This window comes from Mesorhizobium sp. M0910 (assembly GCF_040319465.1).
Taxonomy (GTDB): Bacteria; Pseudomonadota; Alphaproteobacteria; order Rhizobiales; family Rhizobiaceae; genus Mesorhizobium.
This window is the reverse complement of the sequence record NZ_JAMYNZ010000004.1, coordinates 340,333-398,003: the sequence shown is the minus strand read 5'-3', so window position 1 is coordinate 398,003 and position 57,671 is coordinate 340,333. Positions and strand designations below refer to the sequence as shown.

General features: G+C 63.1%; 48 protein-coding genes and 2 pseudogenes (2 of these 50 only partly in view). 32 read left to right on the top strand and 18 right to left on the bottom strand.

Annotated elements, in window-relative coordinates; all coding sequences use genetic code 11:
* The 3 genes in view from NKH78_RS12870 to NKH78_RS12860 are tightly spaced (at most 36 nt apart) and all read left to right on the top strand, a layout consistent with a single transcriptional unit that may run on beyond the window.
* A protein-coding gene (locus tag NKH78_RS12870; RefSeq protein ID WP_352737179.1) for a TonB-dependent hemoglobin/transferrin/lactoferrin family receptor crosses the window boundary here: on the top strand, positions 1–725 show its 3' portion. The gene continues 1,423 nt to the left of window position 1, outside the view; 725 of the gene's 2,148 nt are visible here — the last part of the coding sequence; its start codon lies off the left edge, out of view; the stop codon is at positions 723–725.
* A gap of 5 nt (positions 726–730) precedes the next feature.
* A complete protein-coding gene (locus NKH78_RS12865) occupies positions 731–1,162 on the top strand; it encodes a hypothetical protein (RefSeq protein WP_352505792.1) in 432 nt (143 codons plus the stop codon).
* 36 nt (positions 1,163–1,198) lie between these two features.
* The gene (locus NKH78_RS12860; protein WP_352777466.1) at positions 1,199–2,506 is read left to right on the top strand and encodes an energy transducer TonB family protein; all 1,308 of its coding nucleotides are present in this window, start codon (positions 1,199–1,201) and stop codon (positions 2,504–2,506) included.
* Positions 2,507–2,701: 195 nt separating this feature from the next.
* Here NKH78_RS12860 and putA read toward each other — a convergent pair whose 3' ends face one another.
* The gene (gene putA / locus NKH78_RS12855; RefSeq protein WP_352505790.1) at positions 2,702–6,313 is read right to left on the bottom strand and encodes a bifunctional proline dehydrogenase/L-glutamate gamma-semialdehyde dehydrogenase PutA; all 3,612 of its coding nucleotides are present in this window, start codon (positions 6,311–6,313) and stop codon (positions 2,702–2,704) included.
* A 163-nt stretch (positions 6,314–6,476) separates the two neighbouring features.
* Here putA and NKH78_RS12850 point away from each other — a divergent pair, with 163 nt between their 5' ends.
* Positions 6,477–6,929 carry an Lrp/AsnC family transcriptional regulator gene (locus NKH78_RS12850; protein WP_023676441.1) on the top strand — a complete coding sequence of 151 codons (453 nt, stop codon included), beginning with the start codon at positions 6,477–6,479 and terminating at the stop codon, positions 6,927–6,929.
* 76 nt (positions 6,930–7,005) lie between these two features.
* Here the strand turns inward: NKH78_RS12850 and NKH78_RS12845 are convergent, their stop codons facing one another.
* Both NKH78_RS12845 and NKH78_RS12840 read right to left on the bottom strand, forming a co-directional pair.
* Positions 7,006–8,205, bottom strand: a complete 1,200-nt coding sequence (locus NKH78_RS12845) for a cytochrome-c peroxidase (RefSeq protein WP_352505789.1) — start codon at positions 8,203–8,205, stop codon at positions 7,006–7,008.
* Between the two features lie 7 nt (positions 8,206–8,212).
* Positions 8,213–8,659, bottom strand: coding sequence for a FixH family protein (locus tag NKH78_RS12840; protein ID WP_352451991.1), 447 nt, complete (start codon positions 8,657–8,659; stop codon positions 8,213–8,215).
* 157 nt (positions 8,660–8,816) lie between these two features.
* Here NKH78_RS12840 and NKH78_RS12835 point away from each other — a divergent pair, with 157 nt between their 5' ends.
* Entirely contained in the window at positions 8,817–9,746 is a 930-nt protein-coding gene (locus tag NKH78_RS12835) for a sugar kinase (protein ID WP_352737182.1), read from the top strand.
* Here the strand turns inward: NKH78_RS12835 and NKH78_RS12830 are convergent.
* From NKH78_RS12830 to NKH78_RS12820, 3 genes are all read right to left on the bottom strand, one after another.
* Entirely contained in the window at positions 9,739–10,740 is a 1,002-nt protein-coding gene (locus NKH78_RS12830; RefSeq protein ID WP_352737183.1) for an NADP-dependent oxidoreductase, read from the bottom strand. The genes NKH78_RS12835 and NKH78_RS12830 overlap by 8 nt on opposite strands.
* Before the next feature lie 5 nt (positions 10,741–10,745).
* On the bottom strand, positions 10,746–11,693 hold the full coding sequence (locus NKH78_RS12825) for an alpha/beta fold hydrolase (protein ID WP_352737184.1): 948 nt from the start codon (positions 11,691–11,693) through the stop codon (positions 10,746–10,748).
* A gap of 86 nt (positions 11,694–11,779) precedes the next feature.
* Positions 11,780–12,595: an oxidoreductase gene (locus NKH78_RS12820; protein ID WP_352470337.1), complete on the bottom strand. Its 816-nt coding sequence runs from the start codon at positions 12,593–12,595 to the stop codon at positions 11,780–11,782.
* A gap of 106 nt (positions 12,596–12,701) precedes the next feature.
* Between NKH78_RS12820 and NKH78_RS12815 the strand changes: the two genes are divergently transcribed.
* Positions 12,702–13,286 (top strand): TetR/AcrR family transcriptional regulator, encoded by a 585-nt coding sequence (locus tag NKH78_RS12815; protein WP_352737185.1) that lies wholly within the window; start codon positions 12,702–12,704, stop codon positions 13,284–13,286.
* Between the two features lie 12 nt (positions 13,287–13,298).
* On the opposite strand, the gene NKH78_RS12810 is transcribed toward NKH78_RS12815, so the two are convergent.
* On the bottom strand, positions 13,299–14,348 hold the full coding sequence (locus tag NKH78_RS12810) for a LacI family DNA-binding transcriptional regulator (RefSeq protein ID WP_352737186.1): 1,050 nt from the start codon (positions 14,346–14,348) through the stop codon (positions 13,299–13,301).
* A gap of 147 nt (positions 14,349–14,495) precedes the next feature.
* Between NKH78_RS12810 and NKH78_RS12805 the strand changes: the two genes are divergently transcribed.
* From NKH78_RS12805 to NKH78_RS12785, 5 genes are all read left to right on the top strand, one after another.
* Positions 14,496–15,536 carry an ABC transporter substrate-binding protein gene (locus NKH78_RS12805; protein WP_352737187.1) on the top strand — a complete coding sequence of 347 codons (1,041 nt, stop codon included), beginning with the start codon at positions 14,496–14,498 and terminating at the stop codon, positions 15,534–15,536.
* A 127-nt stretch (positions 15,537–15,663) separates the two neighbouring features.
* Positions 15,664–16,701: an ABC transporter ATP-binding protein gene (locus NKH78_RS12800; protein ID WP_352737217.1), complete on the top strand. Its 1,038-nt coding sequence runs from the start codon at positions 15,664–15,666 to the stop codon at positions 16,699–16,701.
* A complete protein-coding gene (locus tag NKH78_RS12795; RefSeq protein ID WP_254818216.1) occupies positions 16,698–17,585 on the top strand; it encodes an ABC transporter permease in 888 nt (295 codons plus the stop codon). The genes NKH78_RS12800 and NKH78_RS12795 overlap by 4 nt, the downstream gene beginning before the upstream one ends.
* Positions 17,578–18,369 carry an ABC transporter permease gene (locus NKH78_RS12790; RefSeq protein ID WP_352737188.1) on the top strand — a complete coding sequence of 264 codons (792 nt, stop codon included), beginning with the start codon at positions 17,578–17,580 and terminating at the stop codon, positions 18,367–18,369. Before NKH78_RS12795 ends, NKH78_RS12790 begins: the two co-directional genes overlap by 8 nt.
* Before the next feature lie 14 nt (positions 18,370–18,383).
* Entirely contained in the window at positions 18,384–19,304 is a 921-nt protein-coding gene (locus tag NKH78_RS12785; RefSeq protein ID WP_352737189.1) for a phosphorylase family protein, read from the top strand.
* A 109-nt stretch (positions 19,305–19,413) separates the two neighbouring features.
* On the opposite strand, the gene NKH78_RS12780 is transcribed toward NKH78_RS12785, so the two are convergent.
* From NKH78_RS12780 to NKH78_RS12770, 3 genes are all read right to left on the bottom strand, one after another.
* Positions 19,414–20,439 carry an aldose epimerase family protein gene (locus tag NKH78_RS12780; RefSeq protein ID WP_352737190.1) on the bottom strand — a complete coding sequence of 342 codons (1,026 nt, stop codon included), beginning with the start codon at positions 20,437–20,439 and terminating at the stop codon, positions 19,414–19,416.
* A 79-nt stretch (positions 20,440–20,518) separates the two neighbouring features.
* Complete coding sequence (locus NKH78_RS12775; protein ID WP_352737191.1) at positions 20,519–21,976, bottom strand: NAD-dependent succinate-semialdehyde dehydrogenase; 1,458 nt, start codon at positions 21,974–21,976, stop codon at positions 20,519–20,521.
* A 315-nt stretch (positions 21,977–22,291) separates the two neighbouring features.
* Positions 22,292–23,242: an AEC family transporter gene (locus NKH78_RS12770; RefSeq protein WP_352737192.1), complete on the bottom strand. Its 951-nt coding sequence runs from the start codon at positions 23,240–23,242 to the stop codon at positions 22,292–22,294.
* A 149-nt stretch (positions 23,243–23,391) separates the two neighbouring features.
* Here NKH78_RS12770 and NKH78_RS12765 point away from each other — a divergent pair, with 149 nt between their 5' ends.
* Both NKH78_RS12765 and NKH78_RS12760 read left to right on the top strand, forming a co-directional pair.
* The gene (locus tag NKH78_RS12765; RefSeq protein ID WP_352737193.1) at positions 23,392–24,342 is read left to right on the top strand and encodes a caspase family protein; all 951 of its coding nucleotides are present in this window, start codon (positions 23,392–23,394) and stop codon (positions 24,340–24,342) included.
* Positions 24,343–24,448: 106 nt separating this feature from the next.
* On the top strand, positions 24,449–24,997 hold the full coding sequence (locus NKH78_RS12760; protein ID WP_254818209.1) for a histidine phosphatase family protein: 549 nt from the start codon (positions 24,449–24,451) through the stop codon (positions 24,995–24,997).
* A gap of 216 nt (positions 24,998–25,213) precedes the next feature.
* On the opposite strand, the gene NKH78_RS12755 is transcribed toward NKH78_RS12760, so the two are convergent.
* Positions 25,214–26,374 (bottom strand): epoxide hydrolase family protein, encoded by a 1,161-nt coding sequence (locus NKH78_RS12755; RefSeq protein WP_352737218.1) that lies wholly within the window; start codon positions 26,372–26,374, stop codon positions 25,214–25,216.
* Between the two features lie 711 nt (positions 26,375–27,085).
* On the opposite strand from NKH78_RS12755, the gene NKH78_RS12750 reads away from it, so the two are divergent.
* From NKH78_RS12750 to NKH78_RS12730, 5 genes are all read left to right on the top strand, one after another.
* Positions 27,086–27,370, top strand: coding sequence for an acyl carrier protein (locus NKH78_RS12750; protein ID WP_352737194.1), 285 nt, complete (start codon positions 27,086–27,088; stop codon positions 27,368–27,370).
* Positions 27,371–27,408: 38 nt separating this feature from the next.
* Entirely contained in the window at positions 27,409–28,596 is a 1,188-nt protein-coding gene (locus tag NKH78_RS12745) for a beta-ketoacyl-ACP synthase (RefSeq protein ID WP_352737195.1), read from the top strand.
* Between the two features lie 75 nt (positions 28,597–28,671).
* Complete coding sequence (locus NKH78_RS12740) at positions 28,672–29,943, top strand: beta-ketoacyl-ACP synthase (protein WP_023676464.1); 1,272 nt, start codon at positions 28,672–28,674, stop codon at positions 29,941–29,943.
* Positions 29,944–30,026: 83 nt separating this feature from the next.
* Positions 30,027–31,055, top strand: a complete 1,029-nt coding sequence (locus NKH78_RS12735) for a zinc-binding dehydrogenase (protein WP_352477635.1) — start codon at positions 30,027–30,029, stop codon at positions 31,053–31,055.
* 2 nt (positions 31,056–31,057) lie between these two features.
* A complete protein-coding gene (locus NKH78_RS12730; protein ID WP_352737196.1) occupies positions 31,058–32,050 on the top strand; it encodes a lipid A biosynthesis lauroyl acyltransferase in 993 nt (330 codons plus the stop codon).
* 143 nt (positions 32,051–32,193) lie between these two features.
* Here the strand turns inward: NKH78_RS12730 and NKH78_RS12725 are convergent, their stop codons facing one another.
* Positions 32,194–32,622, bottom strand: coding sequence for a L,D-transpeptidase (locus tag NKH78_RS12725; RefSeq protein WP_254818202.1), 429 nt, complete (start codon positions 32,620–32,622; stop codon positions 32,194–32,196).
* A gap of 222 nt (positions 32,623–32,844) precedes the next feature.
* On the opposite strand from NKH78_RS12725, the gene NKH78_RS12720 reads away from it, so the two are divergent.
* The 5 genes from NKH78_RS12720 (at position 32,845) to NKH78_RS12700 (ending at position 39,423) form a co-directional block, all read left to right on the top strand.
* Positions 32,845–34,134, top strand: a complete 1,290-nt coding sequence (locus tag NKH78_RS12720; protein WP_352737197.1) for an acetylornithine deacetylase/succinyl-diaminopimelate desuccinylase family protein — start codon at positions 32,845–32,847, stop codon at positions 34,132–34,134.
* A 130-nt stretch (positions 34,135–34,264) separates the two neighbouring features.
* Positions 34,265–35,743 carry an ABC transporter substrate-binding protein gene (locus tag NKH78_RS12715; protein WP_352737198.1) on the top strand — a complete coding sequence of 493 codons (1,479 nt, stop codon included), beginning with the start codon at positions 34,265–34,267 and terminating at the stop codon, positions 35,741–35,743.
* Positions 35,744–35,990: 247 nt separating this feature from the next.
* The gene (locus tag NKH78_RS12710) at positions 35,991–36,938 is read left to right on the top strand and encodes an ABC transporter permease (RefSeq protein WP_352883011.1); all 948 of its coding nucleotides are present in this window, start codon (positions 35,991–35,993) and stop codon (positions 36,936–36,938) included.
* Positions 36,935–37,804 (top strand): ABC transporter permease, encoded by an 870-nt coding sequence (locus tag NKH78_RS12705; RefSeq protein WP_352883009.1) that lies wholly within the window; start codon positions 36,935–36,937, stop codon positions 37,802–37,804. Before NKH78_RS12710 ends, NKH78_RS12705 begins: the two co-directional genes overlap by 4 nt.
* Positions 37,801–39,423, top strand: coding sequence for an ABC transporter ATP-binding protein (locus NKH78_RS12700; RefSeq protein ID WP_352777474.1), 1,623 nt, complete (start codon positions 37,801–37,803; stop codon positions 39,421–39,423). Before NKH78_RS12705 ends, NKH78_RS12700 begins: the two co-directional genes overlap by 4 nt.
* 10 nt (positions 39,424–39,433) lie before the next feature.
* Here NKH78_RS12700 and NKH78_RS12695 read toward each other — a convergent pair whose 3' ends face one another.
* Entirely contained in the window at positions 39,434–39,865 is a 432-nt protein-coding gene (locus NKH78_RS12695) for a tellurite resistance TerB family protein (RefSeq protein ID WP_352777476.1), read from the bottom strand.
* 189 nt (positions 39,866–40,054) lie between these two features.
* On the opposite strand from NKH78_RS12695, the gene NKH78_RS12690 reads away from it, so the two are divergent.
* The 3 genes and pseudogenes from NKH78_RS12690 to NKH78_RS12680 all read left to right on the top strand — a co-directional run bounded on the left by NKH78_RS12690 (position 40,055) and on the right by NKH78_RS12680 (position 41,659).
* Complete coding sequence (locus NKH78_RS12690) at positions 40,055–40,225, top strand: hypothetical protein (RefSeq protein ID WP_352777477.1); 171 nt, start codon at positions 40,055–40,057, stop codon at positions 40,223–40,225.
* 111 nt (positions 40,226–40,336) lie between these two features.
* Positions 40,337–41,163: pseudogene (locus NKH78_RS12685) on the top strand (helix-turn-helix domain-containing protein).
* Between the two features lie 73 nt (positions 41,164–41,236).
* Positions 41,237–41,659, top strand: a complete 423-nt coding sequence (locus tag NKH78_RS12680; RefSeq protein WP_352777478.1) for a VOC family protein — start codon at positions 41,237–41,239, stop codon at positions 41,657–41,659.
* Here NKH78_RS12680 and NKH78_RS12675 read toward each other — a convergent pair.
* Entirely contained in the window at positions 41,656–43,125 is a 1,470-nt protein-coding gene (locus NKH78_RS12675; RefSeq protein ID WP_352777479.1) for a cobyric acid synthase, read from the bottom strand. The two genes, NKH78_RS12680 and NKH78_RS12675, sit on opposite strands and share 4 nt — an antisense overlap.
* A 1-nt stretch (position 43,126) precedes the next feature.
* Positions 43,127–43,741, bottom strand: a complete 615-nt coding sequence (locus NKH78_RS12670; RefSeq protein ID WP_352777482.1) for a dimethylsulfonioproprionate lyase family protein — start codon at positions 43,739–43,741, stop codon at positions 43,127–43,129.
* Positions 43,742–43,879: 138 nt separating this feature from the next.
* Between NKH78_RS12670 and NKH78_RS12665 the strand changes: the two genes are divergently transcribed.
* Together NKH78_RS12665 and mmsB are read left to right on the top strand one after the other, a co-directional pair.
* Entirely contained in the window at positions 43,880–45,046 is a 1,167-nt protein-coding gene (locus NKH78_RS12665; RefSeq protein ID WP_352777484.1) for an isobutyryl-CoA dehydrogenase, read from the top strand.
* Positions 45,047–45,208: 162 nt separating this feature from the next.
* Positions 45,209–46,093, top strand: coding sequence for a 3-hydroxyisobutyrate dehydrogenase (gene mmsB / locus NKH78_RS12660; RefSeq protein WP_352477621.1), 885 nt, complete (start codon positions 45,209–45,211; stop codon positions 46,091–46,093).
* Positions 46,094–46,415: 322 nt separating this feature from the next.
* Here mmsB and NKH78_RS12655 read toward each other — a convergent pair whose 3' ends face one another.
* The 3 genes and pseudogenes from NKH78_RS12655 to NKH78_RS12645 form a co-directional block, all read right to left on the bottom strand.
* The gene (locus tag NKH78_RS12655) at positions 46,416–47,795 is read right to left on the bottom strand and encodes an aspartate aminotransferase family protein (RefSeq protein WP_352777486.1); all 1,380 of its coding nucleotides are present in this window, start codon (positions 47,793–47,795) and stop codon (positions 46,416–46,418) included.
* Positions 47,796–48,049: 254 nt separating this feature from the next.
* Positions 48,050–50,118: pseudogene (locus tag NKH78_RS12650) on the bottom strand (prolyl oligopeptidase family serine peptidase).
* 95 nt (positions 50,119–50,213) lie between these two features.
* On the bottom strand, positions 50,214–51,374 hold the full coding sequence (locus tag NKH78_RS12645) for an MFS transporter (RefSeq protein WP_352777489.1): 1,161 nt from the start codon (positions 51,372–51,374) through the stop codon (positions 50,214–50,216).
* A gap of 210 nt (positions 51,375–51,584) precedes the next feature.
* On the opposite strand from NKH78_RS12645, the gene NKH78_RS12640 reads away from it, so the two are divergent.
* The 4 genes from NKH78_RS12640 to NKH78_RS12625 form a co-directional block, all read left to right on the top strand.
* On the top strand, positions 51,585–53,162 hold the full coding sequence (locus tag NKH78_RS12640; protein WP_352706019.1) for a trimethylamine methyltransferase family protein: 1,578 nt from the start codon (positions 51,585–51,587) through the stop codon (positions 53,160–53,162).
* A gap of 132 nt (positions 53,163–53,294) precedes the next feature.
* Entirely contained in the window at positions 53,295–55,880 is a 2,586-nt protein-coding gene (locus NKH78_RS12635) for a GcvT family protein (RefSeq protein WP_352737202.1), read from the top strand.
* An 88-nt stretch (positions 55,881–55,968) separates the two neighbouring features.
* A complete protein-coding gene (locus tag NKH78_RS12630; protein ID WP_352737203.1) occupies positions 55,969–57,546 on the top strand; it encodes an ArnT family glycosyltransferase in 1,578 nt (525 codons plus the stop codon).
* A gap of 25 nt (positions 57,547–57,571) precedes the next feature.
* On the top strand, positions 57,572–57,671 hold the beginning of the coding sequence (locus NKH78_RS12625; RefSeq protein ID WP_352737219.1) for a M24 family metallopeptidase. 1,214 nt of this gene lie beyond the right edge of the window; only the first 100 of its 1,314 coding nucleotides appear in the window; it begins with the start codon at positions 57,572–57,574; the stop codon falls past the right edge of the window.

Sequence of the window (57,671 nt, the reverse complement as noted above, 5' to 3'; positions counted from 1 at the left end):
ACCGTTCTCCGTCGCTGTCGGAGACGCTGATCAGCGGCAATCATCCGTCAGGCGTCAGCTTCCCGTTTCTCCCCAATCCGAATTTGAAGCCTGAAATCGGCAAGACGGTGGAGTTTGGCGTCAATTACAGCACCAATGGCGTCATCGAGGCTGATGACGCGCTGCGGCTGAAGGCGGCCTATTTCAACAACAACGTCGATGACTACATCGACGGCGTGACGTTGTCGCCGTTCGACCCGACCAGCGGCTGCCCATTCGGTCCGGACATCCCGATCTGCTTCCAGTACCAGAATTTCGCCAAGGCCAGGATTCACGGCTTCGAGATGGAGGGCGTCTATGACGCAGCCTGGGGTTTTGCCGGGCTGTCGGCGTCGGTCACCGACGGCCACACCATCTCCTATGAAGGCGAACGGGCGGACCTTGTCACGGTCCCCTCCTCCCAGGTCACCGGGCAACTCGGGTTTCGCTTCCTCGAGGACAGGCTGACCATCGGCGGCGAGGTGCAATACAACGGCAAGCCGCAGGGCAACGCGGTGGCCAAGGACTATACGCTGGTCAATGCCTTCGCCAGCTACCAGGCGACCGACAATTTCAAGGTCGATTTTCGCGCCGACAATCTGTTCGACGTCAAATACGTCAACCCGCTGAACGCATCGACGACGAGCGTCGTCTACGAGCCCGGCGTCACCCTGAAGCTGGCGGCGACCATGAGGTTTGGAGGCTGACGACAATGACAGGCATGACGGCATCCCTTCGTCTGTTCGCCGCGGTGCTGGCAATATCGCTTGCGGCGGCTCCGGCATGGACACAGCAGCCAGCGCCGGCGCTGAACCTAGAACTGAACGGCGCGCAACCATCCGACAAGGGCTGCCGCCTGACCTTCGTGGTCACCAACAATCTCGGTGCCGATCTGTCCAAGGCGGCATTCGAGATCGCGCTGTTTAACGAAGTCGGTGTCGTCGATCGGCTGACCGTGCTCGATTTCAAGGAGCTGCCGGCAGGCAAGACCAAGGTGACGCGTTTCGACCTTGCCGGCACCGATTGCGGCAAGCTCAGCCGCGTGTTGATCAACAGCGCCACGGAATGCGCCGGCGCCGAGCCGAATGCCTGCATGCGCGGGCTGAACACGCAGACCAGGACCGGCATCGCCTTCGGGGTCTGAATTTTGGGACTGGAACCCGCCTTCGCACGAAACGCCGTGGCGTGGCCGCTAGCCGGTTTCCTGGCGCCGGAGCCGGACGATCCGGATTTCGCCATCCCGCGCGAGGCGCTGCGTGTTTCGCTGCGCGACAGACCGGAAGACAGTTATATCGTCGATGCCGACGGCAACTTGCCTACGGTGCCTGTGGAGCCAATGCGGCAGGCACGACAGAAGCAGCGGCGCCGCAACTGGACAGTGGCGATCGCCTGCTCTTGCGCACTCCACGCAGCCGTGGCGCTGGCTTTTCTCACGCTGCCGGACGACCGGCCAAGGATCGAAGGTGCCGACCAGCAAGGCGAAATGCTGCTCGGCGCCGACCCGCAGCAGGCAGCCGGCGATGCCGCAGACGACCCGGAAGTGGCCAACGTAACGATGGTGACCATGCTCGACGCCAAGCCCGTCGAAACGGTCGAGGCACAGGCGACCGCGGCGGAGGAGACGCTCCAGCCGGTCACTGACGCGGCCGAAGCTTCCGGAACAGAAGTGGTCGAGCCGGTCAGCGAGGCCGCCACGGAAGCTGCTGCGCCTGCCGATCGCACCGATCCCGCACCTGCCCAACCCGTCCACCCTGCCCGCCAGGACCCATCGCCCGACATTCTTACGACCCACAGGCTGGTGCCTGCCGACGACAATGCCGTGCCGCCGCCAGTCAGCGCAGCCGAAACGGCCGAGCCGGCCGAGACAAACGCGCCGGCACCAGCCGACCCGGCGCCAGCCGAAACAGTTCAGACGACCGAGACTGTCGGCGCGGCGGAAGAACCGAAGCCGGACAGGCCGAAGCCCAGGCAGGCCGAGCCGAAGAAGAAGGCAACCGCGCAGAAAAAGCCGGCCGGGAAAGCCGAACCAGATGAGCCTGAAAAGCCGATCGCGCGCGACAAGGCGAGCAAGGCACTTGCCAAGGCCGACACCAAGAAGGGAAAGACCGGTTCCGGCGGCCGCGACGAAACGGATGTCGCGCGCGGCGCGGCCGACGGCAAGAAGGACGGCAAGATCCTGACCGCCAGCAGGGGCGGCAAATCAGGCGTCGGCAATGCGACCGTCACCAACTATCCCGGCAAGATCAGGTCTAAGCTGGTGCGGGCGTTCAATTCGACACGCACGCGCGCCACCGGCACGGCTACCGTCGCCTTTACCGTCGCATCGAATGGCAGCGTCCGGTCGGCCAGGCTGACGGGCAGTTCGGGTGTTGCCGCGCTGGACAAAGCCGCACTCGACGCAGTCCGCCGGGCTTCTCCGTTTCCTCCCATTCCGGAAGGAGCCGGTCGCTCGGCTTGGCAGTTCGAGGTGCCGCTCGGTATCAGGTAACTATCGCTCTCAGCCACCAAAGCCGGCGCCGCCCCTCAACCCGCTGCCGGGACCTTCTCCCGTAAAGAACGGGAAGAAGGGGCGTGGACGCAACGCTGGGCGACCCCTCTCCCCGTTCTTCAGGGGAGAGAGTAAGGGTGAGGGGAAACCTGAAGCGATTTACACGGCCCGCGATACGCGAACCCTGGCGAAACCCTACGCAGCGGCCAGCAGGCTGGCATTGCCGCCCGCTGCCGTGGTGTCGACGCAGACGGCGCGCTCGTGCGCATAGGCGGCCGGATAATAGACTTCGCTGACCAGCGGCACGATCGGGCCGGCGCGCTCGGCGATGACCTTGCGCACGATGCGCGCGGCCTCGGGCGTGCCGGAAAAGGCCACGACATCGACCCGCAGCGAGCGCGCTTCGACCGGGTCCGGCCGGCCGTCGATCGCCGCCAGCGGCAGGCCCTTGCCGGTCAGCGCTGATAGCGCCGCCGGCGCGCCGGGCGCGACGGCGAGCACCGCGTTGCCGGCGGCCAGCGCCTGGATCGTCTGAGCAAGCAGCGTATCCGCGTCGGGACCGAGGCACAGCACGCGCCCGCGCGGCGACAGCGACAGCGTGTTGGCCTCGCCGGTCGGCCCGGGCAGGTCGACCTGGCCGAAATCGATGGCGGCGGCAGCGCCGATGGCCGCGGCACCCTTACCGCGTAGATGTTTCCTCAGGATGGCAACGCGATCCGGACGCGTCGACCAGCCGCCAAACGCCGGGTCCGGCAGATTGTCGGCGAGCTCGGTCGCCGTCACCTTGCGGCCTTCGGCAAGATGGGTGCCGGCCTCCGGCCCCTTGCGGAAGCGCCGGAGATAATGCGGGCCGCCAGCCTTCGGCCCGGTGCCGGAAAGCCCCTCGCCGCCAAACGGCTGCGCGCCGACGACGGCGCCGATCTGGTTGCGGTTGACGTAGATGTTGCCGGCATTGATGCCGTCGACGAAATGCTGGGCGCGGCCTTCGATGCGGGTGTGCAGGCCGAAGGTCAGGCCATAGCCCTTGCGGTTGATCGCCGCGATCACCGCATCGATCTCGTCGGCATCGAAGGTGGCGACATGCAGCACCGGCCCGAACACCTCGCGCTCCAGCTCCTCGATGCCCTTGACCCGAAAGACGTGCGGCGCAACGAAGCGGCCATCCTTCGGTGCTTCGAGTTTGGCGATCAGCCGGCCCTGCAGGCCCATTTTGGTGCAGTAGTCGCGGATCGACGCTTGCGCCTCGTCGTCGATGACCGGGCCGACATCGGTCGATACCCGCCAGGGGTCGCCGAGGCTGAGCGCTTCCATCGCGCCTTTCAGCATCTCCAGCATCTTCTTCTCGACGTCCTTCTGCACGTAGAGAATGCGCAATGCCGAGCAGCGCTGGCCGGCACTCTGGAAGGCGGAGGCCAGGATGTCGCGCACCGCCTGTTCGGGCAGCGCAGTGGAATCGACGATCATGGCGTTCAGGCCGCCGGTCTCGGCGATCAGCATGGCATCGGGCGCAGCGGTCTCGGCGAGTTGCTTTTCGATCAGCTTGGCGACCTCCGTCGAGCCGGTGAAGCAGACGCCGGCAATGCGCGGGTCAGCGGTCAGCGGGCCGCCGACCGAGGGGCCGTCGCCGGGCAGAAGCTGGATGACGCCTTCCGGCACGCCGGCCTCGCGCAGCAGCTGGACGGCGCGAAAAGCGATCAGCGGCGTCTGTTCGGCAGGCTTGGCGATAACGGAATTACCGGTGACGAGTGCTGCCGCAATCTGTCCGGTGAAGATGGCGAGCGGAAAATTCCACGGCGAGATGCAGGCGATGGCGCCGCGCGCCTCGGTTCCCGCCTCGGCATTTCCGGCCTCGGCCGCATAATAGCGCAGGAAATCGACCGCCTCGCGCACCTCGGCAACGCCGTCGGCGAGCGACTTGCCGGCCTCGCGGGCGGCGAGTGCAAAGAACTCGACGGCGTTCGCTTCGTAGAGATCGGCCGCCCGGTTGAGGATGGCGGCGCGCTCGGCAACCGGGCGTCTTGCCCACGCCGGTTGTGCCTCGACGGCGATGCGCACGGCGGTCTCGACCTGCTTGGCGCCGGCCTCGCTGACCGTGCCGACCACTTCCGAAGGTTTTGCCGGATTGACGACCGGACGCTGCTTGCCGTAGCCGGCAGCGCGGCTGACCGGCTTGGCGTGCCAGCGCTCCGGCCCGGCGAACTCGGCCCTCGCCTTGTCGATCGCAGCCAGCGTCAGCGTGTCGGTGATATCGAAACCCTTGGAGTTGCGCCGGCCGGGACCGAAGATCGCCGACGGCGGCACGATCGCCGGATTGGCGGCGGGGCCTTGTTTCTCCACCGTCTCGAGTGGGTCGCGGGCAATGTCCTCGGGCTCGACCTCCTCGTCGGTGAGCTGGTGGACAAAGGAGGAATTGGCGCCGTTCTCCAGCAGCCGGCGGACCAGATAGGCAAGCAGGTCGGAATGGGCGCCGACCGGCGCATAGATGCGGCAGCGCGTGCCTTCGGCTTTGCGCACCGTCTCGTGCAGAGCTTCGCCCATGCCGTGCAGCCGCTGGAATTCGAATGTATCGCGGTCCGTCGTCATCGACAGGATGGCGGCGACGGTGTGGGCGTTGTGGGTGGCGAATTGCGGATAGATGCGATCGGTCATCGCCAACAGCTTCTTCGCGCAAGCCAGGTAGGAGACGTCGGTGTTAGCCTTGCGGGTAAAGACCGGATAGCCGTCGAGCCCGAGCGTCTGCGCCCGCTTTATTTCGGTGTCCCAATAGGCGCCCTTGACCAGCCGCACCATGATGCTGCGGTCATATTTCCTCGCCAGTTCGTAGAGCCAGTCGATAACGAACGCGGCGCGTGGGCCATAGGCCTGCACGACGACGCCAAAACCGTTCCAGCCGGCAAGCTCCGGCTCGGCCAGCACCCGCTCGATGACGTCCAGCGACAAATCGAGGCGGTCGGCTTCCTCGGCGTCGATGTTGAGGCCCATGCGCGAGTGGCGCGCCGCCAGCGCCAGCGAGAACAGCCGCTCGGCCATGACGGGCAGCATCTTTTCCTTCTGCGTGACTTCATAGCGCGGATGCAGCGCCGACAGTTTGACCGAGATGCCGTGGTTCTGGCGGATGTCGGGGCCGTTGGCGCCGGCATCGAGCGACGAGATGGCGTCGGCATAGGCCTTGAGATAGCGCAAGGCATCGGCCTCGGTGCGGGCCGCCTCGCCCAGCATGTCGAACGAATAGAGATAGCCCTTCTGCGTCATCGGCCGGCCGCGCCTGACCGCCTCGGCAATGGTGCGGCCGAGCACGAACTGCTCGCCCATCTCGCGCATCGCCGCCGCCACCGCCTTGCGGATGACCGGCTCGCCCAACCGGCGCACCATGGCGCGCAGCGTGCCTTCGATGCCGCCCTCGCCTTCGTCGAGCACGCGGCCGGTCAGCATCAGCGCCCAGGTAGACGCGTTGATGAAGATCGAGCTCGAGCCGCCCGCATGCGCCGACCAGTCGTGCGGCGCGATCTTGTCGGCGATGAGATCGTCCATCGTCTCGGTGTCGGGCACCCGCAGCAGCGCCTCGGCCAGGCACATCAGCGCCACGCCCTCCTTGGTCGAGAGGCCGTAGGCGGACAGGAAGACTTCCATCAGCCGCGGATCGGACGAGCCGCGCACTGCCCGCACCAGATCGGCGGCGCGGGCCGAGATCGCCTTTCGGTCTTTCCCCGAAAGCCCCGTCGCCTCGGCCAGCCGCTTCACAGCCTCGTCTTCGTCAGGCAGGTAATTGGCACGGATCTGCTGGCGGATGGCATCGAGCGCTGGCATGACGGTCCTGTAGAGCAAGCATCAGGGAGCGGGCCGGCGGTCGCCGGACCGAATGGCGCAAAGCTAGCACAAAGCCCGATCGCAGTCGGTCCAAAGAAATCGACAGCGCAGGTCGATTGATCTATCATGGCGGCTGATGCCCGCCATTTTGACCAGAATTTCAATGACAGAAGACCAATTGGACCGCATTGACAGGAACATCCTGTCGGCGCTGGGCAGCAACGGCCGGCTTTCCATGTCGGAACTCGCGGCAAAAGTCGGCCTGTCGAAGACGCCGGTGCAGGCGCGGGTCAAGCGGCTGGAAAAGGATGGCTTTATCAGGGGCTACCAGGCGATCATCGATCGCGAGCGCATGGGCGAAGGTCATGTCGCCTTCGTGCAGGTGAAACTTTCCGACACCCGCTCGGCCGCGCTCGACGCCTTCAACCGCGCCGTGCAGGCGGTGCCGGAGATCGAGCAGTGCCACATGATGGCGTCGAGCTTCGACTATCTGCTGAAGGTCCGCACCACCGACATCGCCGCCTACCGCCGCGTGCTCGGCGAGCGCATCTCCGCCCTGCCGCACGTTGCCCAGACCTCGACGTTTGTCGCGATGGAGACAGTGAAGGATCGGTAGGAGAGCGCTGTTGCGGTAATGTTGGCGGAGTGAAGGACTTAGAAAGCCGATCGCTACAGAGCGGGCTGAGCCACCCTCACTCCGCCAGTGTCTTCAAAAACGCCACCAGCGCCGCGCGCTCGCGGTCCGAAAGCTGCAGCGGGTGGACCTCTGACACACCCTCGACACTTGCCGGCGCCTTCGAATAATGCGCCACCACCTCGTCCAGCGAGGAAAACTGCCCGGCATGCATGTAGGGCGGACGGGTGGCGGCACCGCGCAGCGACGGCGTCTTGTAGGCGCGGACGAGTTCCGGCCCGGTCTTGACCATGAAGCGCAGTTCGCGGCAGGCGCTGGCATCGCCGTCGCGAAAGGCGCCGAAACAGTTGAACGGATCGGCCTCGACCTGCGCCACCGCGTCGACGCGCCCGCGATCCGGCGGCAGGCCCGCGACCGGCGGCACGCCGGTGTTGTGGAAGCTGCCGTCGGTAAAACGCGGGCCATTGTGGCAGGTCACGCAATTGGCCTTGCCGATGAACAGCTTTAGGCCGAGGATTTCCTCCGGCGAAAAGGCGGCGTCGCCTTTCGGCTCGGCGCCCGCAGCCAGGTCGATGGCAAAGCGGTCGAAGCGTGTCTGCGGCGGCGCGATCGAGCTCTCGAAGGCGGCGATCGCCTTGCCGATGTTGGCAAAGACGCGGTTGACCTCCTCGGCTTGGCTGGCGGGCATGGCGTTCCAGGCCGCCTTCTCGGCATCGGTGCCGAGCGGGCCGGCATTGGCCGGCACGCCCGAAAGGTCCGGCAGCGGCCCGAAGATGCGCTCGTAGCGCTCGCCGAAGCGGGCCTTGATGTAATGCGCGAAGGCGGCGCGGCTGCCGGCCTGCTCCAGCGGATTTTCGAGCGGTGTCAGCGCTTGCGCCCACAGGCTGTCGCGCCGCCCGTCCCAGAAGAACCAGGGATCATGCACGACGCCGGCCAGCGGCATGGTACGACGGTTGGTGCGGCCGACGCCGACCGCTTGCGGCAGGTCGTCCTGGAACTGCCGGTCGATCTTGTGGCAGGTCGAGCACGATACCGTGCCGTCGCCGCTCATCCCGGTGTCGAAAAACAGCGTCGAGCCGAGTGCCGCGGCGGCCGGCACATCGGCGAAGCGATTGGTGGTATCGGGCTTCAGCGGCGGCAGCTTGGATAGCGCCAGCGAGGCGATGGTCTGCTTTTCGGCATCGGAAAACTCCGGTCTGCCGCAGCCGGCAAGTACGGCCACCACCGCCAACGCGAGAAGACTGGGAAACCGGCTCATCAGTGGCTCACAGCACCACATTGAAGACGACAGTGTCCGAACCGGCCGCAGCGGAAATGGCAAAATGCAATTGCCACCACCCGCTCATCGTGAATTTCACGCCGTCGATGCGATAGCGCCCCGCGCCGAGGTAATCGGTCGCCTGCGGGCTGGTCGGCAGACCGTGCTTGTGCTGCGGCATGCCGCCGGAAATCGTTATCGCAGCACCTTCCACCGGCGCACCCTCGACGGTTTTGAGCGTCAGCAGCCAGGATTCCAGTTCGCCCTGCCGGATGACGCCTTTCTCGGGCTCGAAAGTCGCCGCGAACAGCTTGTTCGCCGTCGTCTTGGAACGGCCGACATCCGAGCTTGGTTGCGGCGCATGCGGCGCCGTCAGATAGACGATTGCCAGCACGCCGGCGAGCAAGGCAGCCAGGCCGAGGCCCCCAAGAAGATAACGCCATAACGATGCCAAACCCATTCCTGTTCTGCGGATAACGTTTCGCTGGGCAGATCGCGTCCCACGCCCCTGTGGGAAATCGCGCCCAGTGTAAGAATCCGCCGTCGCCAAGCATGGCGCTGCCGGCCGCAAAAAGCTACAGCACCGCAATTGCAGGATGGAGGAGTGCTTCATGGCAGGAAACGGCATCGCCTCGATTGGCGAGTGCATGCTCGAGCTTTCGGGCCAGGCCGGGCCGAACTGGCGCATGGGCTTTGCCGGCGACACGTTCAACACTTTATGGGCGCTGCATGCCTTGAGCGGCGAGCGGCCGGCGACCTACGTGTCGGCCTTCGGCGACGACCCGTTCTCGCGCGACCAGATCAAGTTCCTGGCCGAAAACGGCATCGGCATCGGCGCCAGCCCGGTGATAGCGGGCGCCCGCCCCGGCCTCTATGCGATCACCCTGACCGGCGCCGAACGTTCTTTCACCTATTGGCGGGCCGATGCGGCCGCAAGGCAGTTGGCTTCGAACCCAGCCGCATTGCAGAAAAGCCTTGAAAACCAGGCGCTTGTCTATTTTTCCGGAATCACTTTGGCAATTCTCGACGAGGCTCCACGCAAGGTACTGCTGACGGCCGTGGCCACAGCGCGCGCGGCCGGCTCGCTGATCGCCTTTGATCCCAATTACCGGCCGAGGCTGTGGCGCCAAAGCGAGGAAGCGCAGGCCGCCATCCTCGAGGCGCTCGCCGTCGCCGACATCGCGCTACCGACCTTTCCCGACGAGCAGATGCTGTTTGGTGATACAACACCGCAGAAAACAGCTGAACGGCTGCGAAAGCTGGTCGGCGAAGTCGTCGTCAAGAACGGCGAGGAACCGGCGCTGATCGCGCAAAACGGAACCTCGCAATCGGTGCCGGCGGTACACGTCGCCACCCCGGTCGACACCACCGGCGCCGGCGACTCCTTCAACGGCGCCTACCTCGCCGCTCGCCTTGCCAGCCATGCCCCGGCAGAGGCGGTGCTGCGCGCCCATCGCGTCGCCGCCGCCGTCGTGCAGGTGCGCGGCGCCCTGGCGCCGTTCGAGACGCTCAAGGCTGCGTTCGAGGCAACTGCTATCTGACCTTGATGACGACCTTGCCCTTGGCGCGTCCTGTTTCGACATAGGCCAGGGCGTCATTGGTCGCTTCGAATGGAAAGACCCGATCCACAACCGGGCGGATCGCGCCGGCTTCGATGAGAGCGGTGATTTTGCTCAGCTGATCGCCCTGCGCCCACATGAACAGGAACGAAAACTGCACGCCGCGGCGCTTGGCTTTGGCCCGAATTCCGCGACTCAGGAAGCGCAGCACCAGCCTCAGCATCAAGTTCAGTCCCTTTTCCCTGGCAAATTCGGCATCCGGTGGACCGGAGATGGAGATGAGCTTGCCACCCGGTTTCAGCACCCTCAGGGATTTTTCCAGTGTCTTGGCGTCCTGGCTGTTCAAGACGACATCGTAGCCCGACAGAACTTTCTCGAAGTCGCCTTTCCTGTAGTCGACAACGACATCGGCGCCGAGACTTTTGACCAGATCGGCACTTGCCGCGCTCGCGGTTGTCGCAACGGTCGCGCCGAGGTGCTTGGCCAACTGAATAGCAAATGTCCCGACGCCGCCGGAACCAGCCTGAATGAAGACCTTCTGTCCCTTCTTCAGGTTTGCCCGTTCGATGAGCGTCTGCCAGGCGGTGAGACCGACCAGGGGAATCGACGCCGCCTCTTCCATACTGAGATTCTCGGGCTTCAACGCTACGTCGGCCTCATTCACGGCAATGAATTCGGCGAATGTCCCAATCCGGCCGTCGCGCGGCCGCGCATAGACCTCGTCGCCGGCCTGGAACTTGCTGACTTGCGATCCTACGCGGATAACCTTCCCAGCCACGTCGTGGCCCAGGATGAAGGGCCGGCGGTAGGGCAGGATGAGCTTGAATTCTCCGGTTTTGACCTTGGAATCGAGCAGGTTCACCCCTGCGGCATGGACCTCGACCAAGACATCGCTGTCCTGGAGCTCCGGCTCCGGCATTTCGGCCAGCCGCAGGGCGCCCTTTTCATTATACTTATCGACAACGAATGCCTTCATGGCAGTTACTTTCCAAGAATGTCTGTTGCTGTTCGGGACGAAACAAGCCGAACGTTTTCAGCTGCATGGCCGCCCTGCGGCAAGGCCTCAGCCTCGAGGAAGGACAGCGCCTTCGGGACAAAAGCGGCGTGGTTCTGAAATACCCCGCCATGCCCGGCATCCGGATAGATGACCAGATGCGCCCCCGGGATACGCCCGGCGAGATCGTAGGTATTGCTGCTCGGCACCATGCTGTCCTGGTCGCCATTCGCAACCAAAGTGGGAATGCGGATGGTGCTCAGGTCTTGTGGCGCCTGGAGTCCGTAGGCCTTGATCGCCTTGAGTTGCGCGCCGAACGCGCTCAGCGATATCGCCTTGTCCCGGTTGTTCCGGCGCTCCTTCAGCCGTTCCAGAAATGCGTTTGCGGCGCGGCGCCCATTCGGCGTTCTTGTGAAGAAGAGATAGTACTTCGGATCCCGAAAAGTCAGCGCGCCCTTGATCATGTCCACGATCGTCAGCGGCGTCACCTTGTCGACGCCTTGCCCACCGGCCGGCCCCGTGCCAGCCAGGATGAGTTTGCGCACAAGCTTGGGCTCGGTCAGCACAATCTCTTGCGCCACGAAGCCGCCGAGTGAAAAGCCGAAGAGATCGACTTCTTCGAACCCCAGCGCCCGGACAAAGGCGATTGCATCCCGCGCCATGCCGGAAATGGTCGACGGAGTTTTGCCACCCGAAGCACCGATGCCGCGATTGTCGAAGGCAATTACCCGCCGGGTCGCAGCGAGGCCATCGACGATGCGCGGATCAAAATTGTCCAGCTGAGCAGCCAGATGGTTGAGCAGGATCACTGGCACGCCCGTCCTGGGCCCGAGTTCCCTGTACGCAAAAGCTATGCCCCCGACATCGATCGAGAGCGTTGGCGCGTCCTGGAACAATGCCGGTGAACGCGGCGACCGATTGGATCTATGTGTCATGCTTGGCGTCTCCGTTTCGTAGGGCCTGGCCAAATGTGTTGTGGTTGCTAGTCGCATGTGCGTGAAATCCTCTGCCTCGCCGTTGTTCAGACCGGCAAGCGGAACTGCTTGCGCAGGCTCTTGTCGAAAATCCCCGCGGGGGCAAAGCGGCGCAGCAGGCTGACCTGGCGCGCTGCGTTGCCAGCGGTATAGCGCCGTCGCGGGCGGGCATCGGTCGCTGCCTTGACAACCACATCCGCCACCACTTCCGGCCGATCGGCTTTGGGCATCACATCGCCCAGCAGCGCCTTGAGCCCGGCTCGAGCCCGATCGTATTCCTTCAACAGCGAATCCGGCTCGATGCCGTTCTGGTCGAAGACGGTGCGAACGAATGCCGGCTCGATGACGGAAACGCGGACGTTGAAGGCGCGCACCTCGTGGTCGAGCGATTCCGAATAGCCTTCGAGCGCGTGCTTGACCGCCGAGTAATGAGCTGAGTATGGCGCGGGTACCAGTCCCAGAATCGAGCCGATATTGATGATGCGCCCTTCGCCGCGCCGCCGCATCGACGGCAACACCGCATTGGTCATCCGCATGACGCCGAACAGATTGACGTCGAACAGGGCTTGTACCTGTGCGACCGAGGATTCCTCGGCGCCTCCTAGCAGACCGACACCGGCATTGTTGACCAGGAGGTCGATCCGGCCGGTCTGCGCGAGCACGTTGGCAACGAGCGCATTGACGGCCGCATCATCGGTCACGTCGCATGCCAGCATGGTCACTCCGCCCGGACCATTACTGGTCTTGCGGCGACTTGTCCCGAAGACAGTGAAACCCGCCCGCGCCAAGGCCTCGGCGCTGGCGCGGCCGATGCCCGAGGAGGCCCCGGTCACGATTGCGGTCTTTTCAGAATTCCCATTCATTTTGATGTTCCAGGTTCGAGAGGTCTAGCTTATTTCCACGAATTGAATTATGGTCGTAATATCAGATTATGAGCATAATGCAATAGCAGGACAGGAAAGAAAGACCATGCGCTACGAAAAGGGCCGAAAAGACGCGTCACGCAGCCGGATCATGGAGGTCGCCGCCGAACGTTTTCGATCTGACGGCATCGCGGCGTCCGGGCTGGCGACCATCATGAGCGACGCCGGGCTGACGAACGGCGCCTTCTATCCGCACTTCCAGTCCAAGGCGGAGCTCGTCCGTGAAAGCGTGGCGGCGGCCTTGGACGCGCAGTCGCATGAAGTGCAGGAAGCATTGGCCGCCGGCGGCCCGGAAATGGCCATAGAGGCATATCTGTCGGCCGAGCACCGGGACAATCCCGGAAAGGGCTGCGCTTCGGCGGCGCTGTTGCCGGAAATAGCGCGGCAGCCGCCTGAAACGCGAGCCCTCTACGCCGAGCGCGTTCAATCCCTGGTGCGCCAGATAGCCGAAGCTCTGCCGCCGACCGAGGATCGCGAGGGCACCGCGTTGGGCATGTTTGCAACGCTCATCGGCGCGCTTCAACTGGCTCGCGCCGTGGAAGGGACGGAATTGTCGGATCGGGTCCTTGCAGCGGGAGCAGATGCCGCAAAGGCGCTGATCCGGCCGGTTCAAAACGAGGTGGCCTCCTGAGGGCCGCCCGGACTATTCGGCCGGCTCGAATCTGCCTTGCACCAAGACTGTCTCCACCGGCCCAAGCGGATTGATGATCCGGCTCTCCAGGACTTCGATAAGTTTGCGTCCAACACCCGCCATATCGACGGAATGAACTCCGATCTTTGCGGGCAGGAAGCGTGCCAGCCGCGTGCTGTCACGGGTGACGATGTGGACGTCGCGGCCTGCTGTAAGACCCCGCTTGCCGAGAGCGTGCAACGCTCCCAGAAGGCCCAGTTCGTTGGCGCACGCCAAGCCCGTTGGCGGATCCGACGACGCCAGCAAGCGATCGAACCAGCCGGCGCTCGATTCCATGGTGAACATGCCATGACCGATCAGCGATTGGTCGATCGGAATACCAGCCTCGGCCATTGCCCTTCCATACCCGGAAAGACGCATGGCACTCGCCTGGTCCTCCGGAACGAGAAGTTGCAGCGCAATGCGTCGACAGCCCTTATCCATGAGCCGCCGGGTCGCCTCGTAGGCAATCTGTTCATTGTCGACGTCGACATAGGGATAGGCGATATCCAGGTCGGTTCTTCCAAACGCGACGAATGGCATGCGTTGATCCAGCAGCAGCCTGACGCGCGGATCAGCCGACACCAGGCGTGTGATGATCAGGCCGTCTGCACTGCGCGCCTGAAGCTGCCGCTGCACACTCTCAACGGGATCGTCGTCGGGAGTGGTGGAATAGATGGACAGACTATAACCGGCTTGCCGCGCCGCCAGCGTCATGCCTTCGATCAAAGGAAGCTTCAACAGATCGGACAGATGGTCTCGTGTCTCCATCGGGAGCACCGCCGTCAGCGTCTGCGTTCGACCGGTTTTGAGCGCGCGACCATAGTGATTTGGTAAATAGCCGACCCGCTTAGCCGCCTCCTTGACGCGGGCTATGGTCGAGGGCTGCACTTCCGGCCCATCCTTCAGAGCGCGGGACACCGTGGTCACCGAGAGGGAAAGTTCCGCGGCGATCTGCTTTAGATTGGCCATTGTTCGCCCGACTTCATTTGCGAAAGCGCCGGCTGATTTGCTGACCGCCACAGCGTTACCGAATTCGACATCCCGGTCAATCCGAACTCCCATAGGAAGCAGCTTGACTCTAGCGTATCCAGATGCAATCGTAACGTTACGATTACAAAATAATGGCTCTTTCAAGCGATATTCCATAAAAGTTGGGGAGGAGAACCTATGTCCTGGCTACGCATTTCCTTAACAGCATTCGCAATCTCGGCTGCCCTGCCCGTGCATGCGCAGACGGTCACCATCACGACCGCGGGCGGCGACTATGGCAACGCCATCAAGGAGGCCATGTGGGGCCCGGCTGCAAAAGAGCTTGGCTATGACGTCCGCGAGGAGACGCAGAGCGACGGCCTGGCCGCCCTGAAGATGCAGGTTACCTCGGGTGCAGTCACGACCGATATCGTCCACCTGGGTTCGCCGGAAGGGGCGCAGGCGGCCGCGCAATCGCTGCTGGAGCCGCTCGACTACAAGATCATCGATCCGAAATCCGTGCCGGAGGGTGCAAAGTCCGACTACTGCTATCCGTTCGATTCCTATGGCACCGTCATGTCGTGGAACACCAAGACCTATGGCGAGAACCCGCCGAAGACGTGGGCGGAGTTCTGGGATGTTGCCAAATTTTCTGGCCGTCGCGCGTTGCGCGCCAATGCGCAAGACTCGATCGAGATCGCGCTTCTCTCCGATGGCGTGCCACCGGCGGACGTCTATTCCGTGCTCAGCACGCCGGAAGGGCTAGAGCGCGCCATCAAGCGGCTTGAAGCGATTAAACCAAATGTCGCCGTGTGGTGGACCTCGGGCGCCCAGTCCGCGCAGTTGCTGAAAGACGGTGAGGCGGATTTGGTCATTACCTGGAACGGACGCGCCCAAACCGTGAAAGCAGATGGCGGCGCGGCTGACTACACGTTCAAGGGTTCGGTCATCGGCACGGACTGTCTTGGGGTGCCGAAGGGAGCGCCGAACAAGGAAGCCGCGATGAAGCTCATTGCAGCGATGACGCAGCCCGCGCGGGTTGCCAAGCTGACCGATTTCATTGCCTATGGCCCAGTCAATCCTGCGGCATATGAGGGTGGACTTATTCCCGCGGACCGTCTGAAGACACTTGCGACCGCGCCTGAAAATGCTGGCACTTCGGTGTTTTCCAATTCAGAATGGTGGGTCAAGAATGGCGAGGCTGCCCAAAGAGCCTTCGATGAAATGATGGCTCGCTGACTCTCAGCTCTGACGCATGTTGCGCAAAAATGTGCAGCGCGCGACAACGACATGCATGAAAACAAGAACCTGAAGCGCGTCGCGTGAAGCCGGTCGAACGCGACGCGCTTCAAGGCTGGAGCACATGATGAAGTCGCTCGCGATCACCATCGAAAGCGTGCACAAGGCTTACGGGGCCTACGTCGCACTGGATGATGTTTCGCTCGACATTCAGGCTGGCGAATTCCTCACCCTGCTAGGGCCATCCGGATCGGGCAAGACGACTTTACTCATGGCTCTGGCCGGTTTTGTCCGGCCGGATTCCGGTAAACTTTTCCTGGGCGATCGAGACATCACCCGCCTGCCGCCCAACAAACGAGACATCGGCATAGTATTCCAGAATTACGCCTTGTTTCCCCACATGAACGTCCTGGCGAACGTCGCGTATCCGCTGGTGCTGCGCAAGGTACCGAGAGCGGAGGCGCGTCAGCGGGCGCTTGATACCTTGGCCCGCGTGAAGCTGGATGGCCTGGCGGAACGCAATGTTGCCGCACTATCCGGCGGCCAACGTCAACGGGTGGCATTGGCGCGGGCTATCGTCTTCGAACCGCGCGTGATGTTGATGGACGAGCCGCTGTCGGCGCTCGACAAGAATCTGCGCGAGACCATGCAGTATGAGATCCGGCGTCTGCATGATCATCTACGGATCACCACAATCTATGTGACCCACGACCAGCGCGAAGCGCTGATTATGTCTGACCGGATTGCGGTGATGAATTCTGGCCGCATCCAGCAGATAGATACGCCGCAGCGGATTTATGATCGTCCATCGACCCGCTTCGTCGCGGAGTTCATGGGCGAGGCCAACATTGTGGCCCCGGGCTCGGCGCGCAGAATCGACGGCGCCGAAGCACCACACGAAACGCTGATGATCCGCGCCGAAAGCTTCCATCTTGATGCGAAGCTCGTCGGAGGAGACGGAGTGGCCCTCGAAGGAATACTGCGCACCAAAGCGTTCCGCGGCGAGAACTGGCTTTTGACGCTGGCGCTTGACGGTGGGCAAGAGGTTCTTGTCTGCATTCCGGCAGCGCTGGCCGGCGGCTGCGCCGAACTTGCCGCCGGTCAGCGGATGACCGCATATGCACCAGCCGCGAAGGTTCACGCGATACCGGGGGCGATGGCGTGACCGTCGTCCGGGATCCGGCGCTCGCAGCGGATGCACGGCGCGAGCGGCGGTTTTTTCTTTCGCTTTCGCTCCCGGCGCTGTTCATCGTTGGACTGGCGGCGATACTGCCCATCCTTTGGATCATCCGGCAATCCTTCCTGACCACCGGAGGTGAGTACACCGTCGGCAATTACCAGAAGGTCCTTTCGAGCGGACTGACATGGTCGGCGCTCGTCACGACCCTCGAACTGTCTTTGGGTACGCTAGCGGCCTGCATTCTCCTCGGCACCCCTCTGGCGCTCGCTCTGGCCAGTGTCAGACCAAGGTTGGCCAACGTGCTCATGGCGTTCGTCATGCTGCCGCTGTGGACCTCCATTCTGGTGCGTACCTATGGTTGGCTCGTGCTCTTGCGGCGCGACGGCCTGATCAACGCGGCGTTGACCGGTTCAGGCCTGACGGCGGAGCCATTGCCGCTGGTCTACAACTTCACGGGAACGCTCATCGGCATGGTGCACTACATGCTGCCACTCTTTCTGCTGCCTGTTTATGCTGCGATGCGCGATATCGACCCAAATCTCATTCGCGCGGCAGCGAGCATGGGAGCCACTCTCAGGCAGGTCATCCGCACCGTCATTATGCCGCTTTCGGCGGGCGGCATCTTCTCGGGTTCGATCATCGTCCTCATCTACGCCATAGGTTTTTTCATCACGCCGGCGGTGCTTGGCGGCGGCAAGGTAAATCCGCTCTCTACCCGGATCGAGCGTACATTATCGACCTTTCAGGACTGGGGATCGGCGAGCGTCCTGGGCATTCTGCTCCTCGTTCTCATGGCGCTGATCGGTGTGATGTTGCTGGCGGCACGCCGGCTGGTGGCCCAGAACACCGTGGAAGCCTCCCATGCTTGAAGCCTATCCGCAAAACAGGCTCGCCCGCATTTTGCTCTGGAGCTTTGCCGCTCTTGTCATGGCATTTCTGATGCTGCCGACGCTCGTGGTGGTGCCGCTTTCCTTTTCGGCATCTAATCTCCTCGAGTTTCCGCCGCACGCCTACTCGTTGCGCTGGTACGAGAACTTCTTCGGCTCGGCAACGTGGATGGCCGCGCTGAGGACGAGTTTGATCCTTGGGACGTTGACGGCGTTGATCGCGGTGCCTTTCGCGCTGCTCGCCTGCATTTCAATGAACCGGCTGGGCGGAAAGACCGCTGCGGCCATCCAGAGCGTCCTGCTGACCCCCTCGATCACCCCAGGTATCCTGCTTGCGATCGGTCTCTTCTTTGTGTTGGCCGCACAACATCTGATCGGAACGCTATTGGGTGTGCTGGTCGGACATGTGGTGCTGGCCGTTCCGGTCGCCTGCATTGTGTTGCTACCCGCTCTCGCCCGCTTTGACTGGAACCAGGTTCAGGCGGCGCGCAGCCTCGGCGCAAACTGGGCCAGAGCCATTGGCGGAATAATCGTTCCGCAACTTCGGATCAGCTTGCTGTCGGGGACATTGATGGCGTTCCTGACTTCGCTCGACGAGTCTGTGATTTCGATCTTCATCGCAAGCGGTCGCAACAGCACGATGCCGAAGCTTATGTTCCTGTCGCTGCGCGATCAGATCGATCCGACCATTGCGGCGATCTCGACATTGTGGACCGTCATCGTCGTGGCCGTGGTCCTGATTGTGACCCTTCGCCAAAAATCCTGACCGAGACTGGAAACATGCCCGCCAATCACCATGCAGCCGACGATCTGACGGATCATTCGACGGACATCCCTCAGGTAGGGTTGGCCATCATCACCGGGTCGGCAAACTGGGGGCTTGCCTTCCCGGAAGATGTCGAATTCGATGGTGTGCGCACCTTGCGGCGCGACATGAGTTTTGAAACACCTTTCGGTCGCACCGACAACTGGAAGCTGCTCGAGTTCGATGCGTCGATCACAGCGGAAGGGAGAGCAAAACGCGCGCTGTGCATGTATTCGCACGGCAATCCCCGCGACCATATCGACCATTCCTGCCACCGCCGCGCGTTCTGGGTATTGATGCGGGCGGGTGTACGGCAAGTTCTCGCCTGCTCGACGGTTGGCGCCGTCAACAAGGCGATCCAGCCTGGCGATATGGTGGTGACTGCCGATATCATCGAACTGACGCAGACCCCCTTTTCACTGCTTCCTGACCGCCAGAGCTTTGACTGTTCGGGCAAGCAAATCGTGTGCCCAAGATGCGCGGCGGTTCTGGTTGAAACGGCCCGCCGTCATTGGCCAGCCGAATGCCGCGTTTATGGCATCGAACAGCAGTTGGTGGCTGCCCACTGTTATGGGCCCCGGCTGACAACGCCAGCCGAAGCCTTGGCGTATCGGGGCATGGGGGCGGATGTACTCAACCATTCCATCGCCCCTGAGGCGACCCTGTCGCGCGAAATCGGCGCGTGTTTCGTGCCTTGCGCGTTCGTGACGGCGGGCTTCAACGACTATATGGATCGCAATCGCCAGAAATTGCTGCAGGAGGACGTGCTGCCCAATCTTTCCATGACAGCCTCGCGGGTCGCGCTGGAGACCGCCGCGCGACTTCCCGCTGATCCGGAATGCTCCTGTCAGGGTTTGAAGTCGCCGCAGCCGAAAGAACGCTCCAGCCGGTTCTGAGATACCCGCCAGATGGCTGAAGCTCTGCCGCAGACTAGGGATCTCGAGGCGCCGCGCTGGGCATGTTCGCGACGATCGAGTCGTACGCTTCGGCAGCGGCAGTCCAACCCTAAGGCAGCCTGAACCGGTATTCCGTCACGTGATGGTAGATCTGCCCGGGCCACAGCGTGGCTTGCGGGAAATACGGCCGGTTCGGCGCATCCGGCCAGATTTGCGGCTCCAGGCAGAAGCCCGAAAAGGCCTTGTATTGACGCCCCCCCAATCCAGGCGAAGACGGCGCCAAGTACTGGCCGGTATAGAGCTGGACGCCCGGCTCCGTGGTCCAGAGCTCCATCTCGACGCCGGAATTCGCGCCTTGCGCCCATGATGCCTGCTTCAGCGGCCCGCGGGTCGAGGCGAAGCAGAAATTCTGGTCGTAGGGGAGCTGTTCGCCCTCGGTCTCCATGCGCAGCGGCCGCGCCTGGCGAAAGTCGAAAGGTGTGCCGTCGACCGGCTTGACCGTGCCTGTCGGGATCAGATCGGCGTCGACAGGAAGATAAGCGCCGGCATTCAGCATCAGCCGGTGGTCGAGAATGTCGCCGGCGCCGCCGTCATCCAGGTTGAAATAGGAATGCTGGGTGAGGTTGCAGAGCGTCGGCTCCTCGCAGGTGGCGGTCAGTTCGACGCTGAGCGTGCCGGGGATCTTCAGCCGGTAGGTGCAGGTCACGTCGAGCGCGCCGGGAAAGCCCATCGTGCCGTCGGGGTCGTGCAGGGTCAGCGTGACAAAATCCCTGCCATGCAGCGAAACCGCCCAGGCCCGGCGCGAAAAACCTTGCGAACCGCCATGCAGCGTGTGCTTTTCGAGGAAATTGCGCTCGGTCTGATAGCGTTTGCCGGCAAGCGTGAAGCGGCCGTCGCGGATACGGTTGGCGTAGCGCCCGACGACGGTGCCGAAGAAGGCGGTATCGGTCTCATAATGCTCGAATCGGTCATAGCCGAGCACCAGCGGCGCGTCGTGCCCGGCCAGACGCAGATCCTGGATGATCGCACCCAGCCCGATGATGTTGGCGGTAAGGCCGCCGCCACGGATGGTGAAGCGGCGGACGGCCTCGCCCGCCTGCGTCGTGCCGAAAACCTCGCCGTCCTTCATTGCCATGCTCGCAAGTTTGCTGCTCGATGCCAGCCTGGCCTTTCGAAGCGGCCCAGGGTCGTTTCGGTATTACCGCATCAGGCTTCTAGAGACCAAGTCCGCCGATGCAGACATATTTGGTGTCCAGATAATCCTCGATGCCCTGATGGCCGCCTTCCTTGCCGAGGCCCGATTCCTTGACGCCGCCGAACGGCGCTTCAGGGGTGGTGATGAGCCCCTCATTGACGCCGACCATGCCGTATTTCAGGCCTTCCATGACCCGGAAGGCGCGGCCGAGATCGCCGGTGTAGAAATAGCAGGCCAGGCCGAACTCGGTGTCGTTCGCGAGTGCCACCGCCTCTTCCTCGGTCTCGAACTTGAATACCGGCGCTACCGGGCCGAAGATTTCTTCCTTCATGAAGCGCATTTTCGGCGTGGCATTGGCGATCACCGTCGGCTGGAAGAACGAGCCGCCGAGCGCGTGGCGCTTGCCGCCGGCGACGACCTTGCCGCCTTTGGCGGTAGCGTCGGCAATCAGTTCCTCGACCTTCTCCACCGCCTTCTCGTCGATCAGCGGCCCCTGCTGGACGCCGTCTTCGAGGCCGGAACCGACCTTCAGGCCGTTGCTCGCAGCAGCCAGCTTTTCGACGAACTGGTCGTAGATGCCGGCCTGCACCAGGAAGCGGTTGGTGCAGACGCAGGTCTGGCCGGAATTGCGGTACTTGGCGGTGATGGCGCCGGCGACGGCCCGCTCGATGTCGGCGTCGTCGAAGACGATGAACGGCGCATTGCCGCCGAGCTCCATCGACACTTTCTTGACGGTCACCGACGACTTCTGGATCAGGATCTTGCCGACCTCCGTCGAGCCGGTGAAGGTGATCTTCTTGACCAGCGGGTTGGCACAGATCTCGTCGCCGATCTCACCGGCGGCCCCGGTCAGGATATTGATTACGCCTTTGGGGAAGCCGACCTCCTCGGCAAGCGCGCCCCAGGCAAGGCCGGAATAAGGCGTCTGCGACGCGGGCTTGACCACGGCGGTACAGCCGGCGGCAAGCGCCGGGCCAAGCTTGCGGGCCAGCATCGAGGATGGGAAATTCCACGGCGTAATGGCGGCGATGACGCCGACCGGTTCCTTGGTCACCAGGATACGGCGGTCCGCCCAGGGCGACGGCACGACGTCGCCATAGGTGCGGCGGCCTTCTTCGGCGAACCACAATATGTAGGACGCGGCCGAGCCGATCTCGCCCTTCGATTCGAACAGCGACTTGCCCTGCTCGATGGTCAGCAGTTCGGCCAGCACGTCCTGATTGTCCATCATCGCGTCGTGCAGCTTGCGCAACAGCTTCGAGCGTTCGAGCGCGGTGGTCTTGCGCCATGTCTGGAAAGCAGCGTCGGCGGCTTCGATGGCGCGGCGGGTCTCGGCCTTGCCCGACTTCGGCACAGTGCCGATCTTGAGGCCGGTGGCAGGATTGTTGACGTCGATCGTCTGGCCTGAATCGGCCTGCACCCATTCGCCATTGATGAGATTGGCCTGCCGCATGAAATGGCTGGTTTTCTGAAGCATGATCTCGCCTCCGTTCGGCACCTGGCGGGCCGGTCGCTGATTTCGTGAATGGACGTGCGCGATAGCATCGCTAGAGCCACTGCTCTTAGCCCAGGGCAAGCCCCGCAAGCAATCACAAGATGGCATATAGGGTTTGGGCCAGCCAAAGCGAGAGCGATGCAGCCAAGGCTCCAGGGTATGTTGAGATTCAGGTCAGGCCGAGTCGAGAAGGGTGGGTTCCGAGAACCGGAACGGAGCGGACATTCGGGTCCGTGAGTACCGGAAGCGCAGGAAACCGCCATTCGCAGGCCGGCATCACCCGACTATCGACATACCCTACCCAAAAACATGGACGACCACGGCCAGCCAAAACGCAGTGGTCACGACAGCACAGGCGGTGGCGATGGTCATCTGGTTCGATGCCAGTGCCTGGCCGGTGTTGAACTGCACCGCGATGAGATAGGAATTGATGCCGGACGGCAGCGCCGCAACCATCACCGCCACCTTGGCCGTCAATGGCGGCAAGCCGATCAGCCACACCAGGCCGAGAACCAGCGCCGGCATCAGGAACAGTTTCAGCGCCGACAGCGCCAGCGCCGGCCTTACATTGCCGGAGATGCCAAAGCGGCGCAGGCTGAGCCCCATGGCAAACAGCGCAACCGGGGCGGCCGTGCCGGCCAGCGCGTCGCTCAGCCGCGTCGCAAGCACCGGCAGTGGCGCACCGGTGAAGCGCCACGCCAACCCGGCCAGTATGCCGATGATCAGCGGATTGATGAATACCCTCCTGAGAAAGCTCCTGACGACGCGGAGCGGATGCACAGGCTCGCTGCCGCCGCGGCCGAACATCTCGAACAGGATGATCGAGGCCATCATCATCACCGGCAAGTGAATGGAGACGAGCAGTGACAGCACTTCGAACCCGGCCGGCCCGAACACGCCGATGATGAAGGGCGCGCCGAGCAGGACAACGTTGGAGAAGGACGACGATACGCCGCCGACGACGCCGGCGCGGGCGTCCCGCCCGAAGATGCGCGTAATAACCAGATGGCCGGTGGCCCAGGTGAGCGCGACCGCCGCGAAATAAGCGCCCCATAGCGGCCACGGCGCCACGCCGTGGAAATCGGCCTTTACCATGGTCTGGAACAGCAAAAGCGGCATTGCCACGTTGATGGCGAATTCGGATACGCCCTCGCCGCTCGCCGGCTTCAAATAGCCGGTCAACCCGGCAAGATAGCCGAGCCCGACGAGACTGAAGACGAAGAGGACGGTTTCGGTAAGCGGAGACATTTTTCCCGTGATAGGCGAGGCCGGGCGGCGGCGCAATCGCCCTTCCCTCGCGAATGTACCGGCCAACAATCCGGCTGCTCGGATCTTGCCCGAATTTGCTCATGGTTGGATGCCAGCGCTATACAGGGTTGTCGGGGGACACGCGGCGAATGGGCCTTGTCGGAAATCAGTACTTCTTCAAGCAGGCGTGGCTGACGGCTTTCGTCGGCGCCATGCTTTGCCTCGTGGTGACCTCGGCTCATGCCGCGGAGCCGGAGAGCCTCAAGGGCGTGGCGCTGATTGTCGGCCAGTCGAAATACCAACACATAGCGGCTCTTCCCAACCCCGCCAACGACGCCCGCGACATCGCCAAGATGCTGACCGATCTGGGCTTCGACGCGCGCAGCGTCACCGACCGCGACGCGGCAAAGCTGAAGCGCGACCTCGAGCGTTTCGCTGAGGATGCCGAGGACGCCGACGTCGCCTTGATCTACTATTCCGGCCACGGCATCGAGGCCGGCGGCGAAAACTATCTGGTGCCGGTCGACGCCGACGTTTCTTCATTGAAGGACGCCGATCAGGCCCTGGTGCCGATCTCCGCCGTCATGGACGAACTGAAGAAGACCGTGCCGGTAACGATCATGCTGCTCGATGCCTGCCGCACCAACCCGTTTCCGGCCGACGCGGTGCTGCGCCGGGCGCCCACCGCCTCGGCCTCGCCGATCGGCGCCGGCGGGCTGGAGCCGATGCGCGGCGCCAGGGCACTGGCGAACGTTACCGCGACGGAAAATCTGGGGACGGTGATCGGCATGAGCCTGATCAATCTCGGCAATCTCGAACGGACCGGCAAATATCTGGACGAAGCCGAAGCCGCCTTCGAGGCGACGCTCAAGGTCTTCACCCGCGAAGGCCAGCCGATGCAATGGGCCTTCGAGCAGAACAATCTCGGCGACGTCCACTGGAACCGCGGCAGCTATGGCGGCGGCAATGCCGAATACCAAAAGGCGATCGAATTCTTCGAGAACGCCAAGCAAGGCTTTACCGAAGCCGGCTACACACTCCCCATCCTGCTGACCGACCGCAAGATCGATCTGGTGAAGAAGCAGATAGCGAAGAAATAGGCGTCTCGGCCACAGGTTGCACTCGGCTTGTCTTTCAGCCGGCTTTGCCGTCCCTATATGCCGGTCACCGGGGACCTGCCTGCCGGTCACCCGAAAAGGATGTCTGATGCTTCGATTTGTGCTGGCGCTGCTGCTGCTTGCCGTTTCCGCCACAGCCCATGCGACGGAAGCCGGCTGGGCGCTGCTCCGCGACGGCGGGCATGTGGTCCTGCTTCGCCATGCCATGGTCACCGGCACCACCGATGCGGCCAATTTCGACCTCGGCAAATGCGCGACCCAGGTCAATCTCTCTGAGCGCGGCAAGCAACAGGCGCGCAAGATCGGCGCGCTGTTTGGCGCCCGCGCCGCACCGGTCGAGCGCGTGCTGTCCAGCCGCTATTGCCGCTGCCTCGAGACCGCCCGCATCGCTTTCGAAAGCGAGCCGGAGCCGTTCGCACCGCTTGACCTGCTGAAGACCGACGAAAAGGAAAAGGCCGACCAGATTGCCGCGATCCTTGCCGAGATCCGCGGCTATTCCGGCTCCGACAATCTGGTCATGGTCACGCATCTCGAAAACATCAAGGAATTGACCGGGATCTCGCCGCGTGAAGGCGAGGCCGTGGTCGTCGAGCCGCAGGGCGACGGCCTGCGAGTACTCGGCCGCGTCACTTTCTGACTGCGCCGGAGCCGGTTGAAGCGTTCGCTAGTAGTGAAATCTAGCGTTTGGTACCTTAAGCGGAATACTGGTTCCGACCCGCGATGAGGTCTTGATCGAGTCCAAGGTCGACATTGACCCTTGGTCAGAACCAACGAGTGCTTTCAACGAAAGCGAATGCGATGGTACGTCTCATCAGGACTTCCGAGCCGTGACAACGGGGGAGGTTTTCGTCCTCTACTTTGCCGGCCGGAGCCTCAGCGGCTGAAAAAAGGCCCGGATGTCCTCGACCAGGAGTTCGGGTTGCTCAATCGCCGCGAAATGTCCTCCTTTCGGCATGTCGGTCCAGCGCTCGACACGGAAGACTCGCTCGACCCAGGAGCGAGGTGGCATAGGAAGCTCTCGGGGGAAGACTGCAACGCCGAGGGGCGGTGTTATTCGCTCCCTTGGCCCGAAGATCAGGGGGCAGAGCCGGTTCTCTTTGTAAATCCGGAGCGAGGCCTCGATCGTGTTACCGAACCAGTAGAGCGAGATGTCGGTAAGCAGCGTGTCTAGAGGGATGGCGCGTTCGAGTTCGCCTTCGCAGTCGCTCCAACTGCGGAACTTCTCGGCAATCCATGCGGCCAGCCCGATTGGGGAATCTGTCAGTGCAAAGGCTAGCGTCTGGGGCTTGGTCCCCTGCAGAAAAGCGTAGGCCCCCTCCGTCGCGGCGAAATTCGCCGCACTGTCGAGGAATGCCTTCTCCTCCGGCGTGACAGGTGGGTCGCCGCGACCGAGGGTCGGGCGGAAACTGCCTGGAATGTAATTCAGGTGCAATCCGATAAGGTCCTCTGGGTAAAGCCGTGCGAGCCAGGTCGAGACTCCGGCGCCGATGTCGCCACCTTGTGCGGCGAAGCGATCATGTCCCAGTTCGCGCATCAGCCCCCGCCACAGCTTCGCGACATGCTTTGAGCTAACGCCGGCCTGACGCGGCGGGGACGAGAAGCCGAAACCCGGAAGCGACGGTGCGACGACATCGAAGGCGTCATCGGCATCCCCGCCGTATTTGGCAGGATCCGTGAGCAGCGGAATGACATGCTCGAACTCGGCGAAGGAGCCGGGCCAGCCATGAGTGAGGATCAACGGCAAGGGCGCTGACCCCTTTCCTTTCTGGTGAACGAAATGGATGTCGCACCCGTCTATCGTGACCCTAAACTGAGGCAAGAGGTTCAGACGTTTTTCGTGATCGCGCCACCTGAAATCGTATCCCCAGTAACGTGAAAGCTTTCTGAGGAAATCAACGTCAGTACCGTCCTCCCATCCGTATGCGAAGATCGACGACGGCCATCTTGTCGCTTGGATACGACGCTGTAGGTACTCGATCTGTTCATCCGGGATGTGGATGTGGAAGGAATGCATGGCCACGGGTGTTGCTCCGATCAGCGGCGAAGAATTGTCCCATCAAGGCACAGAACGAAGGAAAACTCACTGAGCGACCGCTTTGTCCGCTACTTGCTCGTTCCCATCTACGAGACGAAGGTAACATTCCACCTGGTGGCAATTCGTTTAAGTTACCTGGCGTCAGATTTTCACCGCTACCAGCCAAGCGTCGACACGGAGCTTCCATCCCTCGATCATGTCCGCGAACGCGTCCTCCGTCAGTTCGGACAGATACGATGCTCCTGCCGGGCTCAAGGCCGTGAACGCATAGGTAATCGACGCCTCCGTGCCTCCGTTAGTGTCGGTCGGCAGGCCACCTCGACAAATCCGAAACGCGAATCCGGCGTAACGCGAACATAGCGGATGCGATGCGCCAGCCGTCCACCCAGGCTCATGTCGCGATGCTCAGCCAAGGCCTTGAGCACCTTCGCCAATCGTTTTTCCAGGCGCACCCGGTCTGCGAGCGTTTCTGTAGTCATAGATCTTCGTGGTACATTGGTACACGCAATGACCAGAGATGGGACGGTTTGGGCATATCGCCGGGAGGGGTTGCCAGCGACCCCTATTGCTCTGCCAGAACATCAATCCCAGCTGCGGTCGGCGCATCAGGCCTTTTCCTGCCCGGAAAAACCGATTAGACAGCGCCAAACACATGCGGACAGATTCCGCCCGCAATCGAAGGAAAAGCCCTTGTCCACCACGTTCGACAACGTCGCCAAGATCATCGCCGACACCAGCGAGATCGATATCGAGACGATCACGCCCGAAAGCCACACCATCGACGATCTCGGCATCGACAGCCTCGACTTCCTCGACATCGTCTTTGCCATCGACAAGGAATTCGGCATCAAGGTGCCGCTGGAAAAGTGGACGCAGGAGGTCAACGACGGCAAGGCTTCGACCGACGACTATTTCGTCATGAAGAACCTGTGCGCCAAGATCGACGCGCTCGTCGCCGCCAAGAACGCCGCGTGAACACAGCGCCTGACGCGCCCGACCCACAACAGCCCCCAATGAACCCCCACGACGTCGTCATATCAGGCATCGGCCTTGTCTCGTCGCTGGGCGAGGGTCCGGATGCGCATTGGCAAAAGCTTGTCCAGCCGCGCCTTGAGCCGGTTCTGGAGGCCTCGCGCTTCTCGCCCTATACGGTCCATCCGCTACCGGAGATCGACTGGAACCTGCAGATCGCCAAGCGCGGCGACCAGCGGCAGATGGAGACCTGGCAGAGGCTCGGCACCTATGCGGCCGGCCTTGCGCTCGACGATGCCGGCATCAAGGGCAATGACGAACTCTGCGCGACCATGGACATGGTGGTGGCCGCCGGCGGCGGCGAGCGCGACGAGGCGGTCGATGCGGCCATTCTCGCGGCATCGGAAAGCCGCAATGACCGCGACGTGCTGCTTAACGAGAAGCTGACCACGGAATTGCGCCCGACGCTGTTTCTGGCACAGCTTTCCAACCTGCTCGCCGGCAACATCTCGATCGTCCACAAGGTGACAGGCTCCTCTCGCACCTTCATGGGCGAGGAAGGTGCGGGCGTTGCCGCGGTCGAGACGGCGGCCGCGCGCATCCGCTCCGGCCAGTCGACGCATATACTGGTCGGCGGCGCTTTCCAGACCGAACATTCCGACATGCTGCTCGGCTATGAATTGGCCGGCTACCTGCATCGCGGCGCGTGGCGGCCGGTCTGGCAGAGGCAAGGCGCCGAAGGCGGCGGTGTGGTGACCGGATCCGGCGGCGCGTTTCTCGTCCTGGAGCAGCGCGAGCACGCGGAAAGCCGTGGCCGGAAGATCTACGCGGAACTCGGCCCGGTCCTGTCCGGTCGCGCCAGGCGACGGCGGGGCGAACTCGCCGGTGAGATCGCCGCGCTGTTGAAGCAAGCCGCATTGCCGGACGGCGAACTGCTGGCGATCTCCGGCGCTTCGGGCGCCCATGCCGCGACCGCCGCCGAGAAATCGGCACTCGAGGCCAATCCGGCGATCGCCGCACGCGGCTTTTCGACGCTGACCGGCCACATGAAGGAAGCGCAGTTCCCCTTTGCCGTTGCGCTGGCGGCCCTGGCTGTCGACCGCAAGGCGGCCTACCCTGTCTTCGACGCCACAGTCGAAAAACCGTTTTCCGGCGTCCCGAAGACCGTCCTTGCAACGGCGATCGGCTATCACCAATTCGAGGGCATGGCGCTGATCAAAGCCGCCTAGAGCATCGGACCGAAAAGTGTGATGCGGTTTCGGGCGATCCGATTGCTGCAAGAGAAACAGGTTTTTGGACAACAAATGGCCAATCTGAACGACCATATGGGCAGGCCTATCGTCGCGGTCACCGGCATCGGCGTGGTGACGTCGCTCGGTGTCGGCAAAGCCGACAATTGGGCGGCACTTACGTCAGGCAAATCCGGCATCCATCCGATCACCCGCTTCCCGGTCGATCATCTCAACACCCGCATCTCCGGCATGGTCGATTTCCTGCCGTCGAGTTCCAAGGGCGCCAGTCTTCTCACCTATGAGCTTGCCGAAACCGCCGCCCAGGAAGCGATGTCGGAGGCCGGCCTCGATGCCGGCGATTTCGGCGGACCGCTCTTCCTCGCTTCGCCGCCGGTCGAGCTCGACTGGAGCGAGCGCTTTTCGCTCTACAATTCCGACACGCACGACACCGGTGCAGAGAGGCTGCTGCGGGTAGCGCGCGGCCTCAGGGAACTCGACATCTTCGAGACCACCCAGTTCGGCTCGATCGCCGACCGGCTTGCCGACCGTTTCGGCACGCGTGGCCTGCCGATCACGCTGTCGACCGCCTGCGCTTCGGGCGCCACGGCGATCCAGCTCGGTGTCGAGGCGATCCGCCGCGGCGAATGCGACAGGGCGCTGTCGATCGGCGCCGACGGCTCGGCGACCGCCGAGGCGCTGATCCGCTTCTCGCTTCTGTCCGCGCTCTCCACCCATAACGACATCCCCGAAAAGGCCTCAAAACCCTTCTCCAAGGACCGCGACGGCTTCGTGCTGGCCGAAGGCTCGGGCGCCCTTGTGCTGGAATCGCTGGAGGCAGCACTGGCCCGCGGCGCCACCGTTCTCGGCATATTGCGCGGCTGCGGCGAAAAGGCCGACGACTTCCATCGCACCCGCTCCAAGCCGGACGGTTCGCCGGCGATCGCGGCGGTGCGCGCCGCTCTTGCCGATGCCGGCTTGAGCGAGGACGGGATCGATTATGTCAATGCCCATGGCACCTCGACGCCGGAAAACGACAAGATGGAGCACTTGTCGCTGTCGACGGTATTCGGCGAGCGGATCTCATCAATGCCGGTCTCGTCGAACAAGTCGATGATCGGCCATACCCTATCGGCTGCCGGTGCCGTCGAGGCCGCATTTTCGCTGATGACGATGCGCGAAAGCGTCATTCCGCCGACCATCAACTATGACAATCCCGACCCGGCGATCGTGCTCGACGTGGTGCCGAACACCAAGCGCAACGCCGAGGTCGGCACCGTCCTGTCGAACTCCTTCGGCTTCGGCGGCCAGAACACCTGCCTTGTCATGGCGCGGGAACCGGTCTAAGCGACCGTTCCGCTCTAGCACTTTTGTCGTGCGCATGGTCCTTTCCGAAACGGTTCTCGGTCCTGCGCAACCTGGGATCTGGCATGCGCGCATTGCAACTTATCGAGGATCGCCGGCTTGAAACGGTGGACCTGCCGCCACCGCCGCCGCCGTCGCTCGGCGAGGTGACGCTGCGCATCAAGGCCGTGGCGCTGAACCATATCGACGTCTGGGGCTGGCGCGGCATGGCTTTCGCCAAGCGCAAGCTGCCGCTGGTCGTCGGCGCCGAAGCCTCAGGCGAGGTCGAGGCGGTCGGCCCCGGCGTTTCCAGCCTCCTGCCCGGACAGTTGGTGTCGATCTATGGCGCCCGCACCTGCGGGCTTTGCCGCGCCTGCCGCGAAGGCCGTGACAATCTCTGCGAGCATGTTTCGGGCGTCCACGGCTTCCATCTCGACGGCTTTGCGCAGGAAAAGATCAACTTGCCGGCGCGCCTTCTGGTCCCCGCCCCGCCAGGCGTGAGCGAAATCGGCGCGGCGGTGGCGCCTGTCACCTTCGGCACGGTCGAGCACATGCTGTTCGACAATGCCCGGCTGCAGCCCGGCGAGACGATACTGGTCCATGCCGGCGGCTCCGGCATCGGCTCCGCCGCTATTCAGCTGGCCAAGAAGATGGGCTGCACGGTCATCACCACCGTCGGCTCGAACGACAAGATCGACAAGGCCAAGGCGCTCGGCGCCGACCACGTCATCAATTACCGCGACGACCGCTTCGAGGGCGTCGTGCGCAAGCTGACCAAGAAGAAGGGCGTCGACGTGGTGTTCGAGCATGTCGGCGCCGACACCTTTGCCGCGTCCATGCTGTGCCTCAAACGCGGCGGCCGGCTGGTCACCTGCGGCTCGACCTCCGGCGTGTCGACGCAGATCAATTTGATGCAGTTGTTCCAGCAGCAGCTGAAGCTGCTCGGCTCGTTCGGCTGCCGCATGGAAAACATGGCCGACGCCATGCAGAAGATGGCGGCGGGCCTGGTCGCGCCGGTGATCGACACCGAGGTCGGCTTCGACGGCATCGATGCGGCGCTGAAACGCATGGAAGGCCGCGACGTCTTCGGCAAGATCATCCTGCGCGTCGGCTGAGAATGATCGGCAACGCCTTCAAGAAGATCCGCAGGGACCTGGGATTCCGCTATGGCAGGCGGCTTCGCCAGTTCAATTACTGGCTGGTCGCGCGGGTCGCGATGATCATCATCTCCGCGCTGCGCCTGCTGCCGCCCGACAGCGCGCTCAATTTTGCCGACCGCGCCGCCCGCCGCATCGGCCCTTGGGTGGCGCGCCATCAGGTTGCGGTCGACAATCTGCGCCAGGCCTATCCGGAAAAAAGCGATGCCGAGATCGAAGCGATCGCTTCCGACATGTGGGGCAACATGGCCCGCCTGGCCGCCGAATACATTTTTCTCGATGCTTTGTTCGACTACGATCCCACTGCGACGAAGCCAGGCCGCGTCGAGGTCAAGGGCGTGGAGCATTTCGTGCGCATCGCGGGCGAGGACAAGCCGCATATCGTCTTCACCGGGCATCTCGGCAATTTCGAACTGCTGCCGGTGGCGGCGGCGACTTTCGGCATGAATATCACGGCGCTGTTTCGCCCGCCCAACAACCCTTACCTCGCCGACTACATCCTCTCGACCCGCCGCTCGAGCATGGGATCGCTGCTGCCGTCTTCGACCGGTGCCTCGTTCGCGCTTGCGGCCGTCCTGGAGAAGGGCGGCAATATCGGCGTGCTAGTCGACCAGAAATTCACCGGCGGGCTCGAGACGACATTCTTCGGCCGCCCCTGCGAGAGCAACCGGGTCCTCGGCACCCTGGCGCGGCACTACGATTGCGATGTCTACCCGGCGCGCTGCGTGCGCTTGCCGAACAATCGTTTCCGGCTAGAGATCGAGGACAAGCTCACCTTGCCGCGCACCGCCGGCGGCAGTGTCGACGTCCCCGCCACCACCCAGCTTCTCAACGACGTGGTCGAGCGCTGGGTGCGCGAAGACCCCGGCCAGTGGATGTGGTTCCACAAGCGCTGGGAGATCAGCGGCCGCAAAAAGCGTCGGCCGGCGACAATGCGCTACAAAGCCGCCTGAGCGCACCATCTTTTTCGGGCACAAGCCTTATTTTGTTCTTGCTTTGTGCCGGCAGCTATGCTACTAATTTCGCTATGGTGCTATTTGGCTCCGACGAACCCGCCGCTCCGGCGGGTTTTTTGTTGCGGGCCGAGGAGCAGACCCTAATTCGTCACGAGGATCCGCGTATTGCCGAAGCCGGCTTTGCGCACCATCGAATAGAATGCGGCCGCGTTGCTGGGGTGAAGACGCACACAGCCATGCGATGCCGGGCGCCCCAATTGCCGGATCGCGCCGGTGCCGTGGATGGCATAGCCGCCGCGGAAGAACACCGAATAGGGCATCGGCGACATGTCGTATTTGCGCGAATACCACATCCGGGCCGTCCGCTGTGGACGATAGCTGCCGCGTGGCGTGATGTAGCCTTTGCGGGCGGTGGAAACGCTCCACCGGTAATACGACAGCCCGTATCTTACCGTCATCGTCTGCGAGGAAATATCGATGTTCGCGACCAGGCTGGCCGCACGGCTCTCGAACGACGAACCGAACAGCATCGCTACTAATGCAGCTGCCATGAGAACAGTGTTTTTCATGCAATCAAACCCCTTTGATGCCCCTTGCCTGCCTGCCCTCACGCTGTTCCCCAGCGTTTTGATGGCAAGCCAGCGAGCTAACACTTACTCCCTGACGATTTCACCAATCCCAAGCAGCGAATTTGAACGATTTCCCGCAATAGTTGCCGTAACGACACGCAATCGCCTGGCAATTCGCCATCGGGCTTGCAAAACCCCCTCATCCGCTGCTCAATTCGCCGAATGAACGAACCGAACGAACGGCTCCTCAAGGCTATCGATGACCGAGCCGATGATCTGGTTGCACTGACTGCGGATCTGATCCGCTTTCCGACCATCAATCCGCCCGGCGAAGCCTATCGGCCATGTGCCGAATATATCGGCGCGCGGCTGAAGAAGCGTGGTTTTGAGACGGAATTCATCCGTGCCGAGGGCACGCCTGGCGACACTGACCATTACCCGCGCGTCAATGTCGTCGCCCGCTTCGATGGCCGGGCGCCGGGTGCTTGCGTGCACTTCAATTCGCATATCGACGTCGTCGAGCCCGGCGACGGCTGGAGTCTCGATCCATTCGCCGGCATCGTCAGGGATGGCAAGGTCTATGGCCGCGGCGCTTGCGACATGAAAGGCGGGCTTGCCGCCTCGATCATCGCCGCTGAAGCCTTCATGGAGGTCTTTCCCGATTTTCCCGGCGCCATCGAGATTTCAGGCACGGTCGACGAGGAGTCCGGCGGCTTTGGCGGCGTCGCGCATCTGGCCAAGCTCGGCTATTTCTCCAGGCCGAAGGTCGACCACGTCATCATTCCCGAACCGCTCAACAAGGATCGCATCTGCCTTGGCCATCGCGGCGTCTGGTGGGCGGAGATCGAGACCAGGGGCGAGATCGCGCACGGCTCGATGCCGTTCCTCGGCGACAATGCGGTGCGCCATATGGGCGCCGTGCTGCGCGCCTTCGAGGACGAATTGTTTCCGGCGCTCGACCGCAAGATGACGTGCATGCCGGTCGTGCCCGAAGGCGCAAAACGCTCAACCATGAACATCAACTCGGTCCATGGCGGCCAGACGGAGGATTTCCGGCCCGGCCTGCCCTCGCCCAACGTGCCCGATTCCTGCCGGCTGACCATCGACCGCCGCTTCCTGCTCGAAGAGGATCTCGCTACGGTCAAGAGCGAGGTGACCGATATCCTCGAACGGCTGAAGCGCGAGCGCAAAAAGTTCGACTACGAAATCCGCGATCTGATGGAGGTGCTGCCGCTGATGACCGAGCGCGACGCGCCGGTGGTTAAGGCGGTCGCGCAAGGCATCATGGAGATATTCGACCGCGAACCGGATTACGTGATTTCGCCCGGCACTTACGACCAGAAGCACATCGCCCGTATCGGCCACATCTATGACTGCATCGCCTATGGCCCGGGCATCCTCGATCTCGCCCACCGGCCCGATGAATGGGTCGGCATTGCCGATATGCTGGACTCGGCAAAGGTGATGGCGATCGGCCTCGACGTTCTGCTGAGGGACGCCGGCCCGCGATGATCCGGCCTTGGGCGAAAAAACATTCCTCCCGGCGACCGCCGACGGGACGAAACGCAATTTACTCGGCGGCGAATTCACGCTTCTATCCGGCCGGGTTTGAGCACGTGTTTTAGACATGGGGAGTTGCACGATGAAATTGTGGAAAACCATTCTGGCCGCCGCGGCGCTGGCGTTGGCCGCCGGAACCTCGGCGATGGCCGCGCGCACCGACCTGGTCATCGGCATTACGCTCGAACCCCCGCATCTCGACCCGACCGCGGGTGCCGCCGCGGCAATCGACGAGGTACTCTATGCCAATGTCTTCGAGGGCCTGACCCGCATCGGCCCGAACGGCGAGGTGCTGCCCGATCTCGCGGAAAGCTGGAGCATTTCCGACGACGGCAAGGTCTACATTTTCAAGCTGCATACCGGCGTGAAATTCCATGACGGCACCGACTTCAACGCCGACGACGTGAAATTCTCGCTCGACCGTGCCCGCGCCGAAAATTCTGTCAACGCGCAAAAGGGCCTGTTTGCCGCCATCGACAAGGTCGAGGTTGTCGATCCCGCGACGGTAAAGGTCACGCTGAAGAACCCGCAAGGCTCGTTCCTCTACAATATGGGCTGGGGCGACGCGGTTATCGTGGCGCCTGAGACAGCCGACACCAACAAGGAAAAGCCTGTTGGCACCGGCCCATTCAAGTTCCAGAACTGGGCCAAGGGCTCATCGATCACGCTGGTCAAGTCGGACAGTTACTGGGGCGCCCCGGTATTCCTCGACAAGGCCGAGTTCCGCATCATTCCGGATGCCGCCGCCGCCGTTCCGGCGCTGCTTTCCGGCGACGTTCAGGCCTTTCCGTTCTTCGACCCCGACAGCGTCGCCCAGGTGAAGGACGACCCACGCTTCAAGGTGGTGATCGGCTCGACCGAGGGTGAAACCATCCTGTCGATCAACAACAAGAAGCCGCCCTTCGACAAGCTGCAGGTCAGGCAGGCGATTTCCTTTGCGCTCGATCGCAAGGCGATCATCGACGGCGCCTCGGCCGGCCTCGGCGTGCCGATCGGCTCGCACATGTCGCCCGCCAGCAAAGCCTATGTCGACCTCACCGGCCTCTATCCTCACAATGTGGAGAAGGCCAAGGAATTGCTGAAGGAAGCCGGCCTGGAGAATGGCTTCAAGGCGACGCTCAAGCTGCCGCCGCCCTCCTACGCGCGGCTCGGTGGCGAGATCATCGCCTCCGAGCTTCGCGAAATCGGCATCGATCTCGAGATCATACCGGTTGAATGGGCGCAATGGCTGGACCAGGTCTTCACCAAGAAGGATTACGACCTGACCATCGTTTCCCATACCGAGCCTAACGACATCGATATCTATTCGCGTAAGGACTATTACTTCAATTACGACAATCCGGCCTTCGACAAGATCATCGAGGAGCTGAACCTTACCTCCGATGAGGCCAAGCGCACGACGCTGCTCGGCGAGGCGCAGAAGGTCCTGGCAGATGACGCCGTGGTCGGCTTCCTGTACGAATTGCCGAAGGTCGGCGTCTGGGACGCCAAACTGCAGGGCCTGTGGGAAAACGCCCCGATCCAGGCCAACGACCTGACCAAGGTGAAGTGGACGGATTGAGGCGCTGACAGAAGGGGCGAAAGTTGCACTCCGTCACACCCCCCTCTGTGCCGGACATCTCCCCCTCAAGCGGGGAGACTGGCCGTTTCCGCGCTGGCACTGCCCTGGCAACGCCAGTGGTTAGCGAAAGCGGCGATGAGGGCTCAATCTCCCCGCTTGAGGGGGAGATGTCCGGCACAAAGGGTGGGCGGGAACGCAAGCTTCGCCCGGTTTTTGCGTTCGCCAACACAGCGGTTCCTCAACGTCCATGACCGCCTACCTCCTCAAGCGGCTCGCCATCGCCGTCGTCACGCTGGTTCTGGCCTCGATGGTGGTCTTTGCCGTGCTGGAGATCATTCCCGGCGACCCGGCGCGGCTGATGCTTGGCCTGAACGCCAGCGCCGACCAGATCGAATTGCTGCGCAACCAGATGGGTCTCAACGCTCCCGTCGTGCTGCGCTATCTGCATTGGGCCGGCGGCTTGCTGAGCCTCGATTTCGGCCGTTCCTACACCTATTCGGTACCGGTCATCGATCTGGTCCGTGAGCGCCTCGTCGTCTCGCTGCCGCTGGCACTGATGGCGCTGGCGCTGTCCACCGTCATTGCCATTCCGGTCGGACTGTTTTCCGCCAGCAGGCACGGCCGGGCCGGCGACACGATCGCGATGGGTGCCGCCCAGCTTGGCGTCGCCGTGCCCAATTTCTGGTTTGCGCTGATGCTGATTTATCTGTTCGCTGTCTGGCTGCGGCTGGTGCCGGGCGGCGGCTTTCCCGGCTGGAGCGCCGGCGTCTGGCCGGCACTGAAATCGCTGCTTCTGCCGGCGGTCGCCCTCGCTCTGCCACAGGCGGCGATCCTCGCCCGGGTCACCCGCTGGGCGCTGATCGAAGTGCTGAACGAGGACTACATCCGAACCGCCCGCGCCAAGGGCCTGCCCTATCGCCTTGTCTTGTGGCGGCATGCGCTGCGCAACGCCATGATCCCGGTGGTCACCATTCTAGGCCTGCAATTCGCTTTCCTGCTTGCCGGCACCATCATCATCGAGAACGTCTTCTACTTGCCCGGCCTCGGCCGGCTGGTGTTCCAGGCGATCACTCAGCGTGACCTGATCGTGGTCGAGAGCGTCGTCATGTTGCTGGTCGCCGCGGTCATAATCGTCAATTTCGTTGTCGATCTCTCCTATGCGGTGGTCGATCCGCGCCTGAGAGGCCGGCAATGACGCTGCACATCGACATCCCCGACGAGAACCTTGCCGGCATCCTGGCCAAGGCGTTTCGAAACCGTTCGTTCCTCGCCGGCTTCTTCATCACCGCACTGGTGGCGGCGGTCGCGATCATGTCCTTCTTCTGGACGCCTTACGATGTCACCAGGCTGGTCATTTCCGACAAGACCCAGGCGCCGTCGCTGGCGCACTGGTTCGGCACCGACCATTTCGGTCGCGACATCCTGTCGATGATCATGGTTGGCGCCCGCAACTCGATTGCCGTGGCGCTGGTGGCGGTCGGCATCGGCATGGGCGTCGGCGTACCGCTCGGCGCCTTTGCCGCGGCGCGCGGCGGCTTCGCCGACGACGTGCTGATGCGGTTGAACGATTTGGTCTTCGCCTTTCCGGCGCTGCTTTCGGCAATTATGATCACCGCCATCTTCGGGCCGGGCGCGTTCAACGCCATCATTGCCATTGGCATCTTCAACATCCCGGTGTTCGCGCGCGTCGCCCGGGCGGGCGCCCTGGCGATCTGGCCGCGCGAATTCATCCTCGCCGCCCGCGCCGCCGGCAAGAGCAGGACGCTGATCAGCATCGAACATGTGCTGCCCAACATCGCCACGCTGCTGCTGGTGCAAGGCACCATCCAGTTCGCGCTGGGCATACTGGCCGAAGCCGGGCTTTCCTATGTCGGGCTGGGCACCCAGCCGCCAATGCCGAGTTGGGGCCGCATGCTGTTTGACGCCCAGACCCGCATGGTGGTGGCGCCTTGGATGGCGATCTTTCCAGGCATGGCGATCGTCGTCACCGTGCTTGGCCTGAACCTGCTTGGCGACGGCATTGCCGACATTCTCGATCCGAAATCGCGGCGGCAGCGATGAGCCTGCTCGAAATCGAGAAGCTGTCGCTGACCATCGGCAGCACCCGTATCCTCAGAGACATCGAACTTTCCGTCGCGCCGGGCGAAGTGATGGGGCTGGTTGGCGAATCCGGCTCCGGCAAGTCGATGACAGCGCTCACGGTGATGCAGCTTCTGCCCTGGGCGGCGCATACCAGCGGACGCATCACCTTCGACGGCATCGACATCCTTGCCGCCAGCGAGGACCAGATGTGCGCGCTGCGCGGCGACGACATCGGCATGGTGTTCCAGGAGCCAATGACAGCGCTCAATCCGGTCAAAACCATCGGCGAGCAGGTCGCCGAGGGTATTCGCTGGCACACCAGGGCGAGCCGCGCCGACGCCGAGGAACGGGCGCGAAAAATGCTGGACCGGGTCGGCCTGCCGGCAGCACAATTCCCGCTCTCGCGTTATCCGCACGAACTCTCCGGCGGCCAGCGCCAGCGCGTCGTCATCGCCATCGCCTGTGCGCTGAAGCCCAAGCTGCTGATTGCCGACGAGCCGACGACCGCGCTCGACGTGGTGCTGCAGGCGCAGATTCTCGACCTGCTGCGCGACCTCGTAGCGGAAAACCGCATGGGTCTTCTGCTGATCTCGCACGACCTCGCAGTGGTGACCGAGATGGCGGACCGCATCATCATCCTGCGCCATGGCGAGGTGATGGAGGCCGGCGATACCGCGCGCACGCTGTCCGAACAGCTTCATCCCTACACGCGACAGCTGGCGCAGGCCTCCATGCATGTGCCGGCGCGGGCCCGCGCACATGACAGCGGATCGGCCAAACCGCTGCTTCAGGTAGAGAACGTAACGCGGGATTATCCGGGACGGCGCACATCCCTGTTGAAACGCGCGGCTCCAATCCGCGCCGTCGACGATGTCTCGTTCTCGATGGCGCCCGGCCAGTCGGTGGCGCTCGTCGGCCGTTCCGGCTGCGGCAAGTCGACGCTCGCCCGCATGGTCCTGGCGCTGGACGGGCCGACATCGGGAGCGATCCGCTTCCGCGGCGATACCCTCACCGGCAAGAGCGAGGCGGAGCTGAAGCCGGCACGGCGCGACATGCAGGTCGTGTTCCAGGACCCGTACGGTTCGTTCGACCCACGCCAGAAGGTCGAGGGATTGGTGGCCGAGCCGCTGCATGTGCTGGAGAAGAAGCCGGTGCCCGCCGCGCGACGCGAGATGGTGGCGCATGCGCTACACGAGGTCGGCCTCTCACCAGGCGACATGGACAAGTATCCGCATGAGTTTTCGGGTGGCCAGCGTCAGCGCCTTTCGATCGCCCGCGCCATCATCATGCGGCCGAAGCTGGTCGTCGCCGACGAGCCGGTCTCGGCGCTCGATGTCTCGATCCGCGCCCAGATCCTCGACCTGTTCGCCGACCTCAACCAGAAGCTCGGCATCGCCTATCTGTTCATCACCCATGATCTGACCGTCGCCCGCGCCATCACCGACGAAGTGATGGTCATGCATGACGGCAAGATCGTCGAGCGCGGCAGGACGAGCGACGTGCTCGACCACCCGCAATCCGCAGCGGCCAAGGCGTTGGTCGCCGCCGCTCCAGATTTGCACCGGGCGATCGCGAAACGACTGCAGGAACAAGGGTGAGCGGCGACCGTTAGCCTTGCGGCTTGACCACATCGGCAGGGCTGATTTCAAGCAGGTCGAGGGTGCGGCGTAGCAGCTGCATCTCACTCCCGGCAAGTTGCGAATCGGCCTTGGCGATTTCCGCCATGTGGCGGGCGAGCAGCTTGCGCCGCTCGACATCGAGGTCGCGGAATTGCGCGATGGCCTGGGAGCCGTTGGTCTCGTAGCCGAATTCGTTGAGGTATTCGATGACGCTGTCGACGCTGGTTTCGGGAATGCCGAAGGCGTCCCGGCAGATACGCCTGAAGGCGGTCATTTCGCTTTCGCTGATCGAACCATCGGCCAGGATCATGCGGAACAGCATCAGTAGCTCCGCCGACAGCACCGGATCGTCCGCCACCTTGCGCACGCCGGGGTCGCCGTCGAAAATCGAGCGTATCTGGTCCAGCAATCCCATCGCCATCAGCCCCTTCCGATTCGTTCGGAAGGTAGCGCGGAATCGGCCTGGCGCAAACGGGGGTGCGCGTTCTGGAGCCGCCTGTTTTCTCGCCGGAAAGCTGCCGGCCAATCCGGCAAGCCGCTGCGCTCATTGGTGTGTGACCGTGCGACTGATACTATGCCGCTGTACGAATCATGTTGAGGAGGGACGGACATGAATCTCAGTGCACCTACCCAGCTTATTTTTATCATATCCCTTGTCATCGCCATCATCGGCGTTCTCGCCGCGCTTGGCGTTCTTGCGTTTATCCCTTTGCCTTCCGTGTGGATTGTCGTCATCGCCTACATCGTGCTGGCCGCCGGCTGTCTGATGCGCGGCGCTTAAACACGTCCAGACAATTCGGAATCTCAGGCAACTCGGAGCGCCCGGCCAAAAAGCCGGGCGCTTTTGATTCTGCAGAATGGTCTGTTAGAATCCCTGGACCAGGGAAAGCACATGCCCACCAGCGAAGACGGCGGCCGCCACGACAGCCCGGAGCTCGATCGGTTCGAGATGGTGCGGCGCGCGCCGAGCCATCGGCTTCAGGGGGCCGTCACTGACATGTGCGGCTTTCGCGAAACCATGCCAGGCCATTTCCGCGCGATCGAATATGCCTCGCTGACCGTGCCGCTGGTCATCAGCTTTGCCGAACCCTTTGCCATCGGGCTCGGCAGGAACCCCAGCGACAATGACCGCTTCGCCAGTTTTGCCGCCGGCCTTTATGCCGGGCCGGTGGTGATCGAATCCTTCGGCGGCGCCTGCTGTGTGCAGATCAATTTCACTCCGCTCGGCGCTCGTCGCTTCTTCGCCGCCCGATGAGCGAACTGACCGACCGCATGGTCGGCCTGGATGACGTGCTCGGCGTCGAAGGCATCGCGCTTCGCGAAAGGCTTGGCAATGCGCCGGATTGGAGCTCACGCTTTGCCATCGCCGAGGCCTTCGTCGGCGATCGGTTGGCAACCGCAGACCGCACTCAGGCCGAAATGGTCTGGGCCTATGAGAAGATCGTCTCGACGCGTGGGCGGACCCGCATCTCGACGCTGGCCGAAAAGCTTGGCTGGAGCCGCAAGCATCTTGCCGGAAAATTTTCGGACGCAGTCGGCACCGGCCCAAAAACGCTGTCGCGCATCGTCCGTTTCAACCATGCGCTTGGCCTGTCGAGACAGGCCAACAGTGATTGGGCCGACATCGCCGCCGACTGCGGCTATGCCGACCAGGCGCATCTGGTGCGCGAGTTCCGCGACCTCGCAGGCGTCACGCCGACCACTGTCGCCGCGAGGTAACATTTCTTCAAGACGCGCAACCAGCCTTCGCCCAGACTGGGTTGATCGACCAACCCGCTGAAGGAGATCAGTCATGCCGAACATCACCGAGCCACCGCGGTTTTATCCGGCGCTGCGCTACAGGAATGCCGGCAGGATGATCGATTGGCTGTGCGAGGCCTTCGGCTTCAGCGTTCGCGCCCGCTATGGCGAAGGCGACGTGGTGCACCATGCCGAACTCGCTTTCGGCTCCTCGATCATCATGCTCGGCACGGCCCGCGACGATGCCTATGGCAAGATGGTCGGCGCGCCCGGTTCGGGCGGTGGCAAGTCGATCTACGTTGCGGTCGCTGACGCAGATGCGGCATACGCGCGGGCAAAGACCGCTGGCGCCCAGATTCTGGAAGAACTCACCGACCGCGACTATGGCAGCCGCGAATTCATCTGCCGCGATCCGGAAGGCAATGTCTGGTCGTTCGGCACCTACTGGCCGAAGGCTGACGAAGCTGCCAGCTAACGCGCCAGCCCAAAAATCGCGTCGCAGTCGAGGTGGGTTTCCAGCTCGGCGGCGATCTCGTCCAGTGCCCGTTCGACCTCGGCGCGGTAGTCGATGCCGCCGCCCTTGACGCCGAGGCTTTCGAGGAATTTCGCCCGGAAGGCATCGGCGGAAAACAGCCCGTGCATATAGGTGCCCAGCACCTTGCCGTCGGCCGAGATAGCGCCGTCATCGATGCCGTTGATAACGGCGGACGGCCGCAGCGTGTCCGGACCGGTGGTGCGGCCGAGATGGATCTCGTAGCCCTCGAGCGGCAGATCGAACGGCACCGAGCGCGCGCTGACATTGCGCACCGTCTTTTCCGGCTCCATCACCGTTTGGACGTCGAGCAGCCCGAGACCTTGCGTCTCAGTAACGCTGCCCTCGATACCATCGGGATCGCGCACGACATGGCCGAGCATCTGGAAGCCGCCGCAGATGCCGACGATATGGCCACCGCTTTTCCTATGCGCGGCAAGGTCGCGGTCCCAGCCGTTCTCGCGAAATTTCAGGAGATCGCCGATCGTCGACTTCGAGCCGGGAATGACCACCAGCCCTGCATCCTGCGGCAGGCGCTGGCCAGGCGGCACGAACACCACCTCGACCTGCGGTTCGGCCTTGAGCGGGTCGAGATCGTCGAAATTGGCGATGCGCGAAAGCACCGGCACGGCGATCTTCAGCGCGCGCTTCTCACCGGACGCCAACCGTTCGAGCACGACGGAGTCTTCCGACGGCAGCCGCGCCGCCGCCTTCAGCCACGGCACCACGCCAAAGCAGCGCCAGCCGGTGAATTTTTCGATCGCCTCGATGCCATCGTCGAACAGCGAGACATCGCCGCGGAACTTGTTGATGAGATAGCCGACGATCATGCGCCGGTCCTCGTCCGGCAGGATCAGGTGGGTGCCGGCGACCGAGGCGATGACGCCACCGCGATCGATATCGCCGACCAGGATCACCGGCACGCCGGCGCGCGTCGCAAAGCCCATATTGGCAATGTCGCGGCTCCTGAGGTTGATCTCGGCCGGCGATCCCGCGCCTTCGACAATGACCAGGTCCGCGCCCTCGCCGACCGTCGCCCAGGAGTCCAGCACCGCATCCATCAGCCGGCCCTTCAGCGCCTGATAGTCGCGCGCCCGCGCCTCGCCGAACACCTTGCCCTGTACGACGACTTGAGCGCCGACATCGGTTTGCGGCTTGAGGAGCACCGGGTTCATGTGGATGGTCGGCGCCACGCCGCAGGCGATCGCCTGCAGCCATTGGGCGCGGCCGATCTCACCGCCGCCTGAAACGCCTGGAATATCGGCGACAGCGGCGTTGTTCGACATGTTCTGCGGCTTGAACGGCCGCACTTTCAAGCCGCGCTTCTTCGCCGCGCGGCAGAGGCCGGCGACGAGCACCGTCTTGCCGACATCGGAACCCGTGCCCTGCAGCATGATCGCCTTGGCCATATCAGTCCCTGCCCTGCGCAACGGTTGCGGTGATCGTCGACTTGGCTGCCAGTGGCCCGCCGCGCCAGAGATAGAGCGCCAGCAGCGGCTCCTTGCCGGTGCGCATGGCGTGGCTGACGCCAGAGGCATGGTGGATCACCTCGCCCGGCGCTCGAAGGCGAAAACCGCCATCGCCCATGCGCCATTCGGTGCCGCCGGTCAGCGGGATGTAGATCTCCTCCGCGACATGGTGGTGATCGGGGTAGACGATGTCGGGTCCAAGGATCAGCAGGCCGGCCGCGACCTCTTCATTGACGAAATGGCCGCGCGTACCGAACACCTCCAGCCAGCCGTAATTGTCGATGAAAACCTTGCCGAAATCCGCTTCGCCATAGGTCTGGCCCCAGCGCAGATCGCCGCGACGCTCCGCAACCAGCCGCGCCAGCGGCCTGGCCGCAGCGGGAGCGAGTTCGACGATACGGTCGAGCTGGACGAGACAAGGCAGTGCATGCGGTTCGAGCGGCCGGCTTGGCATATCCCAGCCGATCCGGGCCACGGCGTCGCGCACCAGCGCAGCATCGAACGTCTGGAGATAGGCATGGAAGCATCCAAGCAGTTCGTCGAATTTTGTCGTCACACTTTGCTCCAAAGCGCATTCGCGCACAGCGGCTGCGCAGACGGGTCGGGTTGCGCGGCGGCATCATTGGTCTAGATTGGGCGGCGCGCAAAGCCAAAAACGACAGGCCAGCAGGCCGGAAACGTCAGGGAGCACGCCATGGACGCCGCTGTCGATGCTGGCACCGGCCAGTTCGAACTCAACGAGGACCAGCGCGCCATCCAGGAGATGGCCGAGGCCTTCGCCGCCGACCGTGTGGCGCCGAACGCACTCGACTGGGATCGCAACAAGTATTTCCCCGCCGACGTGATCCGCGAGACGGGCCCGCTCGGCCTTGGAGGCATATATGTCCGCGAGGATGTCGGCGGCTCGGGGCTCGGCCGGCTCGACGCCGTGCTGATCTTCGAGGCGCTTTCGCGGGCCGATCCGGCGTTTTCCGCCTTCATCTCTATCCACAATATGGCGGCATCGATGATCGACCGCTTCGGCAGCGACGAACAGCGCCGGCGCTTCCTGCCGAAGCTGACCTCAATGGAATGGCTGGCAAGCTATTGCCTGACCGAACCCGGCTCGGGCTCGGATGCGGCGGCGCTGAAGACGCGCGCGACAAAGAGCGGCGGCGACTATGTGCTGAACGGCGCCAAGCAGTTTATCTCCGGTGCTGGCGACAGCGACCTCTATGTCGTCATGGCGCGCACCGGCGCCGACGGGCCGAAAGGCGTTTCCACCTTCGTCGTGCCGAACGATGCGCCGGGCCTTTCTTTCGGCGCCAACGAGCACAAGATGGGCTGGCACATGCAGTCGACGCGCCAGGTCGTCTTCGAGGACTGCAAGGTGCCGGCGGAAAACCTTCTGTCGGCAGAAGGCGCCGGCTTCGGCATCGCCATGGCCGGGCTCGACGGCGGCCGGTTGAACATCGCCGCCTGCTCGCTCGGGGGCGCGCAATCGGCACTCGACAAGGCGCTCGCTTACACGGCCGAGCGCAAGGCTTTCGGCTCGAAGATCAACCAGTTCCAGGCGCTGCAGTTCAAGCTTGCGGACATGGAGACCGAATTGCAGGCAGCGCGCGTCTTCCTCTACACCGCCGCCTCGAAGCTCGACCGCAACACGCCGGATGCCTCAAAATGGTCGGCGATGGCGAAGCGCTTCGTCACCGACACCGGCTTCAATGTCGCCAACGACGCCCTGCAGCTGCACGGCGGCTATGGTTATCTGCACGATTACGGCATCGAGAAGCTGGTGCGCGACCTGCGTGTCCACCAGATCCTCGAAGGCACCAACGAGATCATGCGCGTCATTATCGCACGCGCGCTGATTGGACGGTAGAGAATTTAGTGAGTAGTGAGTAGTGAGTAGTGAGTAGTGAGTAGTGAGTAGTTAATAGTGAATGGGTGAATAACTCATATAGAACACGACTAACCCATGATCCCTGATGACTATTCACTATTCACTATTCAATATTCACCACCCCACCCACGGAGCGCCATCATGACCACCATCGCCTTCATCGGCCTCGGCAATATGGGCAATCCGATGGCCGCCAACCTGGTCAAGGCCGGTTATGCCGTGCACGGCTTCGACCTGGTGCCGGAGAACCTCGTCATCGCCAGGGAACACGGCGTCGTCATCATGGCCAACGCCGTTGCGGCGGTGAAAGACGCCGATGCGGTCATCACCATGCTGCCAGCCGGTAAGCATGTTCTGTCGGTTTACGCAGACATAGTGTCCAAGGCAAAAAAAGGCGCGCTGTTCATCGATTCCTCGACCATCGATGTCGAGTCGGCTCGAAAGGCCCATACCATCGCCGCCAAGCACGGGTTGCTGTCGATCGACGCGCCAGTCTCCGGCGGCACGGGCGGTGCGGCGGCCGGCACGCTGACCTTCATGGCCGGCGGTTCGAAGGATGCCTTCGCCAAGGCCGAACCAATCCTCAAGCCGATGGCCGGCCGCATAGTTCATTGCGGCGACGACGGCGCCGGACAGGCGGCGAAGATCTGCAACAACATGATTTTGGGCATTTCGATGATCGGTGTTGCCGAGGCCTTCGTGCTGGCGGAAAAGCTCGGCCTGTCGCACCAGGCGCTGTTCGACGTCGCCTCGACCTCGTCCGGCCAGTGCTGGTCGCTGACCACCTATTGCCCGGTGCCCGGCCCGGTGCCGACATCGCCCGCCAACAATGGCTATAAGCCTGGCTTCGCGGCGGCACTGATGCTGAAGGACTTGAAACTGTCGCAGGAGGCCGCACAGAGCGTCGGTGCAGCAACGCCGCTCGGCGCCGAGGCAGCTCAGCTCTATGCGCTGTTCAACGCACAAGGGAATGCCGGTGCGGATTTTTCCGGCATCATTAATTTCCTCCGTGGTAACCCGGCGTAAGCTCCAAGTTCACAGGTTTTCGATCTGCCCAAAGCGGAAAGTCGGCAAATTTAGGTTTGCTTAAGCTCTTGCTAACCCTGCAGTAACGATATGCGTTTAAAACGGATTGCGAGGCGGACATCCGCCCGGCGCTCCGGATCAGGTCTCGCGTACCGGAGCCCGTAAGTTTCGCCTTCAGTTTCGCAAGTGTATTGTTGGCGAAGCGCCGTGCGTATCTGGCAAAGCCGCGTTCCGATGGAGCGCGGTTTTTGCGTTTCGCTTCCTCGCCCGGCAAGCGCTCGGTCGATCGCCGGGCGCCCGACATGGAGCGCCCGGCGGTCGTTCACCGCTTGCGCAGATCTGCTTCGGCCAGATCGAGCGCCCCGGCGATACGATCGCAGGCCATGTCGATCGTCTCGCGCGTCCAGATCAGCGGCGGCGACAGGATCATCGTGTCGCCGGTGGCGCGTAGCATCATGCCCTGGGCAATTGCGTGGTCGCGAACGGTCACCGCCGCGTTGCCGGCCGGCAGGAAGCGCTCCTTGGTTGCCTTGTCCTTGACGATCTCGATCGCTCCCATCAGCCCGAACGAGCGCACCTCGCCGACCAGATCGTGCCCGCCGAGACGTTCCTGCAAAGCCCTGGCGAAGTAAGGCCCGGTGTCGTTCCTGACGCGCTCGACCAGCCCCTCGCGCTCGATGATCTCGAGGTTCTTCAGCGCCACCGCGCAGGCCACCGGGTGCCCGGCATAGGTGTAGCCGTGATAGAATTCGCCGCCCTTTTCGACCAGCGTCGCCGCGATGCGGTCGCCGACCAGCAGCGCCGACAGCGGCTGATAGCCAGAGGTGAGCGCCTTGGCCGTGGTGATGGTGTCGGGCTCGACATCGAAGGCTTGTGCCGCGAACCACTCGCCGGTGCGGCCGTAGCCGGTGATGACCTCGTCCAGCATAAGCAGGACGTCGTATTTGCGGCAGATGCACTGCACTTCCGGCCAATAGCTCATCGGCGGGATCTTCACCCCGCCTGCCCCCATCACCGGTTCGCCGATGAAGGCGGCCACCTTGTCGGCGCCAGCTTCGAGGATCGCGTCCTCGACCGCTTTTGCCGCGCGCAGGCCGAAATCATGGTCGCTTTCGCCGGGCAGTGCGAGCTCATAGGCATAGGGCATCATTACATGGACGATGTTGGGCACGGCGCCGCCGAGCTGCTTGTGCATCAAATCCATGCCGCCGAGCGAGGCGCCGGCGATGGTCGAGCCGTGATAGCCCATCTTGCGCGAGATGATGCGGTTCTTCTCCGGTTTGCCTTCCAGCACCCAATAGTGACGGACCAGGCGCAGCGCCGTGTCGTTGGCCTCCGAACCGGATGAGCCGTAGAACACCTGGTTGATGTGCCTTGGCGCGATCTCCGCCAGCTTTTTCGACAGCAGAACCGGCGTCGGCGTCGAGCATTTGAAGAAGGAGTTGTAGTAGGGCAATTCCTTCATCTGGGCGTAGGCGGCGTCGGCCAGCTCGTCGCGGCCATAGCCGACATTGACGCACCACAGCCCTGCCATGCCGTCGAGGATTTCCGTCCCTTCGGAATTGTAGATGAACGGCCCGTTGGCGCGAGTGATGATCCGCGAGCCGGTCTCGCGCATCTCTTTGTGGTCGGTGAACGGATGAAGGTGATGCGCGGCATCGATCTGCTGAAGCTGCTTCAGCGAATAATTCTGGTAGGTCATGTCTGATCTTTCCTCTTGAACCAATCCGGCAGCTTTTGCGCCGGGGCGGATTCGTCAGAGGACAGCGGGCGGCGAATAGCCGATGCGGGCGCACAGCCGCAACAGCTCGGCGCGAAGCGTGCGCGGCGACGGCGTCACCGCGACCCCAAATGCGCAACCCGATTTCGCCAGCCGAGCCATGCATGTACCTTAGGCTGCCTCGAGCCCTCAGTTCAAGCCGTGCCGGTCAAGCGACGCCGGTCAATTGGTGCCAGTCAATTGGTGCCAGTCAGGGCCCGCTGCAGGAAGACGTACTTCATTGCCGCCTGTGCGGCCTGCGGCCGCCGATCGCCGCGTCCGCCATGGCCGCCCTCGGTCTCCTCGAAGAACAGCGTCTTGCCGTGGCCGGCCGCCTGCAGCCGTGCCGCCATTTTGCGCGCATGCCCGGGATGGACGCGATCGTCGGCGGTCGAGGTCATCAGCAACACCGGCGGATAGGCTGCGTCCGTGTCTACATGCTGGTAGGGCGAATAGGCGGCGAGCCAGGCTGCCTCTTCCGGCTTCGCCGGATCGCCATACTCGGCCATCCATGACGCGCCGGGCGGCAGTTCGGTGTAGCGCAGCATATCGAGCAGCGGCACGTCGATGATCACTGCGCCGAACAATTCCGGTTGCTGGGTCAGCGAGACGCCGGTCAGCAAGCCACCATTCGATCCGCCCTGGATGCCCAGCGTGGCGGGCGTAGCGATGCCGCGTTTGACCAGATCTTGCGCCACCGCGGCGAAGTCGTCGAAGGCATTCTGGCGATTGGCCTTGAGCGCGGCCTGATGCCAGTTCGGGCCGAACTCGCCGCCGCCGCGGATGTTGGCCTGCACATAGGCATAGCCTTCTCCAGCCACAGCCTGCCGCGCACGCCGGCATAGCCGGGCAGCAGCGGCACTTCGAAGCCGCCATAGCCGTAAAGCAATGTCGGCACGGGTCCATGCAGGTCGCGCCTCCTGACGACGAAGTACGGGATCATCGTGCCATCCTTCGAGCGCGCTTCGAACTGGTCGGAGACCAGCGACGACGCATCGAAACGCGCCGGCTGCGACTTCACCGTTGCCAGGCCCGCGGCGTTGTCGTCCGACCAGATGATCGAGCTCGGCGTCAGGAAATCGGTGAAGGAGAAGGAGACGCTGGAACCGAAATGCTCGGCATGGCTGATGCCGACATTGCCGTTTTCGGGCAAAGCCACGGGCTTGAACTCCCAGCCGCTGTCGCTGCGCTTGCCGGCGACGACCTTGCCGCGCACATTGTCCATCAAATTGATGAACAGCCGGTCCTGCGTGCGGGCAATACCGGCGATCGAGACACGGTGCGCCGGCTCGAGCACGGTATCGAGGGATCCGAATAGCCCGGTTTCGATCCAGCGCTCGAAATCGAGTGAATACAGCCCGTCGGGCTTGCACAGCGTGCCGTCCGGCGCCATCCATGGGGTACGCACGCCGAAGACAAGCTGGCCCTTGAACAGCGCTGTATCGGTGACGTCGTCCGGCAGCGGGATGCGCCTGTTTTCGCCCGATGGCAGCCGCAGGAAACTGTGCGAGGCGAAGAAGTCGATGGTCCGGGCGAGGAAGACATGACGCTTGTCGCCGTCGAATTCGACGGACCCGCCGGCGGCAAGATCCTGCTTCAGCGCCTCGAAGATCGGCGTCGCCGCTTCCAGTGGCGTGCCGCGCCGCCAAAGCTTGACCACGCGCGGATAACCGGACTGGGTCGTGTCGTCCTCCTCGAAAGCGGCGGAAACGATAACCGTGTCCTCGTCCAGCCAGCTAAAGCTCGACTTCGAGGCAGGAGCGCGAAAGCCGCCATCGACGAACGATCTGCTTTCGATATCGAATTCGCGCATCTCGCTGGCATCGCCGCCATCCGGCGACAGGTTGAGCAGGCAGCGGCTGAAGTCGGGGTAGAGCCGACTGGCGCCGCTGAACACCCATTTCACCCCCTCTTGCGCCGCCAGATTATCGAAGTCGATGATTGTCTGCCATTCCGGCTTATCGGTCTTGTAGGAGGCGACCGTGGTGCGCCGCCAGAGGCCGAGTAGGTTCGTCCGGTCCTGCCAGAAATTATAGACATAGCCGTTGATAGCGGCTCCGACGGCGATGTTATCCTCGGCCGTCATCAGGTCGAGCGCCGTCTCGAACGACGTCTGATAGGACGGATCACCCTGCAGCTCCCCGACGGTGATCGCATTTTGGCGATGCACCCAGTCGAGCGCCTGCTTGCCCCTCCTGTCCTCCAGCCAGAGAAACGGGTCTTCGGCCGCCGAACCCGGCTGGCCCTTGGTATTCGATTTGGTCATGAGGTCTCCGGTTGAGTCGGGCGGCGGCATAGCCAAGATCGACATGGGGCCGCTTATATTCAAGTCGTTCGTCAGAAACGGCGGCTTTCTGGCATTCACGCCATCCGTCTTCGAATGACCGTTACAACTGCCAGCGCCAGGCAAATGGCACCGAACGTCATTGGCAGGCCGCCGGCGCCAACAACATCCATGGCGCTGCCCGCCAGCGGCGGTACGGCGATGCCGCCGATGCCCCACATCAAAGAGAAGGCGGCATTGCCGGCGACCAGTGCCGAGCCGGTGAACCGCTCGCCGAGCTCGATGATCGACATCGTGTAGATACCGTACGAAACCGCACCCCAGACGAAGACGCACGGCCAGATCAGCGGCGTCTCGATGAGAACCGGCAGCAGCGCGCATCCCAGCACCGTCATCGAAACACAGATGAACCGCACCAGCCGCGCTGTCAGTCGTTCCGCCAACAAGCCGAGCGGCACCTGCATAGCGATATTGCCGGCGATCATCACTGACAGCAGCGCCGACATGCGCGCTTCCGCAATGCCATAATGTGTTCCGTAGACCGGCAGCAAGGCGAGCACCGCCTGTTCGAAACCGGCGGCCACAATCACCGCCGATAACAGCAGCCACGCCTGCGGCACGAACCCCAGCACCGAAACCCGGTGCCCGCTCTCGTCGACCTTGGGCAGCCGTGCCAGCACCGAGGCGAGGCAGGCGCCGCAAAACAGGAATGCGCCGATGCCGACCAGAAACGGCGGCCATCCCACGGTGCCGACCGCAAGCAGGCACAGCGGCCCCGCCGCAAAGCCCGCCGAAATGATGGTCGAATAGATGCCCATGACGCGGCCGCGGCGTGCCGGCGGGGCCAGTGCGATCACCCAGACTTCGCTCAGCACGTAGAGCGGGTTGGTGACGGCGCCGATCAAAAAACGCAGCGGAAACCACAGATAGACATTTTGGGTCCAGCCGATCAGCGCCAGCACCAGCGCGGAAAGTGCCGCGCACGTAAGCGCGGTGCGCCCTGCCCCGAAACGCCGCGCCAGCGCCGGAACCAGCGGCGACGAGACGATGAAGCCGATCGGCGTCATTGCCGCCGACAGGCCGATTATGGCCGGCGAGACGGCCTGGCGCTGCAGGATGAAGCTCAACAGCGGATAGCTCAGCCCTTGCGCGATGGCGAACACCGAGACGGTGGCGATCACGCCGGTGATCGCCGCCCATTGCGCTATTTCGCCGCTGCTTTGTTCCGCCCGGTCCATGATGCAGGATTAGCGTTTCGGTTCCGTCGCGGTAAGCACCGGCAACGAAAACCGCTTGCGCCAGCCGGAACGCGATCAAGAGGCTGGCGATCCCGCCGGCTGCCCCCAGGGCATGTCGCTTCCCTCGCCCTAGTGGTCGCCGCCTCCGCAATGGCCGGACGGCCGGCGGTCCATTATGCCGCCGCATTGCCGCAGCGTACGAGGACTATCATGACCGCCGCCCTTCAGCCCGCCGAACCGGCACTGGCAAACGACCGCGCCCGTCGCGGCGGCCGCGCGGGGAAGCGTGCCGGCGGCTCGACGGTGTTTGAGCAGCCGCCGTTTCGGCAGTTGAAGAACCCGCTGACGCCGACCCGGCTGGTTTCCGACGACGAGCTGGAATCAATTCACCTCGCCTCTCTGCGCGTGCTGCGGGAAATCGGCGTCGACGTGCTGCATGACGAAGCCCGGCGCATCATGAAGGCGCATGGCGCCGATGTCCGCGAGGGCAGTGAGCGGGTGCGCTTCGACAGCGACATGATCCTGGAACTGGTTGCCCATTGCCCGCCGGAATTCACCATCCACGCCCGCAACCCGGCGCACAATGTGCGCTTTGGTGGCGATAATCTGATCATCTCGATGATGGCGTCGGCACCCAATTGCTCAGACGTCGACCGCGGCCGTCGGCCAGGCAACCAGCAGGACTACCGCAACTTCCTCAAGCTTGCGCAGATGCACAACATATTGAACTGCACGGGCGGGTACCCGGTCGAGCCGATCGACATCCATCCGTCCGTGCGCCACCTCGAATGCATCCGTGACCTCGCCACGCTGACCGACAAGATGTTCCACATCTATTCGCTCGGTAAGGAGCGCAACGTCGACGGCATCGAGATCACCAGGATCGCGCGCGGCATCAGCCATGAGCAGTTGCTCGCAGAGCCGTCGGTATTCACCATCATCAACACCAATTCGCCGCTCAAGCTCGACGTGCCGATGATGGAAGGTATCATCCAGATGTCGAGCAAGGGCCAGGTGGTCATCGTGACGCCCTTCACCCTGTCCGGCGCCATGGCGCCGGTGACGATTGCCGGCGCGCTGGTGCAACAGAATGCCGAGGCGCTGTCCGGCATCGCCTTTGCGCAGATGGTGCGCAAGGGCGCGCCTGTCGGCTACGGCGGCTTCACCTCGAATGTCGATATGAAGTCCGGCGCGCCGGCCTTCGGCACGCCGGAATATATGAAGGCGCAGCTGGTCGGCGGGCAGCTCGCCCGCCGCTACAACATCCCCTACCGCACCTCCAACACCTGCGCCGCTAACACGGTCGACGCGCAAGCCGCCTATGAAAGCGTGTTCTCGCTGTGGGGCGCCATTCAGGGTGGCGGCAATCTGATGATGCATGCGGCCGGCTGGCTCGAAGGCGGCCTGCGCTGTTCCTACGAAAAGACCATCCTCGATATAGACCTGTTGCAGATGGTCGCCGAGTTCCTGACGCCGCTCGATCTTTCCGAGGAAGCGCTCGGTTTCGACGCCATCCAGTCGGTCGGCCCCGGCGGCCATTTCTTCGGCACCCAGCACACGCAGGACCGCTACAAGACCGCGTTTTACGCGCCAATCATTTCCGACTGGCGCAATTTCGAGAGTTGGGTTGAGGCCGGATCGCCGACCGCACTCGAAAAGGCCAATCGCGTATGGAAGGAACGGCTGGCGTCCTATGAAGAGCCTTATATGGACCCGGCAATCCGCGAGGAGCTCAACGCTTTCGTCGACAAGCGCCGGGCCGAAGGCGGCGCGCCGACCGATTTCTGATCATCTGATGAGTAGTCGACCCCCACTCCGTCTTGATGGCAGGCTGGCCGAAAACATCGCTGTATTCGACCTCCGCTTTGTTTTCGCGCCCCGCTCACTCGATTCAATCTCTTCAAAAACGGAACTATCTTCATGAAATCTCATGCAAAAGCGGTTGTCATCGGCGGCGGGGTCGTTGGCTGCTCGGTGCTCTATCATCTGGCCAAGGCTGGCTGGACCGACATCCTGCTGATCGAGCGTTCGGAGCTCACCTCCGGCTCGTCCTGGCATGCGGCGGGCGGCTTCCATACGCTGAACGGCGATCCCAACGTCGCGAAGCTGCAGGCCTATACGGTGCAGCTTTACAAGGAGATCGAGGAGATTTCCGGCCAATCCTGCTCGCTGCACCTGACCGGCGGCGTGATGATGGCCGACACGCCCGAGCGCATGGACTTCTTGCGGCTCGCCCACGCCAAGGGCCGCTATCTCGGCATGGACACAGAACTGATCACGCCGTCCGAGGCGAAGGCGATGTTCCCGCTGATGGACGAGACGAATTTCGTCGGCGCCATGTGGGATCCGGTCGAGGGCCATCTCGATCCTTCAGGCACCACCCACGCCTATGCCAAGGCCGCCAGGAAGCTGGGCGCCGAGATCGTGCTGCGCAACCGCGTCGTCGAACTGACGCAGGAGGTCGACGGCACCTGGAACGTCGTCACCGAGCAAGGCACGGTCAAAGCCGAGCATGTCGTCAACTGCGGCGGCCTGTGGGCGCGTGAGATCGGTCGCATGGTCGGCGTCGAACTGCCGGTGCTGGCCATGGAGCACATGTATCTCCTGACCGAGCAGATGCCGGAGGTCGAGGAATTCAACAAGTCGACCGGCCGCGAGATGATCGGCGTGCTCGATTTCAAGGGCGAGATCTATACCCGCCAGGAGCGCAACGGCATCCTGCTCGGCACCTATGAAAAGGCCTGCAAGCCGTGGTCGCCGGTCAACACGCCGTGGGATTTCGGCCACGAGCTGCTGCAGCCCGACATCGACCGCATCGCGCCGTCGCTCGAGATCGGCTTCAAGCATTTCCCCGGCATCGAGAAGGCCGGCATCAAGCAGATCATCAATGGTCCCTTCACCTTCGCGCTGGACGGCAACCCGCTGGTCGGCCCGGTGCAGGGCCTGACCAATTTCTGGTGCGCCTGCGCCGTCATGGCCGGCTTCAGCCAGGGTGGCGGCGTCGGTCTCGCACTGTCCAACTGGATGGTCCATGGCGATCCGGGCTTCGACGTCTGGGGCATGGACGTGGCCCGCTTCGGCGAATGGGCAACGCTGCGCTACACCAACGCAAAGGTGCGCGAAAACTATTCGCGCCGTTTCTCCATCCGCTTTCCCAACGAGGAATTGCCGGCGGCAAGACCAGCGCAGACAACCCCGCTCTACGACACGATGCTCGCCAACAACGCCGTCATGGGCGATAGCTGGGGGCTCGAAACCCCGCTCTGGTTCGCGCCGAAAGGCTCTGAGCCGAAGGACATCGTGTCCTTCCACCGTTCCAATGATTTTGGCCCGATCGGCGAGGAAGTGCGAGCCACCCGCGAGAGGGTCGGCGTCACCGAGATCGCCAACTTCGCCAAATACGAAGTCTCCGGACCAGGGGCCGAGGATTTCCTCAACCGGCTGATGACCAATCGCATGCCAAAGACCGGCCGCATCGTGCTGACGCCGATGCTGAACGAGTTCGGCCGGCTGATCGGCGACTTCACCATCGCCAAGGCGGGCGAAGAACGCTTCATGATCTGGGGTTCTTCGGCAGCGCAGAAATACCACATGCGCTGGTTCGAGAAGCATCTGCCCAAGGACGGCCCAAGGGCGTCAGAGGTGCGCATCCACCGCTTCGACCAGACGCTGGTCGGCCTCTCCATCGCCGGGCCGAAATCGCGTGACCTGCTGCAGAAACTGGTCGATGTCGACATCTCGACCAAGGCCTTCCGCTTCATGGATTTCCGCGAGATGGCGGTCGGCGGCGCGCCCTGCATGGTCAACCGCATCACCTACACCGGCGACCTCGGCTATGAGATCTGGATGGCGCCCGCCTACCAGCGCCTGGTCTACAAGGCGATCAAGGAGGCTGGCGAAGAGTTTGGCCTTATCGATTTCGGCATGCGGGCTTTGCTCTCGATGCGCCTTGAGAAGAACTTCCCGACCTGGTTCCGCGAGCTACGTCCAATCTACGGACCATTCGAAGGCTCGATGGACCGCTTCATCAAGCTGGAGAAGAACGATTTCATCGGCCGGGAGGCGGCAGCCAGGGAACAGGCGGCAGGGCCGAAGCTGCGCCGCGTTTCCTTCATCGTCGATGCCGCGGATGCCGACGTCATGGGCGACGAGCCGATCTGGGCCAAAGTCGGCGGCAAGGATTACGGCACGGTGGAAAAGCCGCATGGCTACGGTGCACCGCGCTTCGACGCGGGCGGCAAGGAAGTGCGCGGCTCGAACGCCGCCGAAGGCGCGTCTGCCGTGCGCGGCATTGTCGACGGCGACTGGCGCGTGGTCGGCTGGGTCACCTCCGGCGGCTATGCGCATTATGTCGAGAAGTCGATGGCGCAAGGCTATGTACCGGCAGCGCTTGCCGAGAACGAGAGCGCCGGCCTGTTCGAGATCGAAATCCTTGGCCACCGGCGTCCCGCACGCATCAATGTCGAACCGCCGTTCGATCCGAGCGGCGAAAAGATGAGGACGTAGGCGCAGCCAGCCGGTCGCATTGTGCGGAGCATGCTCTTCATGCTAGCGCAGCCGGCAACACTCTGCTGGCAAGGGCGATGAGATTTCATTGAAGTACAATCTGAGATGGGCCGAGTGGCTGGCCGAGGGACGGATCGGCCCGTTCCCGGCGGCGATCGTCATGGTCGCGGCTTACTTCGCCTTGCAGACCATCATACTGTCCCTGTTGAGCTCTTGGGCGGGAACCGGCGTCGGCATCGATGATGCGGAGCAGCTGATCTATATACCGTATCTCTGGGCTGGATATGGCGGCTCGCAACCACCCCTCTACACCTGGATCAACTGGCTGGCCGCGCATGTTTTCGGCACCAGTATCTTCACGCTGAAGCTCGTCAAATACTCCGTGCTGTTCCTCGCCGCCTGCAGCGTGTTCGCCGCCATGCGGCGGTTTGGCTACACCAAAGCGACAGCGGCGGCGGCCATGTTCGGCCTGTTTACGATCCCGCAGATCGTCTGGGAATCGCAGCGCGCCTTGTCGCATTCCGTCGCCGTCGTCGCCTTCTGCTCGCTGCTCCTGCTTGCCATGGCCTATCTTCTCGAGCGGCGAAGCATGGTCGCCTATGCGGCGTTTGGCTTGGCCACGGCGGCCGCAATTCTTGCCAAATATAATGATGTCTTCCTCGTGGTGGCCCTTGTTGCTGCAGTGCTGTCGCTGCGCGAATGGCGCAGCGTAATCCTCGATCCGAAGTTCGCCATCAGCATAGCGGTCGCGATACTGGTGCTGGCGCCAACCACCTATTGGAGCCTCATGCATCCCGCCGATTTATTGTCGAGAGGCGAGAAGTTCGGAATAGACTCGCAACGAGGGCGCATGGCGGCGGCTTTTGTCGGTGCCGGCAAGTTTATCATGGGAACCTTCAATTTCGCGGTCTTGCCGGTGCTCGTTTCCGCGCTGGCTTTCGGGCTGGCCGGGTTTCGTTTCTCCGAGTGGCACCCGAAAGGTCCGCCTCGGGAAATTCTGTTGCGGCGTACCTTGGCGCTCGGCCTGGCCATGCTTGCAATACTGGTACTGGCCACCGGCGTGACGGTGGTCAAAGACCGTTGGCTGCTACCGGTCCTGTTCATGTTGCCGCTGGCCATCGTCGCCACTATGGAACGGCTGGCACCGCACGGCAGGAATGCGCAGCTCCTGGTAATCGCGGCTGGAGCGATCATCGCCGTGCTCCTCGCGCCCGCCACCTGGTACGTCCAGATAAACGGGACCAGTGGTCTGTCGCGGATGATCCGCGTGGATTACCCCGCCCTCTATCGCCAACTGACTGCGGACGGACCGGTCAAAACCGCAATATCTGATGGTGCATGGGTCGGAAACCTGCGGCTGGTCGACGAAAAACTGGTCGCACTTGACCAGGAAGTGCCTAATTTCGAAATGCTGATGCAGGAGCCGGCCGTACTCGTCTGGCTTGACCGCGACGATCCGCGTCCGGTCATTTTGGAGCAGCTCAAAGCGGCCGGCTATGAGCCGGACGGCCAGCCGCGGCAAATGATGGTTCCGCTGTTGCGTGGAACCGACAAGTCCACCCGTCCCGGCGCCTATGTAAGATTGAAGAGAATGGCGGTGGGAGGAGCCACAGCGCCAAAAGAAAGCGTTAGCGGAGGAGCCGAGGGTGGACAGGAACCCGACTGACCGGCCCCGTCATCACCGCAAGATCATGCCGTTCGAGCCGGACGGCTCGAACGATGTGCTGCGCAAAAAATCGCGGCTGAAGGCCGCTGAACTCAACCAGCATGTGCTGGGCTATGGAGCGCTGG

What these genes read in the sequence shown, in the direction of transcription:
- NKH78_RS12865 (WP_352505792.1), top strand. Translation starts at nt 731, where the DNA reads ATGACAGGCATGACGGCATCCCTTCGTCTGTTCGCCGCGGTGCTGGCA.
- putA (WP_352505790.1), bottom strand. Translation starts at nt 6,313, where the DNA reads ATGCCAGCGCTCGATGCCATCCGCCAGCAGATCCGTGCCAATTACCTG.
- NKH78_RS12850 (WP_023676441.1), top strand. Translation starts at nt 6,477, where the DNA reads ATGACAGAAGACCAATTGGACCGCATTGACAGGAACATCCTGTCGGCG.
- NKH78_RS12845 (WP_352505789.1), bottom strand. Translation starts at nt 8,205, where the DNA reads ATGAGCCGGTTTCCCAGTCTTCTCGCGTTGGCGGTGGTGGCCGTACTT.
- NKH78_RS12835 (WP_352737182.1), top strand. Translation starts at nt 8,817, where the DNA reads ATGGCAGGAAACGGCATCGCCTCGATTGGCGAGTGCATGCTCGAGCTT.
- NKH78_RS12830 (WP_352737183.1), bottom strand. Translation starts at nt 10,740, where the DNA reads ATGAAGGCATTCGTTGTCGATAAGTATAATGAAAAGGGCGCCCTGCGG.
- NKH78_RS12825 (WP_352737184.1), bottom strand. Translation starts at nt 11,693, where the DNA reads ATGACACATAGATCCAATCGGTCGCCGCGTTCACCGGCATTGTTCCAG.
- NKH78_RS12820 (WP_352470337.1), bottom strand. Translation starts at nt 12,595, where the DNA reads ATGAATGGGAATTCTGAAAAGACCGCAATCGTGACCGGGGCCTCCTCG.
- NKH78_RS12815 (WP_352737185.1), top strand. Translation starts at nt 12,702, where the DNA reads ATGCGCTACGAAAAGGGCCGAAAAGACGCGTCACGCAGCCGGATCATG.
- NKH78_RS12805 (WP_352737187.1), top strand. Translation starts at nt 14,496, where the DNA reads ATGTCCTGGCTACGCATTTCCTTAACAGCATTCGCAATCTCGGCTGCC.
- NKH78_RS12800 (WP_352737217.1), top strand. Translation starts at nt 15,664, where the DNA reads ATGAAGTCGCTCGCGATCACCATCGAAAGCGTGCACAAGGCTTACGGG.
- NKH78_RS12790 (WP_352737188.1), top strand. Translation starts at nt 17,578, where the DNA reads ATGCTTGAAGCCTATCCGCAAAACAGGCTCGCCCGCATTTTGCTCTGG.
- NKH78_RS12785 (WP_352737189.1), top strand. Translation starts at nt 18,384, where the DNA reads ATGCCCGCCAATCACCATGCAGCCGACGATCTGACGGATCATTCGACG.
- NKH78_RS12780 (WP_352737190.1), bottom strand. Translation starts at nt 20,439, where the DNA reads ATGGCAATGAAGGACGGCGAGGTTTTCGGCACGACGCAGGCGGGCGAG.
- NKH78_RS12775 (WP_352737191.1), bottom strand. Translation starts at nt 21,976, where the DNA reads ATGCTTCAGAAAACCAGCCATTTCATGCGGCAGGCCAATCTCATCAAT.
- NKH78_RS12770 (WP_352737192.1), bottom strand. Translation starts at nt 23,242, where the DNA reads ATGTCTCCGCTTACCGAAACCGTCCTCTTCGTCTTCAGTCTCGTCGGG.
- NKH78_RS12765 (WP_352737193.1), top strand. Translation starts at nt 23,392, where the DNA reads ATGGGCCTTGTCGGAAATCAGTACTTCTTCAAGCAGGCGTGGCTGACG.
- NKH78_RS12760 (WP_254818209.1), top strand. Translation starts at nt 24,449, where the DNA reads ATGCTTCGATTTGTGCTGGCGCTGCTGCTGCTTGCCGTTTCCGCCACA.
- NKH78_RS12755 (WP_352737218.1), bottom strand. Translation starts at nt 26,374, where the DNA reads ATGCATTCCTTCCACATCCACATCCCGGATGAACAGATCGAGTACCTA.
- NKH78_RS12745 (WP_352737195.1), top strand. Translation starts at nt 27,409, where the DNA reads ATGAACCCCCACGACGTCGTCATATCAGGCATCGGCCTTGTCTCGTCG.
- NKH78_RS12740 (WP_023676464.1), top strand. Translation starts at nt 28,672, where the DNA reads ATGGCCAATCTGAACGACCATATGGGCAGGCCTATCGTCGCGGTCACC.
- NKH78_RS12735 (WP_352477635.1), top strand. Translation starts at nt 30,027, where the DNA reads ATGCGCGCATTGCAACTTATCGAGGATCGCCGGCTTGAAACGGTGGAC.
- NKH78_RS12730 (WP_352737196.1), top strand. Translation starts at nt 31,058, where the DNA reads ATGATCGGCAACGCCTTCAAGAAGATCCGCAGGGACCTGGGATTCCGC.
- NKH78_RS12725 (WP_254818202.1), bottom strand. Translation starts at nt 32,622, where the DNA reads ATGAAAAACACTGTTCTCATGGCAGCTGCATTAGTAGCGATGCTGTTC.
- NKH78_RS12720 (WP_352737197.1), top strand. Translation starts at nt 32,845, where the DNA reads ATGAACGAACCGAACGAACGGCTCCTCAAGGCTATCGATGACCGAGCC.
- NKH78_RS12715 (WP_352737198.1), top strand. Translation starts at nt 34,265, where the DNA reads ATGAAATTGTGGAAAACCATTCTGGCCGCCGCGGCGCTGGCGTTGGCC.
- NKH78_RS12710 (WP_352883011.1), top strand. Translation starts at nt 35,991, where the DNA reads ATGACCGCCTACCTCCTCAAGCGGCTCGCCATCGCCGTCGTCACGCTG.
- NKH78_RS12705 (WP_352883009.1), top strand. Translation starts at nt 36,935, where the DNA reads ATGACGCTGCACATCGACATCCCCGACGAGAACCTTGCCGGCATCCTG.
- NKH78_RS12700 (WP_352777474.1), top strand. Translation starts at nt 37,801, where the DNA reads ATGAGCCTGCTCGAAATCGAGAAGCTGTCGCTGACCATCGGCAGCACC.
- NKH78_RS12695 (WP_352777476.1), bottom strand. Translation starts at nt 39,865, where the DNA reads ATGGCGATGGGATTGCTGGACCAGATACGCTCGATTTTCGACGGCGAC.
- NKH78_RS12690 (WP_352777477.1), top strand. Translation starts at nt 40,055, where the DNA reads ATGAATCTCAGTGCACCTACCCAGCTTATTTTTATCATATCCCTTGTC.
- NKH78_RS12680 (WP_352777478.1), top strand. Translation starts at nt 41,237, where the DNA reads ATGCCGAACATCACCGAGCCACCGCGGTTTTATCCGGCGCTGCGCTAC.
- NKH78_RS12675 (WP_352777479.1), bottom strand. Translation starts at nt 43,125, where the DNA reads ATGGCCAAGGCGATCATGCTGCAGGGCACGGGTTCCGATGTCGGCAAG.
- NKH78_RS12665 (WP_352777484.1), top strand. Translation starts at nt 43,880, where the DNA reads ATGGACGCCGCTGTCGATGCTGGCACCGGCCAGTTCGAACTCAACGAG.
- mmsB (WP_352477621.1), top strand. Translation starts at nt 45,209, where the DNA reads ATGACCACCATCGCCTTCATCGGCCTCGGCAATATGGGCAATCCGATG.
- NKH78_RS12655 (WP_352777486.1), bottom strand. Translation starts at nt 47,795, where the DNA reads ATGACCTACCAGAATTATTCGCTGAAGCAGCTTCAGCAGATCGATGCC.
- NKH78_RS12645 (WP_352777489.1), bottom strand. Translation starts at nt 51,374, where the DNA reads ATGGACCGGGCGGAACAAAGCAGCGGCGAAATAGCGCAATGGGCGGCG.
- NKH78_RS12640 (WP_352706019.1), top strand. Translation starts at nt 51,585, where the DNA reads ATGACCGCCGCCCTTCAGCCCGCCGAACCGGCACTGGCAAACGACCGC.
- NKH78_RS12635 (WP_352737202.1), top strand. Translation starts at nt 53,295, where the DNA reads ATGAAATCTCATGCAAAAGCGGTTGTCATCGGCGGCGGGGTCGTTGGC.